Annotated in this window: 38 protein-coding genes and 3 pseudogenes; 28 read left to right on the top strand and 13 right to left on the bottom strand. The window is 67.3% G+C overall.

Annotated elements, in window-relative coordinates; all coding sequences use genetic code 11:
• Window positions 1-254 (bottom strand): annotated as a pseudogene (locus AB0I54_RS44095) (hypothetical protein); the annotation flags it as partial.
• Window positions 255-700: 446 nt separating this feature from the next.
• The gene (locus AB0I54_RS44090; RefSeq protein ID WP_363302009.1) at window positions 701-1,009 is read right to left on the bottom strand and encodes an alpha-hydroxy-acid oxidizing protein; all 309 of its coding nucleotides are present in this window, start codon (window positions 1,007-1,009) and stop codon (window positions 701-703) included.
• A gap of 192 nt (window positions 1,010-1,201) precedes the next feature.
• On the opposite strand from AB0I54_RS44090, the gene AB0I54_RS44085 reads away from it, so the two are divergent.
• Window positions 1,202-1,486, top strand: coding sequence for an ABC transporter permease subunit (locus AB0I54_RS44085; protein WP_363302008.1), 285 nt, complete (start codon window positions 1,202-1,204; stop codon window positions 1,484-1,486).
• Between the two features lie 238 nt (window positions 1,487-1,724).
• Here the strand turns inward: AB0I54_RS44085 and AB0I54_RS44080 are convergent, their stop codons facing one another.
• On the bottom strand, window positions 1,725-2,348 hold the full coding sequence (locus AB0I54_RS44080) for a hypothetical protein (RefSeq protein ID WP_363302007.1): 624 nt from the start codon (window positions 2,346-2,348) through the stop codon (window positions 1,725-1,727).
• On the bottom strand, window positions 2,345-2,965 hold the full coding sequence (locus AB0I54_RS44075) for a sigma-70 family RNA polymerase sigma factor (RefSeq protein ID WP_363302006.1): 621 nt from the start codon (window positions 2,963-2,965) through the stop codon (window positions 2,345-2,347). The genes AB0I54_RS44080 and AB0I54_RS44075 overlap by 4 nt, the downstream gene beginning before the upstream one ends.
• Window positions 2,966-3,272: 307 nt before the next feature.
• On the opposite strand from AB0I54_RS44075, the gene AB0I54_RS44070 reads away from it, so the two are divergent.
• Complete coding sequence (locus AB0I54_RS44070; RefSeq protein WP_363302004.1) at window positions 3,273-6,776, top strand: indolepyruvate ferredoxin oxidoreductase family protein; 3,504 nt, start codon at window positions 3,273-3,275, stop codon at window positions 6,774-6,776.
• Window positions 6,777-7,333: 557 nt separating this feature from the next.
• On the opposite strand, the gene AB0I54_RS44065 is transcribed toward AB0I54_RS44070, so the two are convergent.
• Window positions 7,334-9,124, bottom strand: a complete 1,791-nt coding sequence (locus tag AB0I54_RS44065; protein WP_363302003.1) for a reverse transcriptase domain-containing protein — start codon at window positions 9,122-9,124, stop codon at window positions 7,334-7,336.
• A 1,033-nt stretch (window positions 9,125-10,157) separates the two neighbouring features.
• On the opposite strand from AB0I54_RS44065, the gene AB0I54_RS44060 reads away from it, so the two are divergent.
• Window positions 10,158-10,448, top strand: coding sequence for a hypothetical protein (locus tag AB0I54_RS44060; RefSeq protein ID WP_363302002.1), 291 nt, complete (start codon window positions 10,158-10,160; stop codon window positions 10,446-10,448).
• 66 nt (window positions 10,449-10,514) lie between these two features.
• Here the strand turns inward: AB0I54_RS44060 and dmpG are convergent, their stop codons facing one another.
• From dmpG to AB0I54_RS44040, 4 genes are read right to left on the bottom strand one after another with little or no spacing between them, the layout of a single operon-like run.
• Window positions 10,515-11,558 carry a 4-hydroxy-2-oxovalerate aldolase gene (dmpG, locus tag AB0I54_RS44055; RefSeq protein ID WP_363302001.1) on the bottom strand — a complete coding sequence of 348 codons (1,044 nt, stop codon included), beginning with the start codon at window positions 11,556-11,558 and terminating at the stop codon, window positions 10,515-10,517.
• Complete coding sequence (locus AB0I54_RS44050) at window positions 11,555-12,496, bottom strand: acetaldehyde dehydrogenase (acetylating) (RefSeq protein WP_363302000.1); 942 nt, start codon at window positions 12,494-12,496, stop codon at window positions 11,555-11,557. Before AB0I54_RS44050 ends, dmpG begins: the two co-directional genes overlap by 4 nt.
• Window positions 12,497-12,542: 46 nt before the next feature.
• Window positions 12,543-13,028, bottom strand: coding sequence for a dihydroxy-acid dehydratase (locus AB0I54_RS44045; protein WP_363301999.1), 486 nt, complete (start codon window positions 13,026-13,028; stop codon window positions 12,543-12,545).
• On the bottom strand, window positions 12,992-13,156 hold the full coding sequence (locus AB0I54_RS44040) for a 3-keto-5-aminohexanoate cleavage protein (RefSeq protein ID WP_363301998.1): 165 nt from the start codon (window positions 13,154-13,156) through the stop codon (window positions 12,992-12,994). Before AB0I54_RS44040 ends, AB0I54_RS44045 begins: the two co-directional genes overlap by 37 nt.
• 364 nt (window positions 13,157-13,520) lie before the next feature.
• Between AB0I54_RS44040 and AB0I54_RS44035 the strand changes: the two genes are divergently transcribed.
• The 3 genes from AB0I54_RS44035 (at window position 13,521) to AB0I54_RS44025 (ending at window position 17,938) form a co-directional block, all read left to right on the top strand.
• Window positions 13,521-14,270, top strand: coding sequence for an IclR family transcriptional regulator (locus AB0I54_RS44035; protein WP_363301997.1), 750 nt, complete (start codon window positions 13,521-13,523; stop codon window positions 14,268-14,270).
• 1,615 nt (window positions 14,271-15,885) lie between these two features.
• Entirely contained in the window at window positions 15,886-17,160 is a 1,275-nt protein-coding gene (locus AB0I54_RS44030; protein WP_363301996.1) for a helix-turn-helix domain-containing protein, read from the top strand.
• A gap of 409 nt (window positions 17,161-17,569) precedes the next feature.
• On the top strand, window positions 17,570-17,938 hold the full coding sequence (locus AB0I54_RS44025; RefSeq protein WP_363301995.1) for an ATP-binding protein: 369 nt from the start codon (window positions 17,570-17,572) through the stop codon (window positions 17,936-17,938).
• 437 nt (window positions 17,939-18,375) lie between these two features.
• Here AB0I54_RS44025 and AB0I54_RS44020 read toward each other — a convergent pair whose 3' ends face one another.
• Both AB0I54_RS44020 and AB0I54_RS44015 read right to left on the bottom strand, forming a co-directional pair.
• Window positions 18,376-20,280, bottom strand: a complete 1,905-nt coding sequence (locus AB0I54_RS44020) for an FHA domain-containing protein (protein WP_363301994.1) — start codon at window positions 20,278-20,280, stop codon at window positions 18,376-18,378.
• A 207-nt stretch (window positions 20,281-20,487) separates the two neighbouring features.
• Entirely contained in the window at window positions 20,488-22,392 is a 1,905-nt protein-coding gene (locus AB0I54_RS44015; RefSeq protein WP_363301993.1) for a protein kinase, read from the bottom strand.
• Window positions 22,393-24,302: 1,910 nt separating this feature from the next.
• On the opposite strand from AB0I54_RS44015, the gene AB0I54_RS44010 reads away from it, so the two are divergent.
• The 15 genes from AB0I54_RS44010 to AB0I54_RS43940 all read left to right on the top strand — a co-directional run bounded on the left by AB0I54_RS44010 (window position 24,303) and on the right by AB0I54_RS43940 (window position 36,588).
• Entirely contained in the window at window positions 24,303-24,494 is a 192-nt protein-coding gene (locus AB0I54_RS44010; protein ID WP_363301992.1) for a transposase family protein, read from the top strand.
• Window positions 24,495-24,662: 168 nt separating this feature from the next.
• Window positions 24,663-25,817: a flavodoxin-dependent (E)-4-hydroxy-3-methylbut-2-enyl-diphosphate synthase gene (gene ispG / locus AB0I54_RS44005; RefSeq protein WP_363301991.1), complete on the top strand. Its 1,155-nt coding sequence runs from the start codon at window positions 24,663-24,665 to the stop codon at window positions 25,815-25,817.
• A gap of 361 nt (window positions 25,818-26,178) precedes the next feature.
• Window positions 26,179-27,153, top strand: coding sequence for a 3-oxoacyl-[acyl-carrier-protein] synthase III C-terminal domain-containing protein (locus AB0I54_RS44000; RefSeq protein ID WP_363301990.1), 975 nt, complete (start codon window positions 26,179-26,181; stop codon window positions 27,151-27,153).
• Window positions 27,150-28,049, top strand: coding sequence for a diiron oxygenase (locus tag AB0I54_RS43995; RefSeq protein ID WP_363301989.1), 900 nt, complete (start codon window positions 27,150-27,152; stop codon window positions 28,047-28,049). Before AB0I54_RS44000 ends, AB0I54_RS43995 begins: the two co-directional genes overlap by 4 nt.
• Window positions 28,039-28,308 carry a hypothetical protein gene (locus AB0I54_RS43990; protein ID WP_363301987.1) on the top strand — a complete coding sequence of 90 codons (270 nt, stop codon included), beginning with the start codon at window positions 28,039-28,041 and terminating at the stop codon, window positions 28,306-28,308. The genes AB0I54_RS43995 and AB0I54_RS43990 overlap by 11 nt, the downstream gene beginning before the upstream one ends.
• Complete coding sequence (locus tag AB0I54_RS43985) at window positions 28,305-29,222, top strand: aminoacyl--tRNA ligase-related protein (RefSeq protein WP_363301986.1); 918 nt, start codon at window positions 28,305-28,307, stop codon at window positions 29,220-29,222. Before AB0I54_RS43990 ends, AB0I54_RS43985 begins: the two co-directional genes overlap by 4 nt.
• A complete protein-coding gene (locus AB0I54_RS43980) occupies window positions 29,219-30,337 on the top strand; it encodes an SDR family oxidoreductase (protein ID WP_363301984.1) in 1,119 nt (372 codons plus the stop codon). Before AB0I54_RS43985 ends, AB0I54_RS43980 begins: the two co-directional genes overlap by 4 nt.
• 14 nt (window positions 30,338-30,351) lie before the next feature.
• Window positions 30,352-30,915, top strand: a complete 564-nt coding sequence (locus AB0I54_RS43975) for a ferritin-like domain-containing protein (RefSeq protein WP_363301983.1) — start codon at window positions 30,352-30,354, stop codon at window positions 30,913-30,915.
• Window positions 30,912-31,544, top strand: coding sequence for a 4'-phosphopantetheinyl transferase superfamily protein (locus AB0I54_RS43970; RefSeq protein WP_363301982.1), 633 nt, complete (start codon window positions 30,912-30,914; stop codon window positions 31,542-31,544). Before AB0I54_RS43975 ends, AB0I54_RS43970 begins: the two co-directional genes overlap by 4 nt.
• Window positions 31,537-31,788: an acyl carrier protein gene (locus tag AB0I54_RS43965; protein WP_363301981.1), complete on the top strand. Its 252-nt coding sequence runs from the start codon at window positions 31,537-31,539 to the stop codon at window positions 31,786-31,788. Before AB0I54_RS43970 ends, AB0I54_RS43965 begins: the two co-directional genes overlap by 8 nt.
• Before the next feature lie 11 nt (window positions 31,789-31,799).
• Entirely contained in the window at window positions 31,800-32,387 is a 588-nt protein-coding gene (locus AB0I54_RS43960) for an isoprenylcysteine carboxylmethyltransferase family protein (RefSeq protein ID WP_363301980.1), read from the top strand.
• The gene (locus AB0I54_RS43955) at window positions 32,384-33,226 is read left to right on the top strand and encodes an SDR family NAD(P)-dependent oxidoreductase (RefSeq protein WP_363301979.1); all 843 of its coding nucleotides are present in this window, start codon (window positions 32,384-32,386) and stop codon (window positions 33,224-33,226) included. Before AB0I54_RS43960 ends, AB0I54_RS43955 begins: the two co-directional genes overlap by 4 nt.
• Before the next feature lie 45 nt (window positions 33,227-33,271).
• A complete protein-coding gene (locus AB0I54_RS43950; protein WP_363301978.1) occupies window positions 33,272-34,945 on the top strand; it encodes a fatty acyl-AMP ligase in 1,674 nt (557 codons plus the stop codon).
• A gap of 479 nt (window positions 34,946-35,424) precedes the next feature.
• Window positions 35,425-36,159, top strand: coding sequence for an IS110 family transposase (locus AB0I54_RS43945; RefSeq protein ID WP_363301977.1), 735 nt, complete (start codon window positions 35,425-35,427; stop codon window positions 36,157-36,159).
• Between the two features lie 39 nt (window positions 36,160-36,198).
• Window positions 36,199-36,588: a hypothetical protein gene (locus tag AB0I54_RS43940; RefSeq protein ID WP_363301976.1), complete on the top strand. Its 390-nt coding sequence runs from the start codon at window positions 36,199-36,201 to the stop codon at window positions 36,586-36,588.
• A gap of 176 nt (window positions 36,589-36,764) precedes the next feature.
• Here AB0I54_RS43940 and AB0I54_RS43935 read toward each other — a convergent pair whose 3' ends face one another.
• Entirely contained in the window at window positions 36,765-37,280 is a 516-nt protein-coding gene (locus AB0I54_RS43935; RefSeq protein ID WP_363301975.1) for a transposase, read from the bottom strand.
• 304 nt (window positions 37,281-37,584) lie between these two features.
• Here AB0I54_RS43935 and AB0I54_RS43930 point away from each other — a divergent pair, with 304 nt between their 5' ends.
• Window positions 37,585-38,163: a transposase gene (locus AB0I54_RS43930; RefSeq protein WP_363301974.1), complete on the top strand. Its 579-nt coding sequence runs from the start codon at window positions 37,585-37,587 to the stop codon at window positions 38,161-38,163.
• A gap of 168 nt (window positions 38,164-38,331) precedes the next feature.
• Window positions 38,332-39,318, top strand: coding sequence for a transposase (locus tag AB0I54_RS43925; RefSeq protein WP_363301973.1), 987 nt, complete (start codon window positions 38,332-38,334; stop codon window positions 39,316-39,318).
• Between the two features lie 69 nt (window positions 39,319-39,387).
• Here AB0I54_RS43925 and AB0I54_RS43920 read toward each other — a convergent pair whose 3' ends face one another.
• Window positions 39,388-40,452, bottom strand: a complete 1,065-nt coding sequence (locus tag AB0I54_RS43920) for an IS110 family transposase (protein ID WP_363301972.1) — start codon at window positions 40,450-40,452, stop codon at window positions 39,388-39,390.
• Between the two features lie 247 nt (window positions 40,453-40,699).
• On the opposite strand from AB0I54_RS43920, the gene AB0I54_RS43915 reads away from it, so the two are divergent.
• From AB0I54_RS43915 to AB0I54_RS43895, 5 genes and pseudogenes are all read left to right on the top strand, one after another.
• Window positions 40,700-41,902, top strand: coding sequence for an IS110 family transposase (locus tag AB0I54_RS43915; RefSeq protein WP_363302011.1), 1,203 nt, complete (start codon window positions 40,700-40,702; stop codon window positions 41,900-41,902).
• A 347-nt stretch (window positions 41,903-42,249) separates the two neighbouring features.
• Window positions 42,250-42,372: pseudogene (locus tag AB0I54_RS43910) on the top strand (IS5/IS1182 family transposase); the annotation flags it as partial.
• A 1,463-nt stretch (window positions 42,373-43,835) separates the two neighbouring features.
• On the top strand, window positions 43,836-44,477 hold the full coding sequence (locus AB0I54_RS43905; RefSeq protein WP_363301971.1) for a transposase family protein: 642 nt from the start codon (window positions 43,836-43,838) through the stop codon (window positions 44,475-44,477).
• Entirely contained in the window at window positions 44,411-45,016 is a 606-nt protein-coding gene (locus AB0I54_RS43900; RefSeq protein ID WP_363302010.1) for an ISAs1 family transposase, read from the top strand. The genes AB0I54_RS43905 and AB0I54_RS43900 overlap by 67 nt, the downstream gene beginning before the upstream one ends.
• Window positions 45,017-45,291: 275 nt before the next feature.
• A pseudogene (locus AB0I54_RS43895) lies at window positions 45,292-46,500 on the top strand (IS256 family transposase).
• The last annotated feature ends 143 nt before the right edge of the window (window positions 46,501-46,643 follow it).

The following is a 46,643-nucleotide window of genomic DNA, read 5'->3' as shown; positions in this document are numbered from 1 at the left end:
GCCCTTCTCCCTGCGCGCACGGTTGACCGTGGGCGCCACGCCCCAGGCAGCTGCCTGGGGCGTGGCGCCCAGTCTCTTGGGTATCTGGCCAGGAAACGGACGTCTCGGCGAAACTTCCCCTCCAGCACGGTCTTCAGCAAGAAGGGCTGGGCCACGATGCCGCCAACGGAGAGATCGAGGTCGGCGAAGAGCAGCCTCGCCAGTTCCAGACGCGACTCGTAGATCACACGTGCTCGGATCAGGTGCTCGCGCATCGTCGCCGATACAGTAGGTGCCCGAGCAGTGCTTCTGGCCCTTGCACCAGCGGAACGTCCGCCACGGGCGAGCCGACTGCAGAAGCCCTACGGGCGCCGTGCCAATCCCGGCCCTCCACGCCTGCACCCTGCTGGCGACGGACGCTTTCTGCTCCAGGACCCTGAGGCGATCGCCACCGTCTTGCAGTCCAAGGCGATCTCGACGAGTCGGTGGAGCACCGCGCCGCTGGTGGCCGGACCCGGTGGCAAGACCGTCCAGCCGCTGGCCACCGCGGGAAGGGGCGTCGCGAAGGGCAGCGGCCACAAGGCCGAGGCCGTCGAACTGGTCGAGTTCCTCTCCCAGGGCGGGGCGTCGACGACGTTCACCAAGAAGAACAGCCTGGTGCCGATCCTCAAGTCGGCCGTCGGCGAACCCTTCTACAAGACCGGCCCGTGGTCCAGCTACGTCACCATGACCGAGCACCCGGAGAAACCTGAAGCTGATCGACAACCGCCTCGGACTGATCCTCGTCTACATCGCCGTGTGCATCCCGTTCTGCACGGTGATGCTGCGCGGCTTCTTCGAGAACGTCCCCGACGCGCTGGAGCACATCGGCGCCGCGCCGGATGCCGCCGTCGAGCAGGACGGGGCAACGGCCCGCGACGGTCGCCGCGATCTGAGGCAGTGTGTGTAGGGAGGCGGCCACGACACCGTCGGCACCCGCGTCGAGCGCGAGTACGGCGTCCGAGGCCGTGCCGATGCCTGCGGCGAGCAACGGAAGTCCAGCGGCCTCGCGTACTGCCGCGAGGGCAGGGAGCCCGAGGTGGTCGGGCGTCACGAGCAGTGCGCCGAACCCTGCTCCTGGCGCGCGTCGGGCGAGGGCCAGGGCCGTCTCCCGGTCACCCCCCGCCGTGGAGCCACAGCCAGGGGGCGGGGCCGCCGGCCGCCGTCGGGTCAGGAGGCCACCATGATCGACGGGCTGTCCCGGTTCGGTGCGCTGTTCCGAGTGCTGCTGCCGGTGATGCGCCCGGGAATCGTCGCCGCGTTCATCTTCAACTTCGTCAATTGCTGGAACGAGCTGTTCCTGTCGGTGACACTGATGAACAGCGACAGGAACAAGACCGTCCCCACGGCGCTGAACGGCTTCATCTCCAGCTTCAACATGATTGGGGTTCCATGTCCGCGGCGGCCGTCCTCACCACCGACGATGCTGCTGTTCGCCATCGCCGGCAGGCACTCGTCCAGGGCCTGACCTCCGGAGCGGTGAAGGGCTGAGAGGCAAAGTGCGCCACACTGTCGCACCTCGGCTCAGTGGCACCCCAGTGCTGCCGACGACAGTGCCGGCGGCACTCCCATCGCCGTCGGCCAAGGCCCACGAGGGTGGTTGTGACGCCAACTGCCCGTCGTGGCGGTGACAGAGCTTCCCGGAGCAGTACGGCAATGCCGCGCCGTATCCCACGATCGGCGCGGCAGACCGCTGACGTGCGCGATCACTTTCCGGATGCCTGGCGAAACTTGCTTCTGGTTTCCTCCGAGGCCACGTTCGCGCCGCACTGCGGGACGATGCCGTCCTTGGTGGCGGCCACGATGTAGTGCTCTCCGACCGAGAACGTCAGGCTCTCGGGCTCGTCGGTGTCGCTGTTGAGCCGTACCGTGTCCGAGTCACCACCGCGCAACCAGTGATCGACACGGAAGAAGACCGAGGAGCCCTTGACGGAGGTGACCGTTCCTTCGAAGAGCGTCGGATACTGGCGCAGTCGGTCGGGGGTCGGTTCCTTGCACTTGCCGCGGGCAGGGCCCGCGGCGGTGAGCGTCAGCGGCCCGGCCGCGGACGAGTGACCGCTGTCGCCATTCGCCATGGCCCCTCCCACGATGCCGCCTCCGACCATGAGCAGACCGGCAGCCGCCGCGAGCGGGAGGAGGCGGCGGCGTCCCCGCCCTGCGCCGGCCTTCGCGCGGCGAGTGGTGGTGCCGACCGCGGTCTTCTCCGACCGGGGCGTGATGTCGGTGTTCAAAGCAGCCTCCACAAGACGGTTGATGTCGGGCAGCGGAGCCCTTGAGGTCAGTGCCGGGTCGGCGGCCCTCAGCCGGGCCAGCAGCTCGTCGTCATTCACTGACTGCTCCTTCCTTCATCCGGCTTGTGTCCGGGCCGTTCGGTGTTCTTTCGCGTCAGATGCATCTGTGCGGCAAGTTTCTTCTTCGCCCGGTGGAGCCGGATGCTCACCGCGTTGGAGGTGAGCCCGGTCACTTCCGCGATCTGACCCGGTGCCAGGCCCTCCCACGCCCACAGTCGCACCATCTCGCGTTCCAGTTCCCCAAGGTCGTCGAGCGCGGCATGCAGGTCACTGTGATCGGAGGCCGTTGCCGCAGGGCTCTGCTGTGTCTGGATCAGCCGCTCCACCAGGCGGAGCCTGCGTCCGTCAGCGCGGCAGGCATTGGCCAGGCAGCCCCGTGCCACTCCGTAGCACCACGGCAGCACGTCATCGGGGTCGGGTATGGGACCGGTTCCGAGCCCGGGCACATCGTCGATGCGGCGCCACAGCACCAGCATCGTCTCCGACAAGACGTCCTCGACCATGTCGGGGGTCGTCCGTCGCAGCAGATACCGGTGCAGCGGTTCCGCCACCACATGCGCCAGTCCTTCGAAGAGCGCCTGCCGATTCCGGTGCGTCTCCTGTTCCGTCATGGATTCCACAACCTGTCCTGTCCGGCACCAGCCGGTTCCTTTCAACACAGCTCCCGTCGGAGCCACCACATGCGCGCGTTGTCGGGCCGGCCGGTCAAAAGAGCGACCCGGCTGCACTTTCGGCAGGGGACCTGTCAGGGCATGCGGCAACAGTGGATCTTGATCGCGAGGTCATGACATGATCCACGCCATCCGCGCGGCCAAGGCAACCCGCCCCGAGCATCCGGCCCAGCCCGGCTCCTCGTACGGGACGGAGCCGTCCCTTGCGAGATAGTCGCATGCATGCCGGGTGACGTGCGAGATTGGATGGGCGGGCTCGACCGTCATCGGGCTACGTGGTGGCATCAGTCGCATGACTGCTGTGGACGCCCCCAAGACGACGTCCGATGGCTTCTCCCTGGAGGACCGCTACCTGCGTCAGGAGGGCACGGTCTACCTCACCGGTGTCCAGGCTCTCGTGCGGCTGCTGTTCGACCGGGTCAGGCACGACCGGCGCACCGGGCTGGACACGGCGGCGTTCGTCTCCGGCTATGAGGGATCACCGCTGGCCGGTTTCGATCTGGAGCTCATGCGCCGGACCCCGTTGCTTGCCCAGCACGCCGTCGTGCATCGGCCGGGTCTCAACGAGGAGTTGGCCGCGACATCGGTCATGGGCAGCCAGCTTGCGGACTCGGTGGGGCGTCTTCGGGTGGATGGTGTGGTCGGGCTCTGGTACGGAAAAGCCCCCGGCTTGGACCGGGCGACCGACGCCCTGCGCCACGCCAATCTCGTCGGCACCTCTGGCAGAGGCGGAGCGCTCGTGGTCGTGGGTGACGACCCGGCAGCCAAATCCTCGTCGGTGCCCTGCGCCTCCGAACTCGCGCTGGCCGATCTGGCCATGCCGATCTTCTATCCGGCAGACTCGCAGGACATCCTGGATTACGGGCTGCACGCCGTCGAACTCTCCAGAGCTTGCGGTGTATGGACGTCGATGAAGGTCGTCGCCAACGTCGCGGACGCGGCGGGCACCGCAGCGGTGCAGCAGAACTGGACCCCCCCTGCCATGCCCGTCCGGGGCTACATGCACCGCCCCAGCGCACATCTGCTCGGCGCCAACCTCGCGGCACTCGAGAAGAGTCTGTACACGGTGCGCCTGCCGCTGGTCGGCGAGTACCTGCGAGCCAGTGGCGTCAACCGCTTCGTCAACGCCGGCCCGGCCGACCGTATCGGAATTGTCACCGCGGGAAAGACCTACCTTGACGTGCAGCAGGCGCTGCTCAGTCTCGATCTGGACGAGGAAAAGCTCGGGCGCTTCGGGATCCGGCTGCTCAAGCTGGGTGTCATCCACCCGATCGAGCCCACGATCGTACGGGAGTTCGCGGCCGGACTGACGGAAATCATCGTGGTGGAGGAAAAACGGTCATTCATCGAGGCCGCAGTCAAGGAAATCCTGTACGGCCGCTCCGGGGCAGCCATCCATGGCAAGGCCGGCCCCGACCGGGCCATCCTGTTCGGTGAGACCGGAGAGCTGAGCCCCGAAAGCATCGCAGCCGGCCTCTCCGACCGTCTTGCCGCACACGGCATCGAAACCGTGAGCAGCGTGCCGACCCAGCGCCGCCGGGAGCGTATCGCACTGCCCTTGCTGACCCGGACGCCCTACTTCTGTTCCGGCTGCCCGCACAACTCATCGACGAAGGTCCCCGACGGTTCACTGGTGGGCGCCGGTATCGGCTGCCACACCATGGCGGTGTTCATGGAGCCCGGACAGGTCGGCAACGTCGTCGGCATGACGCAGATGGGAGGCGAGGGCGCCCAGTGGATCGGTATGGCCCCCTTCATCGGCGACGATCACTTCGTCCAGAACATCGGCGACGGTACCTTCATGCACTCCGGCAGTCTGGCCGTCCGGGCCGCCGTGGCTGCCGGTGTCAACATCACCTACAAACTGCTCTACAACTCCGCAGTGGCCATGACCGGCGGGCAGCAAGCAGTCGGCGCGCTGCCGGTCGACCGTGTCGCCTCCCTGCTGCTCCTGGAAGGCGCCGCAAGGGTGATCATCACCAGCGACGCCCCCGAGCGTCTGCGGCATACCCCGCTGCCGAAGGGCGTCGAGGTCCGCCACCGTGACCAGCTCATCGGCAGTCAGGAAGAGCTGGCGGCCACACCTGGTGTCACCGTGCTCATTCACGACCAGGAATGCGCTGCCGAGAAGCGCCGCAAGCGGCGCCGCGGCAAGGCGCCCACGCCCGCGACCCGGGTCGTGATCAATGAACGGCTCTGCGAGGGCTGCGGTGACTGTGGCACAAAGTCCAACTGCCTGTCCGTCCAACCGGTGAACACCGAGTTCGGCCGCAAGACGAAGATCAACCAATCTTCGTGCAATCTGGACTTCTCCTGCCTCGACGGCGACTGTCCCTCCTTCCTCACGGTTACTCCCGTCGGCCGCAAGCAGCGCACAGAGCTCCCCGATGTGGCAGCCGACGCGCTTCCCGACCCCGACCACACGACCAGTGCCGGCGCCTTCACCATGCGCATCGCCGGGGTCGGCGGCACCGGCATCGTCACTGTCGCTCAGATCGTTGCCACCGCCGCTGTGATCGACGGTCACCAGGTCCGCACACTCGACCAGACCGGCCTGGCGCAAAAGGGCGGGGCCGTGATCTCCGACATCAAGATCACTCGGACCGTGGTGGAGCAGGCAGCCAAACTCGCCGCCTCGGAATGCGACCTCTACCTGGCCTGCGACTCGCTGGTCGGCGCCGACCGGCAATGCCTGGCGGTTGCCGACCCGAGCCGTACCACCGCGGTGGTCTCCACGACCGAGGTTCCCACGGGCCGCATGATCATCGACACGTCGGTGACCTTCCCCGAGCAGAGCCGGATCCGTTCGGTCATCGACGCCGCCAGCACTCGCGCTCTGTATCTGGACGCCCGCGCACTGTCCGAGTCGCTCTTCGACGACGAGCAGTTCGCGAACGTCCTCCAGCTCGGTGCCGCCTACCAGAGCGGGGTCATGCCCCTGACCGCCCAGGCCATCGAGCAGGCCATCGTGCTGAACGGCACCGCTGTGGAGCGCAACCTGCAAGCCTTCCGCCGCGGCCGCCAGCTGCTGGCCGACCCCGAGGCACTGGATGTGGCGTCTGCCCCCGCCCCGGCCCGCACGACGCAGCACAAGCATCCTGCCGCCGCCTGGATCCGGTCCCTCGTGGCGGCTGAACCCGACACGGAGCTGGCCCGGCTCCTGGACATCCGGGTGCAGGACCTCATCGACTACCAGGACGTGCCGTACGCCCGGGCCTACGCGGAATACGTGGAGGAGATCCGGCGGCTGGAGGCCGGCTCCGCCACCGTCACCGAGGCAGTGGCCCGCAACCTGTACAAACTCATGGCTTACAAGGATGAGTACGAAGTCGCCCGCCTCGCCCTCGACGAAAGTGTGACCGCTGAGATCGAGTCGCAGTTCGGAGCGGGAAGCCGCTTCTCCTATCGTCTGCACCCGCCCGTCCTCAGAGCCCTGGGGATGAAGCGCAAAATCTCTCTGGGCCCGTGGTCACGTCCGCTCCTCCGGGTCCTGCGCGCCCTGCGCAGGACCCGGGGAAGCCGGCTGGACCTGTTCGGATACGCAGCGCTCCGCCGGGTCGAACGGGCCCTCGTCGATGACTACCGCGACATCATCCTGCGCGCCCTGTCCACCGGCGAGCCCGATCTCCGGCTCGTCACGGAACTGGCCGAACTCCCCGACATGGTGCGCGGCTACGAACACATTAAGCTGGACAACGTGGCCGCCTACCAGCGCCGGCAGGCCGAGCTGCTCGCCAGGATGCACCTGACGCGCTCACGAGGCGCTGTCGACCGCTTCCTGGTGAGCCGGTCTTGAGTTGTCTCTTCACCGCTTGCGTCGCGTTCCGTTCCAGCTCTTGACTCGGTAGTGACCGTGGCCGATGGGCGACAGCAGGCTCGCACCACTGACGTTGTCCGATCCCAGCAGGCGAACGTTGCAGAGGATGGGCCCGGTTTCGGATCCCCGCCCAAGGCTTCGCCACCGCTCTGGCACCATGAACCGGCAACCCTGGACGGCCGCAGCACGCTGGACATACCGGTCGCCGAGCCGTTCGAGCTTGCCCAGCAGGAAGACGAGCCACCCACCGCCCAAGCTGCGGACCGCACCCCGGCTGCGCCGGCCGGAGAAGGCCCGGCACCTCTCCGCTTCACGCCGAAGTCGGCACGGTCGCCGGAGATGTAGTCCCAGCGGCGGGGGCTCACTTCGTTTAGTCGGCACGGGGCGCGGTACCGAGATCACTCCCTGTCCCTTTCCCCGTGCGGCTCGCCGAGTGAAGTAGGCCGCCGACGAGGTGCCCGTGGCTCGGGTCCTTTTCCGACGGCCCCTTCCCGAACCGGACGGGCCCGATTTCCAGGCATCCGGCTCTCCAGTGATCACTTCCGTGGTGCTGCGGTGGGACGTCCCGCGTGGATGTCTTCATGGCAGCGGCGGCAGATCACCAGGGTCTTGCGCCGTCGCATCGCCATCAGGTGGACCCACATGGGCCGTTCCCGGCGTCCGGGCCGGTTGAGATCGGCGAGCTTGCGGATGTGGTGAACCTCAAGGTTCGTCCGCGCTTCGCAGATCTCGCAGCACTCGGCGAGGAGCCTGTGGATCAGCTCGTTGCGCTTCATGCTGGCCATGACCGGCCGGATGTCGGTTAGGACTGCTGTGCGCTGCCGCTTGAGCGAGATTCCGCCGAAGCGGGCGACCAGTGGCTTCTTCCCCTCGTCGCGGGGGACGGTGACCTGGATGCAGCGGCGCGGTCCATCGGGTGTCTCGGTGGTGCTCTTGTACTTCCGGGACATCTTTGTGACCGTCGACCGGTGTTTCCCGGCCAGAGTCTTCAGCATCGACGTCTCCATGACCCACTGGAGACGGCCCAGGCGGAACACGTCCTGGGCGAGGAGGTAGTACTGGACCAGCCCTCGGAACTCGGCCTGGTACTTCGCGACGATGGTGAAGTCGTCGTCGTGAAGCAGTGGGCCTCGTTGGGCGGGCTTCCCCTTGCTCATGTAGAGCGCGCATTTCTGCCTGATCACCTGTCGTGGCACGAAGAGCCCGATGGCACCGTTGACCGCCCGGCGCTGCCGCGTGATCTTGGTGTCGGCGTGCTGGACTCGGATCTCGTATCCGAGGAAGTGCGCCGCCTGGCTGGCAGCGTGGGTGATCAGCGTCTTGGACTCGGACAGTTCGAGCTTGAGCTGGTCGCGCAGGAACGTCCGTATCCTCGACTTGATCTCCTCGGCCTCGCGCTTGGGACCGGCGAATCCCAGCAGCCAGTCGTCGGCATATCGGACGTAACGTAATCGCCGGTAGTCCGGATCGTTAGGGTCCTGGCTCGGCAGGGTGCGGCGCCGGAGCCGAAGCTCCCGGACCGCCTCCCGGTCACCGTGCCGCTTGGCCCGCTGGATCGCGTACTCGACGATCTGGTACTCCCGGTTGGGGCGACGACGCCGGCCGTGGTTGTACTCAGGCAGCAGAGACTGTTCGATGAACTGGTCAAGCCGATCAAGGTAGATGTTCGAGAGGACCGGGGAGGCCACCCCACCCTGCGGCGCACCGCTGAGCGTGGCGTTCCATCGCCAGTCCTCCAGGTATCCCGCCTTGAGCATGTGGCTGATCAGCCGCAGGAACCGGCCATCGTGGATCTTCTCCGCCAGGATCGACAGCATCACCTCGTGATCGAGGCTGCCGAAACAGTCGGAGATGTCCCCTTCGATGAACCAGTGCGTCCCCTTCCAGACCTCCACGACCTCGCTGAGCGCGGTGTGGCAGCCCCGGTGGGGACGGAAACCGTGGGACCGGTCGGAGAACTGGACGTCGTAGTACGCCTCAAGCAGCAGGCGGACCACCTCCGCGACCAGCTTGTCCGACCAGGGCGGCAGGCCCAATGGGCGTTTCTTCGTTGATCCCTTCTTCTCGATGTAGACCCGCCGGGCCGGAGACCATCGGTAGCGTTCGGCGCGCAAGGCGCCGATGATGCTGCCGATCTTCTCCAGCGACATGCCGTCCGCGGTTTCCTTGGTGACCCCCGGCGTCATCGCGCCCTTGTTGGCATAGATCCGCCCGTAGGCCATCAAGTACAGCTGTGGGTTGAACAGTTGCCGATACAGCCTCTCGATCGGCAGTCGCCTCTCTCCGCGCTTGCGGATGACGTCCAGCACCGTTTCGGCGGTCTGCATTACGCATGCCTCCCTTCGCTGAACTCCTCGATCACCTGTGCCCCTTCGCCCTTGTTCCGGCTCTCCCGGACCTCTTGGCAGGTCGTGACTCCTGCGACTACTACGGGCACTCCGTCGCCATAGGGCTCGCGCCCCGTAGGCGATCCCGTGGTACGTCTCCGCTGCACGTATCGAGCACGACGTAGGCCGCCCACTCATCTCCTTGACCGCCCTCGCTGGGCGACGCTCCGCGACACGGAGGTTGCCCGGCCCCACAGGTTCAAGGCCCGGCATGACGCGGCATCGGTTACAGGTGTCGTTCCGACGGGTGCGCACTCTCACCACTGGAGATTGGGCTTCAAGCAATCCAGCCTTGGCCATATCGCGCGGGTCTCGCGGCACCCCGCCCCCGGACACCTCCGGACGACCACCGCTTCCCTGACATGCTCTTTTCCCCTCGCGCTTTCGCGTCCAGGTGAGTCAGGCGACCCAAGAACCTCCCTCCGAGTTCCTCCCGACTGCGTCGGGGATACAACGAAGCGCCTCACGGCGCACACCCGGCGTACCCGTCTCCGAGTACCGGGCTCTCCACGTTTTCGCGATGGCGTGTTGGAATTAGAAGGCCCATCCGTCCCTGGCCATGTTCAGCTGGGCCAGTATGGCGTCCAGGCCCAGAGGTGACGTCCTGCGGGTCAGGGCACGGATCTTCGCCTTTACCTGCCGGACGGCCCGGTCGGAGATGAAGGTATAGACGTGCCATGTGTTCGTTCCTCGCGTGCATCGGCCGCCGCCCAACGATGAAGCCTGGACTGCATCGATACCCGCCGCCGCGGCTCCACCGGGGCCGCCTCCAGCAGAGCACTGCCGTTCGGCGGCGCTTCTCTCGGCATTACAGCCTCCAACTCTTCTCGCTTTCCGCTGCCGCCCTTCCCCATGCACCGGGCTCTCCCCGGCTCGGAGTACTACGACGGCTCCGCCCCACCCGGCCCGTTCGGCGGTCGATGCACCTGTCCCCGACGGCGGACTGGCCGTCCGCACGGGGGAACTTGACCGGGTGGTTCCCGCGTTCACTGTGGTCCGCTCGGTGAAGGAGGCGTCGGCCCAGTGCTCGGATCTCCTCGGCGACCGATTCGATGTCGCGCCAGCCCGCTGCCAGTTCGTCCGGGGGCAGGCGATCGCGAGCGCGACCGGTACCCGTGACGACGACATCGCACTCGGCTCATGCCAGTGCGACGGCGATTCCCCCGCCGATGAAACGCATCCGGCCAGCCCCGGTAACGACAGCTGCTTTTCCATCGAAGCCTGTCAGTTTCATCGGTACGCCTGCCTGGTGTCAGCGATGTGATGGGACATCAGCAGTACGGCCGGTGCCCCCGGCAGCTGCTGGCTTGTCTCAACGTGCAGACCCCGCTCAGGCCGCAGGGGTTGTCTCGCCGACCGGCGCCTCGGGACCCTGCTCCAGGATCTCCAGGGCGATGTCCGCCAGCATGTCTTCCTGGCCAGCGATGAGCTTGCGGCGTCCGGCCGCCACGAGGATCTCCCGAGTGGACAGTCCGGTCTCCTGCGCGATGCGCTCGGCATGCCGGAGATAGCTGGAGTAGACACCCACGTAGCCGATCGTCAGGGTCTCCCGGTCGACCCGTACCGGCCGGTCCTGGACGGGGCGGACCAGATCATCCGCAGCATCCTGCAGGGCCCACAGATCGCAGCCGTGTTCCCATCCGTACAGGTTCGCCACCGCCACGAACGCCTCCAGCGGGCAGTTGCCGGCTCCCGCACCGTGTCCGGCGAGAGATGCGTCCACACGGACCGCTCCGGCCTCGACGGCGGCAAGCGAGTTCGCCACCGACAGGGAGAGGTTCTCGTGAGCATGGATGCCGATCTCCGTGCTCTCGTCGAGTACGTCGCGGTAGGCGAGGATGCGGTCACGAACGCCCGGCGGGGTGAGGTGGCCCGCCGAGTCAGTGACGTAGACACAGTGTGCCCCGGCCGACTCCATCGTCTTGGCACACGCGGCCAGTTCCTTTGGTTCAAGGCCGTGCGACATCATCAGGAACGCCGACACGTCCATCCCGAGTTCACGGGCACGGCCGATGTGCTGAGTCGCCACGTCCGGCTCGGTGCAGTGTGTGGCGACACGCACCGAGGTGACGCCGAGGTCGAACGCGGCTTCGAGATCGCTCACGCGGCCGAGACCTGGTACGAGGAGAGTCGCGACCCGAGCACGCGTGACGGTCTCGGTCACCGCGCGGATCCATTCCTCGTCGGTGTGGCTGCTGGACCCGAACGTGAGGGTCGATCCGGCCAGGCCGTCGCCGTGGGCGATCTCGATGGAGTCGACGCCGGCGCGATCCAGTGCCCCCGCGATCTTTCGGATGGTCCCGGGGCCCATGCGGTGCCGGATGGCATGCATTCCGTCACGAAGGGTCACGTCCTGGATGAAGACCTGTGTCACGACGCGTACTCCTCACTGCGGTCGGGTCGGGCCGCGTACCGCTCGGCGGCAGCCACGGCGGCCGCGGTCATGATGTCGAGATTGCCGGCGTAGGCCGGCAGGTAGTCGGCGGCCCCCTCCACCTCCAGATACGCGGTGATCTGCAGGCGTTCCTTGGGTACGAGTGCGGGGTTGATACCGCGCAGGGGAACATCGGCACCGACCGCGGAGATCTGCACATCGTGCTTGAGCCGGTATCCGGGAACGTACGACGCCACCTCCCGAACCATGTCGTGGACCGACGCGCGGACAGCGTCGTGGTCGGCGTCGGCCACCAGGCAGTGAACCGTGTCGCGCATGATGACCGGCGGATCGGCGGGATTGAGGATGACGAACGCCTTTCCGATCTGTGCTCCGCCGACTGCTTCCAGAGCGCGCGACGTCGTGATGGTGGATTCGTCGATGTTCGCCCTGGTTCCCGGTCCGGCGGAGCGCGACGACATCGAGGCCACGATTTCGGCGTATTCCACAGGTACGACCCGGGAGATGGCGGCGACCACGGGAATGGTGGCCTGGCCCGCGCACGTCACCATGTTGACGTCGCTCGCTGCGGCGTGGTCGGCGATGTTGACGGCCGGGACGACCATGGGGCCGGCGGCCGCAGGCGTCAGGTCGATAACCCGGATCCCCCGCGCTGTCAGGGGAGCGCTGTTGGCCGCGTGTGCGGCCGCGGATGTGGCGTCGAAGGCCACCTTGATCTCGTCCAGGTCCGGCCAGGCAAGCAATCCCTCGATGCCTTCCGAGGTGGTCCTGATCCCCAGCTCGCGCATGCGGCGCAGTCCGTCGGACTGCGGGTCGATACCGACGACACCGGCGAGTTCGAGCACCGAACTGCGTATGACCTTGTAGGCGAGGTCCGTGCCGATATTGCCGGAACCGATGATGACGGCTTTCTCCATACCTTCTCTCCTGAACTCCAACGGCTCTGTGTGGACGGGAGTACTGTCAGTTGCTTTCGCGGGGCACACCTGCCGGCCGACGACCGACGAGGAAGTCGAGATCCGCGCCTTTGTCGGCCTGCAGAACGTGGTGGTGCAAGAACTCACAACCGGACACGGGCGCCCGTGCCGGCGGCTGGGCAGTGGCGGCGCGGGCTTCGAACTCGCTGTCACCGACCAACAGGTCGAGCGTCCTCCTGCCGACGTCCAGCCTGATCCGGTCGCCGTCCCGTACCAGGCTCAGCGGCCCGCCTGCCGCGGCTTCCGGCGCCAAAAGGACCACGACCGTTCCGAAGGCGGTCCCGCTCATCCTGGCGTCGGAGATGCGCACCATGTCACGGACGCCGCGGCGCAGAAGTTTCGCGGGGATCGGCAGGTTCCCGATCTCCGGCATCCCCAGATACCCGCGTTGGCCGGACCTGATGCTCTCGACCATGTCCGCGTAGATCTCTCCGGTCAGGTCGTCGGTGCCGTCGGGCCGGAACGCGTGCACGCCCCGGCCTCGGCACAGAGGATCCCGTCGGCGACAATCTCGTCCGGGGTGAGTGGAACCAGCGGCTGCAGATCACGGCGCCACGGCCCGTTCCGGGCCACTTCAACCCACGTCGGGGAGTGAGTCATGCAGACTCTCCTTTACACTTGATCGGCACGCTCACCTCTGCACGGCGTGTATTTCTGGCCATACGCGCCAATCGCATCGGGTGTCGCCGCACGCGTCCCAAGCGCACCGGGCGCTGGTGCCGAGGGCGCGGCCTGTCCCCCAGCTGCCTTCCGTGGCGAACCTCGGCGGCGTCCTGGGATATGACCACGTCGCCCGATGACGGTCGAGGCCCGAATGTCCAATCCCGCACGGTCACCCGGCATGCATGCGGCTATCTCGCAAGGGGCTGCTTTGTCCCGTACGATCGGGCACCGTCGCCGTACGATCGGGCACCGTCGCCGGATACCGACGGACAGAGCACGCCGAACCCGTGAGGAGGCAGTGGTGGGACTGAAGACAATCGAGCGTCTGGGTGACCTGCTCAGTCTGTTCACGCCGACCCGGACGGAATGGATGTTGGCCGATATCGCGCGTGCGCTCGGGTTGCCGCGCTCGACCGCGCACGGCCTGCTCGTGTCGGTCGCCGCGACAGGCCTGTTGGAGGCGGTCGGTCAAGGCCGCTACCGGCTCGGGCCGCGCATCGCGGAGCTCAACGCCGTTCGTGTGCAGCGGCAGGACATCCGTGAAGCTGCGACGGAGGTCCTGCAGCGGCTGACCGGCGACACGTGGGAGACCAGCAACCTGGGCGTGCTCGTAGGCTCTGCCGCCATCTATCTCGATTCCGTGCCCGGCCGCCATCATGTCAGTGTTACGGGGGCGCATCCCGGTACCCGGTTGGCCGCCAACCGGACCGCGATCGGCAAGATCCTGCTCTCGTACAACACTCCGGCACAGATCTCGTTGCCCAGGGCTGAGGCCGCCGGCGTCCTTGCCGGGACGTCCGCTAACGCGGGTCTCCTCCCCAAGGAAGCAGAGACGATCCGGCGTGAGGAGATCGCCTACGATCTGGGCGACGTCTCGCCGGAGATACGCTGCATAGCCGTGCCGGTACGTGACGGGGACGGGACCGTAGTCGCGGCGCTCAGCATCTCGACCACGGCGACCCGGTTCACCCGGCACCACGAGCGTCTCACCGACCGGCTCCGCACGGCTGCCAGTGCACTCAGCGCTAGGCTCCAGCCGCCCCCGGCATAACGCCCGGCCCCGTTCTACCCCTGCTTGCTTCGCCCTCACGACTTCTGCTCGGCCGGATCAGCTGGTCATGCGGGCCACACGGCGGGTGCCGGTACCAGGGCAAAGCGATGGCCCGGCAGCCCATACCACGATGCTCACGCGGCGGACCGAGGCAGGCGACCGCGTCCGGCCGGAAGCCGGAGACGCTCGAAGTGCGGCTGCGCGATCGTCCCGGTGGCGAGATCGTATGGCGACGGATCGGTATGCCGAGGCGATCCGCGGCGCCCTGCCCGACGCCACGCAGTGCTGGCACGCCGTCCACTATCTGATCGACAACGGTGTCAACCTCCTCGACTGCGCCCGCTGGCCCAACCAGGCGCTCAACACGGTCAAACGCTGTGCTCCGCGCCCGGGCCTGACCATCTGCGCCGTCCGCCCCAGTACCGGGCCCGCCTGGTCGCCCCTACCGCGACGACCTGCGCCGATGCCGTATCGAGGAGCCCGGAGTGCTGGTCAAGCACCTCTTCAAGGATCGGGCGCTCGGCTGCACCGGCGGCCTCAGCCCCCCGGCACACGTACTTTGGTCATGGCCGCCACAAGAGTGACCCGGATCATGCCCTCCCCATGCCGTCTCGCCTACTGGATCACGGCCAGCCCGAGAACCTGTCCGACACCAGGCGTGAGCATCTCGATGAACTCCTGGCTACCTGTCCCGAGATGACTGATGTGGCCAGCTCGTGCACGACTTCGCACCGCACATTGGGAGAGCGCCGCGGAGGTGGCCTCGACGCCTGGATCGTCGACGTCCGGAAGGCCCAGCTACCCGAGCTGGGCCCCTTCCTCCCCGAATACCCCGCTGGTCACCTCAAACTGTCCGGCCCCGCCTGGCCGTGGCAGACCACCGTGCTCGCACTCCTGACACTGGGGATCTCCGCGGGCATCGGGCTGCTGCCGACCATCGTGCGACGGTCGTTGGCCACTGCCGACGGCGTGCGTGAACAGCGGCCGGTGGCCGGTCCCGTCGCGGACGGGCAGCGGCATGCGGTTGGGAGTTTCGCCGGAACCGGCGCAAGGAGGGTCAAGACCAACGCGCATCCCTGCGGCACTCAGTGCCGCAGGGATGCGGTGTTCGACGAGGCACGGTGTGGCGGACCTTCGGGCCGTCTGTCAGGAGATCACATCGGCAGAAGCCTATCCTTGACGGCATGGACCCGCGGGGCAGGCTGCGGCCATCGCGCTGGGACAGCGTACTCGCCGGGCTGACCCCGCCCGGCAAGATGCTCTGCCGCCTGCCTGCCCTGTTGCAGGACAATATCCGGGCCACTGCCCCGGTGGTGAGCGCCTTCCCGGTCCCAGGACGCATTCCCGGGAAAAGCGTGCCGAGCGAACCTACGACGGAGCCGACTCCTGCGTCCCGCGTGCTGCCTCGGCGAAGGGGACGATCAGCGGCCCCTTCCCCGGCGCCGACGCAGCCGTGCACCAGCAGAGCGCGGGGCCGGTGTGGCGCTGTCAGCCCAGCGATACTGGCGGCATCCCTGCCCGTCAGCATGCCTGACGACCACCTGCCAGCTCAAAGGAGCGGAGACGCTGTGCTGCCCGCCGCGCCTTCCTCGGCCAGGTCCAGCGGCGGTAACCGGTGACCTCCCCATATGCGCCGCTGCCCCGCGGCGGCCCCCAGGGCTCTGAGCCAGAGACGACTGAGGCGATCTCTCCCGTCATCCAGGATCTCGCCGACGTCCTGCTTGCCCGGCTCCCGGAGCTGGTCGAAGAAGTGGTGGACCTGATCCTGCAGGAAGAGCCTCCCTACCGCCCCGGTGATCCGATCACCCGGGCTGACCTCACCAAGGTGGCGGGCGGCAACATAGAGCGCGTGCTCCAAGTTTTCGCCGGCCGGATGCCCCAGGCTCCCTCGCTGTACGAGGGCGCACAGGCCACCGGCCGCCTACGGGCCGAGCAGGGCTTTCCGCTGGAGGCCGTCCTGCACGGCTTCCGGCTCGGCGTCGAGAGGCTCTGGGAAAAGCTTCTGATCGAAGCACGGGCCCGCTCACCGGAGGTAAGCGAGGAACTGCTGGACAACGCCGTACGCCTTTGGCGCATCGTCGACCTCGCCTCCACCAGCTTCGCCCGGGGATACCGGAACCGGGAGAAGGAACTCGCCCGCCGTGACGAGCAACGCCAAGACGCGCTACTGGACGCGCTCCTGGAAGGCCATGGCGTGGAGCCGGCCGTTGCGGCCGAGGCGGAGCGGGTGCTCGGCCTGCCGCGGGACGGGCGCTACGCCGTAGTCTGTGTCGGCCACGACCCGACGCAAGAACACATGGCATCCCATTCCCTGCGCGACAATCTTGCCGCCTGGCGCATCCGCTCCATCTGGCGCGTCCGGCTGGACCGGGAAATCGGTGTGGTGGCACTGGCCCGCACACCGCTGTCGCGGGTGACAACCCTTCTGTCCCAATGGCTGGACCAGCCGGCCGGGATATCCGGTGAGGCGACGGGCCTGGCATACATCGGCACTGCGGCCGGGCTCGCCGATATCGCGCTGCGCACCGCACCGCCAGGGGAGGCGCAAGCCTTTGCGCTGGACACCCGGCTGCCCGAGGCCCTGCTGGTGTCTGCACCCGACCTTGCGGCCCGGCTCGAGTGGCGCATGCTCGGCCGGGTCCTCGACCTGGAAGCCGACGAACGGCAAACGCTGCTCGCGACACTCGACTCATGGTTCCGCAGCGGCCGGTCGGCGGCCGGCACCGCCGAAATGATGCACTGCCACCGCAACACGGTGTTCAACCGGCTGCGCCGAATCCAGGAGCTGACCGGCTACAGCCTGGACAACGACCGCGACGAGCTCGCCTATCGCCTTGCCCTCGCAGCAGTGCATACGCTGCCTGGCCGCGGAACAGCACAGCAGCCCTGAGGATTGTGCGCACTGCACAACCAGGTCGCGACCACAGCACATGGGAACCGCTATTCCGCCTGTCTACGATCAAGACACACAGTGCAGAACCGGTGATTCCCGTCATCGCCCCTGTTCAGCAGGGAAACAAAGAGGTGTCGTCCCTCGCGCTCCGAGCCGGGGCTTTTCACCTCCATCCGCCATGTGGCAAACCCCACCCCGCCGGCCCATGAGGCGAACAGAAAGGACGGGCATGTACCGACACGAGCTGCACCACCTCGCCCCGGCCACCCGCCCCCGGCCTGCCGCCCCGGTACAGAGTCGCGCGGCCCGCCCGCCCAACGGCTACACACCCCGCACAGCTCTTCGCCCGCATCCCTGCCCGCCAGGCGCAGTAGAGGCGCGACCCTCACGCCAGGCTCTCCTCACTTTGCCTGCGCAGGAGACCAGGGTCGGCACCGCCCGGCAATTCGCTTCCCGCCTGCTGAAGAACTGGCCTGTGTCCACTGAACAGCAGGACACCGCGGTCCTCATCGTCAGCGAGTTGGCAGCCAACGCGGCCCGGCACGGACTGTCCGACATGACTCTTCACCTGACGCTCAAACAGGACACTTTGCATATCGAGATGACCGACTGGGGCACCCCTCGCCTGCCTCGGCAGCACGACCGGGAAGTCGACCCGGACGAGCACGGCCGCGGCATGGACATCGTCGCCGCCCTTTCGACCTCAGTGACCACTCTGCCCAGTACGGCGGGCTGGCACGTCCATGCCAGTCTCTCCGTCCGTACGCATGGCTGATGTTCCACCGCCGTCGCTTGTGTCCCCGTCGACGACGCCGTACTGGGCGAGCGGATGTGCGCATGCGTCGTGTGAGTCCCGCAGCCTTGCACTGCTACGAGCGACCCACGTTCGCGCTACGCTCCAGCGCCTGGAAGTGGGGCGAATCCCCCGGCCCCATAGGTGCGTTGGACGATTTCCATGTCAATCCGGAAAGCGGCGGCGTGCTCGATGAGGTGCTGGGGTAGCCGCCATGGCGATGCTCCGCCTGCCGCCGCCCGATCCAGCCCGAAGCTGCGAGTCCCCTGGTGGGCACCGAAAGCCCGCTCAACTTGTCATGTCAGGACCCGCAGCTTCTCACGCCCTTGACCCGGCGTTCCGGCGCCGCCACGAACAGGCCCGGTCACAGGACGGACCGCCCCCGCTTCACGCCGGTTCGAGCGCCCCGGCTACCGCGATCACGTCGCCTGGCCCATCAGGCGCGGGTCGGTGGGGCTGGCGACGAAGACCGGGGTGTCCGACTGGTAGAAGATGTCGATGTCCGCCTCCTCGCCGCCAACGATCAGCGTGTCCCAGGCGCCGCTCTCCTGCAGGGTCCGCAGGGTCGACGGGGCGAGGGTGGACAGGTGGCTGCGCAGTTCCTCGTCGGTCGGCATTCCGGGCAGGCGGGGCGCGAGGCGCTCGCGGATCGCGCACATGCGGTCCAGCAAGATGTCGAGATCGGACACCTCGGCGCCGGGTTGGGCGGCCCGGTCCCCTTCCATGCTCCGGGCGATGACGTCCTTGATGGCACGGGTCACGCCCCGTTCGTCGGTGGTGACCATGGCGTTCCAGGCCCGGCTCTTGTGCCGGTACTGGAGCATGGACATCGCCGCCTCGTGCCGGATGAAGTCGGCGTCACGCAGCGGGCGGCCCTGCCAGACCCGGCTGAGGGAGCGGGCGAGGGAAACGGCCGAGGCGAGGCCGCTGTTGAGGCCGCGTCCGGGCCAGAAGTGGATGGCGTTGGCTGCATCGCCCAGCAGGAAGCCGTAGGTTCCGGGGCTCGTGGCGGCGGGACGGGTGAGCTGGGCCGTGAACCGGGGGCGCTGCACCATGTCCAGCCGGAACGAGGTGATGGCGCTGAGATCGTCCTCGGCGACGCCGAACAGCTTCAGACCCTCCTGGATCCGCTTCCAAAGCGGCGAGCTGCGCAGCAGGGCGGGCAGGAACAGGGTCCCATGGGTCGGGCAGACGAACTCGTTGTCCTCGGAACGGCTCATCAGGCAGGGCCGGGCCGCGATGCACTCCTCGAAGATCTGCCGGACCGGGTCGATGCCGATCACGTCACGGGCCTCCTCGCGGGTCAGCCTCATGTTGAGGAAGCCCTCGCCGCCCAGCGAGTTGAGCAGGAACCGGTTCTGTGCCACGGTCAGCAGGACGCTCATCGGATCCTTGAGCCGGGACTTGACCCGCAGTCCCAGCACCACGTCCTGGAGGTGCTCCCCCTCGAGAGAGTAGATCGAGGCGTCGGCCGTGCCGAAACGGTCCTCGAAGTGCTCTCGGGTGCGCGACCGGCCGCCCTCGCAGATCACCAAGACGTTTTCCCGGGAGAGCCGGTGCTGGTGCTCCGACGGATCGAAACGCTCCGGAACCAGCCGAATCGCGGACTTGGCGTTGGCCAGCTCCAGCAGCTTGTCCTCAATGTAGGCGATCCGGATGTTACGGGGCGGGCGGCCGTCCACGGAGTCCGGCCCCACGGGCCACATCTCGGAGTATTCGCCCGCATTGAACAGCGCCGACTGCATCCCCTCGGTGAGCGCGAGGTACTGCCGGCTCTGGACGGTGACGACCTGCTGGCGGCGGATGTTGCCGTGGGTTTCATCCTTCCAGACCACGGTGGAGCCCTTGCTGATCCACCGGCCGTCGTAGACGGTGATGGATACCCTCTCCGGCAGCGCGTTCTCCAGCAGCAGGGCGAAGGCGAGGCCGACCGGGCCTCCCCCGGTCACCGTGACCCGCAGCTCGCCCGGGTTCGCCGAGGCGTTGAGGGGGGGCAGGTCGAGCCCGGAGAGGGCCATGACCGTCTCCACCGCCTCCTGCGTCTCGAACAGGAAGATTTCGTCGCCGATGCGTATGGAGTCGCCGGGCACAAGCACGTGCCGGGTGACGCGCCGGTCGTTGACGAAGGTACCGTTCCTGCTGTTCCGGTCGTAGAGCACGAACGCGCCGTCCTCAGTGACGATCTCGGCGTGCAGGCGGGAGGCGCTGACACTGACGATGATCACGTCGTTGTCGCTCTTGCGCCCGAATCGCAGCGGAGCGCTGCCCAGAACCACGCTCTGACCAGTGAAGGGACCGGTGCGTCCCACGATGACCGACAACACAGAAACTCCTTGGGAAATGCTCGGGTACGGGCAGAGAACCGCATCTGCGGTTGACGCACTACGAGGGTGGAACTCGTACGTCCCCACACACAAAACCGCGGCCCAGCGGGACTTACTTGACAGGCCAAGTCAGAATCCGACCGACGGCGGTTCAACTGACTCCGGCGAAGCCTGGTGGATGCGCGGGGATGACTCGGCTGCGCGGCGTCAGCCTCCGTGCCCGGTGGACGATCCGTTCGTCGTCGTGACGCATGTCATCGAGAACGGCACCGTGTTGGACACCGCATCGAACGGCGAGCGGATCTCCACGGCCATCTCACCGTGCAGTGATCCGGCCTGCGCATACGTCGACAGCCGCACCGTCTCCCTGTGGATATGGGGAGCACCTTCCGGAAACGTCAGCGTCCGCCAACGCCGGTCGACGAAAGTCCCGTTCGTCGAGACCCACCGGTACGAGAACTGGGTGGGCAACCGCGACACCGTGAAGGTCGCGGTGAATTGGGGGGCCTCCGAGTCCGCCGGATGACAGTCTCCGACGTAGTTGGTTGCGCCACCCGTTACGGTGACCGAAACGGGCTGCTGGGTGGTGCCGTCCGCCGTACCGGTGGCAGCGTCCTGCGACTGCCCCGTGGGCGAGCCGGTACCGGTCCGGTCCTCACCGGCGCCGCCGACGACCGCATAGCCCAGGCCTCCCGCGCACAGCGCGAGCACGACCGCTCCCGCCCCGATCAAATACCCGGTGCGCCGGCTGAGCCGGCTACGCCGCGTGGCGCCGGAACCGGACGCTCCGGCGCCCACGTACTCGGGCGCCGGCCTGGCGGGCACCGCCGGACCAGCCGTGGGTACAGGCGCTGGCGTCGGGACTGCCGATACGGTGAGCGCCTCGGCGGTGCCCGCAGCCGAGTCGGCCTTCGGCGAGCGAAGTGGCACGGCCGGAGAGGCGGGGACGTCGAAGACGGCGGGGCTGTCCACGGTGGACATGGTGGCGGCGTCGGCGGACGAGCGGGGCGCCAGGGCGGCCGTCTCGGCGATGACCGCCGGTGAGCTGCCGGGATGCGGGGGCTGTCCCGGGGCGGTGACCTCTGCTGCGGGGGTGTCGGCTCTCGTCGACGTGTCTCCGGCATCCGTGGCGTTACCCGGGACCGGCGACGACACTGTGGCGATCGGTGCTCCCACCGTGGCCGTCGATGCGATCTCCTCGAGCGGGGAGTCGGCGGCAGGCAGCTCTTCAGTGGCCGGTGCGAGAAGCGGAACAATCGGCGCGACCGGGGCGGCACCGGCCAGGTGCAGCTCCTGCCCGGCCTGTTCGGCAGACATGCGATCGGCGGGGTCCTTGCGCATCAGCCCCTCGATGACGGACGTGAGGGGTCCGGCCCGGTGCGGCGGGGGCAACTGATCGTCGACGATCGCGCGCAAGGTGGTCAGGGGGGTGGTCCGGCGGAAAGGTGAACGGCCCTGGACGGCCGTGTAGAGCAGCGCGCCGAGAGACCACAGGTCCGACGCGGGGCCGGGGGTCTGGCCCAGTGCCCGCTCCGGCGCCAGGTACTCGGGAGAGCCGACGACCTCGCCGGTCATCGTCAGCGCGGAATCCCCCTCCACTACGGCGATGCCGAAGTCGGTGAGCACCACCCTGCCGTCGTCGGCGAGCAGGACGTTGGCGGGTTTCACGTCGCGGTGCAACACTCCGGTGCCATGCGCTGCGCACAGCGCGGCCAGCACCTCGGCACCTATGCGCGCGACCTCACGCGGCGGGAGAGCACCCTGGGAGCCGATCACGTCGGCCAGCGACCGGCCGCGGACGAACTCCATGACGATCCAGGGCCGACCGTCGTAGGTGGCCACGTCGTGGACGGTCACCACACCGCGAGCACTGATGCGTGCCGCCGCCCAGGCCTCCCGCTCCAAGCGGGTGTACATTTGCTCGACGCTCTTCGCGGCCAGTCCGACGGGAGTGCGTACCTCCTTGACGGCGACCTCGCGGTGCAGTACCTCGTCACGAGCGCGCCATACGGTGCCCATACCGCCCTCGCCGAGAACGGATAGCAAGCGGTAACGACCGGCGACCAGCCTATCGGCGGCCGCGTCCGGCGAGCCTGCGTCCTGGTGGTGCATTGGGGCCCATACTCCCTGTCTTCTGCGAACGGCCAGGAACGTGGCGACGTCACCCGTCCGATCAGTAGCCTGCTGCGCCGTCCTCGCATCGGACATACCGATCCCGCATCGGTCACCGGTCCGCAGGCCGGCGAGGTTTGCGACCGCGGGGACGCACGAGGTCGTCAAACACTATGAGGACTCCGTCAGGTCTGCCTCGATCTTGAAGTCTGTGTGTCCTGGCGGGCAGAGCTTCTTGGCAGCTGGTGCAGAGTCCAGCACTCAGGACCTCCTGGCGTGCCAGGACTCGGCAGGTGTCACGGTGACCACCGAGCGGACTGACGGCCGCGGCGCGAGGGATTCCCCGGCGTATGGGGCGCGGAACGTTCGACGGTGACAGCGGGAACTGGGGAGGACCTCCCCGGTCCGGCAGCCTGCGCGCAGACGCTGTCGGGAGCTGCGTGTCCTATGGCCGGGTGCACCCGGGGAAGCGGCCGGGGGCTTGCTGGCGGTTGAGAGCGGTGCGGTGGCGGGTGTGGCGTTGCCGGCGGGAGCGCAGTTGGTGCGGGCGGTGGCCGATGCGGTCGCGCAGGCGATGGCGGTGGAGGGCGTGCGTGTGTGTTCGGCGACCGGGCCGGGACGAGACCGTCGCCGTGCGGATGGCGCTTCGTGAAGTGCCCACGGGCTGGGAGGTGACCTGGCCATCCGTGACATCCCCGAACCCGTCCTCCCCTCCTGTGCATCACCAACAACCCAGCCGTCTCGGGAACTTGTTCACGTCCTGGCGCCTCACGCTGAACTCAGCCGACCGAAAACGATAGAAATACAGACAGGATGGCCACTTGACCGGCCCCTCTCCTTCAGGGATGGCAGAGAGGGAAATGAACCCTGGCGCCAGTGGCGGCGTTCTCTCTATCAGGGGGCTGATGAGAGACTGATCCAGTCGGCTTTTTAGGAGGTTGGTCTGCATGCCAGAATCTTCCGCTGCCAGTGAGACTGCATCACGTGCGAGTATCGATAGCGATGCAGCTACTTTGGTCGAGTCTTCAACGACTGAGGGAAACCGCGACATAGAAGCCGCAAGAACGGTGGATCGGGAACACGAACAAGCGCGGCGGAACGGAATCACAACAGTCGGGCTAGCGGCGGGCCTTACTATTTTTACGGGCGTTTCAACAAGGCTCCCATTTGTCAGTCCCCCAGTTAAGGCTGGAATAGCGGCAGTGGCCGCTGCGATGGGCGCGCTGACAGCAGCAGCGGCAACAAAGGTGACAATGGACGAATTGCGGTATCGAAACAGCCACCCGGTGGCGCCGGAAGAAGTCCCCCAAGCGCAATCTCAGGCCCCCACCTACCCCCCTCCGGCCCACAACCCCCAAAGCCGACCTGGGGGCCGCACCCGGTGACCGTACAGTCGGGCCGCCCGGTACTACAGGAGAGTTTCGTGTCGGCCGAGTCGGAAACTCGTTATCCCGGGTCATCGAACTTGATGGGGCGTCAGTCAGAGGAGATCAAACCAATGTCACAGTGAGTTACGGTTGCGGATGGATGGCGCCTCGGACGCAAGGAGCCCGCAGGGCTGGTGATCATGGTTGCTTTTGAGGCAACCGCTCACGAGTGCCTGCGGGGGTGTTGTCAACTTCGCTCTCCTCTGCGCCGCCTGTGAGATGATCGTTTGGGATGGTGGTATGTGGCGTCTTCGAAGTTGAGCAGTGCGCCTCGTCAGACATCCTGACTCTTCGTCACGCTCGGCGCCCTGTGAGGGTCGTTGGTACCGCCTGATGCAAGGAGCCCGTGGGAGTGATCATTCCTGTTCTCTAGGCAGAACGATCATGTGAGGGCCACGGGCGTGGTCAACGGTACGGCGTTGCTGCTCGACCTCGACGGGGTCCGCCATACGGGTCGAGCGGCTTGAGGACGGCACCCGCCGGGTGCATCTGGCCACGGCGGAGGAAACGGCTCGCGCCTGCCCGGAGTGCGGGGCCTTCGCCTGGAAGGTGAAGGGCACAGCCCGGACCCATCCTCGGGATCTTCGCTGCGGGGAGCGCGGGCTGGTGCTTTTGTGGCACAAGCGTCGCTGGTGGTGCCGCACCCTCGCCGACAACAACCATGCAGGCGGATAGCGCCGCGAAGAGTCCCACACGCCCCGTCCTGGCAGCCGGTGACGTGCCCAGGCTGTCAGGGAAACTTCGTGCCCTGAACCCCGCCCAGATGCGATCCGTTGTTGGCAGTGCCGGGCACCTGCATGCCTGGGACACGGAGCGGAACAACGACGCGGAGTGGAACCTAGAATGACTGCGATTTCTGTGGGAATGCCGTCCGTCCCGGCCAAACTGGCCGAACGCAGGGCCAGCCGCAAGGTCATGGTCGGCCCAGTAGCGGTCGGTGGTGACGCACCGGTATCGGTGCAGTCGATGACGACGACCCGTACGTCCGACGTCGGGGCAACCCTGCAGCAGATCGCCGAACTCACCGCGGCCGGCTGCCAGATCGTCCGCGTGGCCGTCCCCACACAGGACGACGCCGACGCCCTCTCGCAGATCGCGAAGCAGTCCCAGATCCCGGTAATTGCGGACATCCACTTCCAGCCGAAGTACGTCTTCGCCGCCATCGACGCCGGCTGCGCCGCGGTCCGAGTGAACCCGGGCAACATCAAGCAGTTCGACGACAAGGTAAAGGAGATCGCCCACGCGGCCAAGAACGCCGGAACCACTCTGCGCATCGGCGTCAACGCAGGCTCCCTGGACAGGCGGCTGCTGCAGAAGTACGGCAAGGCGACAGCCGAAGCGCTGGTGGAGTCCGCGCTGTGGGAAGCATCGCTGTTCGAGGAGCACGACTTTCGCGACTTCAAGATCGCAGTCAAGCACCATGACCCCGTAGTGATGGTCAACGCCTACCGGCAGCTGGCCGCACAGTGCGACTACCCTCTGCACCTCGGCGTGACCGAGGCCGGCCCGGCGTTCCAGGGCACCATCAAGTCCGCCGTCGCCTTCGGCGCTCTGCTCAGCGAGGGCATCGGTGACACGCTTCGGGTGTCACTGTCGGCTCCGCCGGTGGAGGAGGTCAAGGTCGGCATCCAGATCCTTGAGTCGCTGAACCTGCGCCAGCGCCGTCTTGAGATCGTCTCCTGCCCGTCCTGCGGCCGGGCCCAGGTCGACGTGTACAAGCTGGCCGACGAGGTGACCGCGGGCCTGAAGGGCATGGAGGTGCCGCTGCGAGTCGCGGTCATGGGTTGCGTCGTCAACGGCCCGGGCGAGGCCCGCGAGGCGGACCTCGGTGTGGCCTCCGGCAATGGCAAGGGTCAGATCTTCGTGAAGGGCGAGGTCATCAAGACCGTGCCGGAGTCGAAGATCGTGGAGACGCTCATCGAGGAGGCGATGAAGATCGCCGAGGAGATGGAGAGGAACGGCACCTCCTCGGGGGAGCCCGAGGTCTCCGTCAGCTGACATATCCGCCGAACGCCTCTCCGGGCCATCACGACAAGGCTTACGCGGAAACCACCCGCAGAAACGTCCGCAAACGAAGGTTCGTGAAACACAAAGATCAGCATGACGTTCCCGCAGGCCGCGACTGTAACGCTGCCCGTGTACGCGCCTGTGTCACCTGCTACCCCAGGACTGATTCAACGTCATGGTGATCACGTGTCGATGCAGGTCGAACGGGTGCGTGACGTGTAAGAGACCTGTCGTAGCCCGGCGGCGACGCCGTGGTGGCCGGCTTCGCGGAGCGTGCCCGGGTGATCCGAGGTGCTACTGGGCTTCGCCTGAACTTGCGGCGACGCGCCCTGACAAAGGTTCAGCTCAAATATTGGAACTGTGCTACGTGAATCCCTTTTTCTTAAGAGACATGGCGTACTCCCTCGGTGACACCCGATGTGCGCTGGCGGACTCGGCTGAGGCGGCCCGCCTGCGATCCTCCGTCGCAGACCTGAGTTCTGCCGGCTTTGCCTGGCACCACGTGTGCCCACCGGGGCAGTACGCGTACGACCTGGCCTGGGCAGCGGTCAAGTCCCTGTCGCTGCCGGAGACGGTGGACGCGATCGTCTACAGCACCTGCCTGCCGCACAACGGCAATGCCGGTGATGTCACAGCGTGGTCAGAGACCAGGGACGTCAAGCACCTCATGGACTTCCCGGCCAGCAGGATGCAGTCCGCCCTCGACCTGGGCTCAGCCGCTGTGTTCGGGCTGACCCAACAGGGCTGCACCGGGCTGCTCGGATCGCTGCGGCTGGCAGGCGCGCTGCTGGCGTCCGAGCCGGACTGGCGAACGGTGCTGTGCGTCACCGCCGACCGGTTCCCCGACGGCGCACTCTACGAGCAGTCCTACAACCTCGTCTCCGACGGAGCCGCCGCATGTCTGGTGTCCGCCGCTGCGGGCAGGTTCCGCGTCGTCGCGTCGCACCAGATCACCAACGGAGGACTCCACGCCGCCTCCGACGACGAAACCGTGGGCCTGTTCTTCTCCTACGTGCCGAACCTGGTCCGGCAGACCTTGGACCGCGCAGGGCTGGCCATCAGCGATATCGACTGGGTGGTACCGCAGAACACCAACCACAACGCGTGGACGATCGCAGCCCGTCTGCTCGGCGTCGATCGCGACCGGGTCTGTCAGACCACGCTGGGCGAGATCGGACACGCGATCTCCGCGGACAACATCATCAACCTCTTGGCGCTGCTTGACACCGGCACCGTGCGGCCGGGGCAGCACGTGCTGCTGGTCATGGCCGGGCACGGGTTGAACTGGCAGGCCACGATCCTGCAGGCCACGGAGCGCATCGAATGACGGCACAACACCAGGAACTGCGCACGGCGATCGCCGCGATCATGGGCACGGTCGACCGGCTCACCGAGCAGTCCCGGACACGGTACAAGAACCCCTACGAGACGATCACCTGGCCGGAAGCCGTCGCCCCGGACCGGGACTGGTTCTTCACCCCGGAGCTCTCCTCGCTGCACGGCACCCGCCATGAGCTCCCACTCACCGATACCAGGGCCAGACAACTCGCCTTCCAGGAGGCGGCGAACTTCTTCAGCCTCAACATCCACGGGGAGAAGTCGCTGATAGCGGGCCTGGCCACCCGCATGTACCGAGGCGATCTCGTGGAGATCTCCGACTATCTGCACCACTTCCTGGACGAGGAGAACAAGCACAGCGTCTACTTCGGCGGGTTCTGCCGCCGGTACGCCAAGTTGTACCGCAGCAGACACGTGCCGTTTGCCGAAGGCACGGAGCGGTCGGTCGCGGACGTGCTGTTCTTCGCCAAAGCGCTGCTGTTCGAAGAGCACGCCGACCGTTACAACGTGCTGCAGGCCAAAGATGTCCGCCTGCACGAATTGGCGCGGTTCATCAACCACGCCCACCATGCAGACGAGAGCCGGCACCTGGTGTTCAACAGGGCCATCGTGCAGGCACTGTGGCAGACCTACGCGCCCCGGTGGGACACCGCCACCCTCGCCGACGTCCGTGCCCGCATCAGCCAATTCTTCGTCACCACCTGGCTGGAGTACTACAACCCCGATGTCTACGCCGATGCCGGGTTCGACGACCCGTGGCAGGTCGCGCAGGACGCCTGGGCCGATCCGGCCCAATGCGCGCACCGCCGCCAGATCTCCGCCAAGTGCCTGCGATTCTTCATGTCCACCGGCATCCTCGACCAGGAACCCAACGATGCGTTCTGAGCTCAAGCAACTGCGCAGCTGGATCACCGCCAAGGCAAGGGATCTGCCGCCCGGCGGGCTGACCGACGACCTGCCTCTGCTGGCCGGCCGGCACTTGACGTCGCTGCATATCCCAGAGCTGATTCTGCTGCTGGAGGGGCTACGTCGGCAGCCGATCGATGTGGAAGGCCTGACCGCAGGCGACTTCAAAGACGTGACAACCATCGCCGCGAAGTTTTTGGGCCCCGGTGACACCTCGACCGAGGGAAGGTCTTTATGAACACGCTGTCGTCGCCCGCACAGACCACAGACGAAGGCATGGCCGACAGTCTCAGCCGGATCGGTCTGCGGTGGAACTCCCGCGGCTACGCCACGCTCAGCGGACCCCTGCTCGCGCTGGCCAGGGAATGCGACCAGGCATTCCTGGCAATCGCCGCGCGGTGGGCCGCTGAACCGGAGCACCACCCTGTCCTCATGCCGGCCATGGATCTGTCCCCGGTGGACTACTTTTTGTCCTTTCCTCACCTGGTGACTTTCGCCGCCCCGCTCAACCCGGCGGCGCATCATCTGCGGACGTTCACCGCGGCCGCACGGCAGGACCCGCAGGCCGCGCTGCACCATGCCCAGCTGACCACTCCGGGCGACGTGCTCACCCCAGCCGCTTGCTATCACGTCTATGTCCACCACCGCGACCGGGAGCTGCCCGCACCCCTGAAAGTCACCACCCGGAACACATGCTTCCGACATGAAGAGCACTTCGCGCCGCTACGTCGTCAATGGAGCTTCCAGATGCGGGAAATCGTCTGCGTCGGCTCCCGCGAGGAGGTGTCGGACTTCCTCTCCGAGACCCGCACAATGGTCGACAAGCTCATCGCCCGACTGGGCCTGCCGGTGGAGTGGAACGCGGCGACCGACCCGTTCTTCGACCCGACTGCAAACCCGCGGTACCTGGCGCAGAAGCTCCACCCGACCAAGCATGAGGCGTGCTACCAGGACCTGGCCATTGCCTCGGTCAACATGCACGAGGACCACTTCGGTGACGCGTACGGCATCAGCCGGGACGGTCGTCCCGCGACCAGCGGCTGCGTCGCGTTCGGCATCGAGCGGTGGCTCTGCGCGCTGATCGACCGCTGGGGCACCGATCCGGGTAACTGGCCGAGCACATTCACCGCCGTCGGTCGTGAGGTGTCATGAGCGGTCTCGCCCTGGTCACCGGGGCCGACGGCTACCTTGGCCTGCATACGGCACAGCGCCTGCTGACCGACACCGACGACCGGCTGGTTCTCACCGTTCGGGCGGCTGACCGCGCTGAGCTGGACGCCAAGAGGAGCCAGCTGGCGTCCGTGCTGGACGCCCGCAAGGAACGGGTCGAGGTCGTCCCTGCCGACCTGACCGAGGACGCCCCGCTGTGCGCAGTCACCCGCACTGTCACCGCCATCGTCCACGCGGCCGCACGCACCGCGTTCAACCAGTCCAGGGACGATGCGCGGCGCATCAACGTCGAAGGCACAGCCCGGGTCGCGGAGTACGCAGTCAGCTGTCCGGCCCTGGACCGGTTCGTGTTGATGTCCACATTGGTCAGCGCCGGATGCAGAACAGGCGAGGTGCGCGAGACGATGCTCGCGGGCGACGCCGGTTTCGCCAATCACTACGAATGGTCCAAGAGCGAGGCCGAACTCCTGCTGGCCGAACGCTTTCCGGAGCTGCCGCTGACGGTCGCCAGGCTGTCCACGATCGTCGCCGACGACGACCACGGGCACGTCACCCAGTACAACGCTTTCCACAACACGCTCAAGCTGTTCTTCTACGGCCTGATCACTGTGATGCCCGGTCTCCCCGACACCCGGCTCTATTTGGCCACCGCGGCCGCCACCAGTGGTGCCCTCGTGCACCTTGCGCAGCCGGACACCCCCACCGGCGTCTACCACCTGGCGCCCGCTCCGCACGAGGCCATCAGCCTGCGCGAAGCGATCGACACCGCGTTCGACGTCTTCGCGACCGATGCCTCTTTCGCCCGCAGGCGGCTGTTGCGACCGGAGTTCTGCGACCAGGAGACCTTCCGGCATCTGGTGGCGGCGACAGAGACGCTGAGCGCGAGTCCCGCGGCGGGCGCGCTGCGCTCGGTGGCCTCGTTCGCCGAGCAACTGTTCCACCCCAAGCAATTCGTCAACACGCGGCTGGTGCAGACATGGCCGGGCGCCACCGCGTTCGCGAACCGCGCCCTGGTCCATGCCGTGTGTCAGTCGCTGGTGCAGAGCCGCTGGGGGCGTAAGCCAGGCGATCGTCCCCACGCCTCACTCGCCTCCTGAAGGGAGTCCTTCCCATGTCCCTGTCCGACAACGACCGATGGCTGCTCAGCTACTACCGCAGTTCGGAGATCAACGCCGCCCTGTTCTTCGGACGGGTCTCCCGCATGGTGCGGCCCGGCAAGCTCCAGGCCGAGGTCACCCACCACTTCGCCGACGAGGCCAACCACGCCCGCTACTGGAACGAGTGCATCAACGATCTGGACTCCCTCCCGATCAAAATGCGCGAGTCCTACCAGGACCAGTACCTGGAGGCGATCGGCACCCCGAACAACATGATGGAGGTCATGGCCATCACGCAGGTCCTGGAGAAGCGCGTGATCGGTCAGTACCACCGGCAGCTCCGTGTGCCTGATCTGCACCCCAGGATTCGCCAAACGATCGAACAGATCATGCGGGACGAGCGCTGGCACGTCCGGTACGTGCGTGACGCCCTGCAGGACATGGCCGACCGCTACGGCGCCGAACACATCGAGGCCACGATCAAGCGGTTCGCCGAGGCCGACCAGGAGATCTACGCCAAGACGCTGGCCGAATACGGGGATCGAGTGTCGTTCCTCGGTGAGACGGGGGCGCCGTGACAGCGCCGGACCGGGTGATGCTGCGGCTGGCGGCCAGCGACGTCCCGCTGCCGGTGGCGGACCTCACCGACGGCGAGGTCGCGCAACTGACCAGGCTGCAGTCTCAGCCCCGCCGTCGCACCTGGCTGACGGCACGTCGGGCGTTACGCAGGGCCCTGGCGAGCGCGGGTTTACCCGAGGACACCTCGGCCTACGCCTTTCCTCACCCCCGCGCCTCCCTGTCCTACGCGGGCGAATGCGCTGTCGCTGCTGCAGTCGGCGGAGACAACCGCGCTGTCCTCGGCCTCGGCGTCGACGTCGAGAACATCCCCGGCCCCGCCCCGCAGACCGCGCTGCTGTTCCTGTCCGAGCACGAGCAGCAGGCTCTCACGGACCTGCCCGCACCGCGGCAGCGGGCGGAGCTGCTGCGCCTGTGGACGGCCAAGGAGGCGCTGTACAAGTCCGACCCGACCCAAACCGGGATCGACCTGCGCCGGTACACCTTGGACCTGCCGCTGGCCCGTCATGGCGTCGCACGGCTGGCCGGGTCCGACGTGGCCGCCTTCCGATATCTCAGTCTCGACCTGCCCCGCGGTGTGCTCACCGTCGCGGTGCTGTTGTCCCAGAACGGAGCAATCACCCGTGACTGACCACAACTTTGCCGAACTCACCGAGAAGATCGCATCGGTGATCGCGCTGCCCGCCTCCAGGCTCACCCCGGACATGACCGTGTCCGACCTTGCTCTGGACAGCATGACCACCGTGGAGCTGGTGGTCGACCTGCAGGAAGACTACGACATCCTGCTCTCCCGGGAGGACTTCGCCGCCGTGCGCACCCTTGGCGACCTCGCCGAGCTGGTCTTCTCCCGGGTGTCCGGCCCGAGCGGGCAGTGAGGCCGGCCTCGATGAATCCCGCCGTCCTGCTCCTGCTGCTACTCGACTTCGCCCTGATCACCGCGTTACCCAGGGTGTTCTTCCTGCGTAGCGGAACTCTCAATGTGCGTTGGTGGTTGACCGCGCTGCCGGTCGGACTGTGCCCCACACTGGTCGTCGCCTGTCAATTGCTGGACTTGCGGCCGGTGACGTCCTCCGCCTGGCTGCCGGTAACGGGGCTGGTCGCGATCGTACTGTTCACGGGGTCGATCGCCTTGATCGCGCTGACCCTCGGCACACACCGGGCGCCGATCGCGCTGTGGCACCAGAACAACGACGATCCCCGGCACATCGTCACCTGGGGCGCGTACCGCCATATCCGGCACCCGTTCTACACGTCCTTCCTGCTGGCGTTCACCGGAGCGTTGCTGGCGTTTCCGCACTGGATCACGCTGGCGTTGCTGATCTACATGGCGATGATGCTCAACGTGGTGGCGGCCAAGGAGGAACACAAGCTTCGTGCATCGGAGTTCGGCGAGCAGTACCACGACTACATGACCAGGACCGGTCGCTTCCTCCCCCGGTGGACACGGCCGGTCGGCCGGAAGGCAAGGACATGACGGCACGGCCCGCAACTCTGATCACCGGGTGCTCTTCCGGCGTCGGCCAGGCCGCCGCCTGGCGGTTTCTTCGTGCCGGGCACCCGGTCTACGCCACCGCCCGCGATGTCGGAACGCTGTCGGAACTGGACCAGGCCGGGGCGGTGACCCTGGCCCTGGACGTGACCGACGAAGACAGCATGACCGCTGCGGTCACGCGTGTCGAGGCCGACCACGGCGCCGTGGGCATCCTGGTGAACAATGCCGCCTACGGCATCCAGGGAGCGGTAGAGGCGGTCAGCGTCGACGACGCCCGGAGACAGTTCGAGACCAACTTCTTCGGCCTGGCCAGGCTGACGCAGATGGTCCTGCCGGCGATGCGAGCCCGCCGCAGCGGCCGGATCGTCAACGTGTCCTCGATGGGCGGGCATTTCTCCCTACCGGGAGCGGGATTCCTGCACGCCTCGAAGTACGCGGTCGAGGCGCTGTCGGACGCGCTGCGCCTGGAGGTGCGCGGATTGGGCATCACTGTCGTCATTGTGGAGCCCGGTCCCATCCGCACTCCGTTCCCGACGAAAATCAACGCCACGATCCCACCCCCGGACGGCGGCCCCTACGACCGCTTCCACACGGCTGTCGAGGCCAGGGTGAGCGCTGCATACGAGCCGAAACGACTGAGCATGGCCCTCAGTGCCGATCGCGTGGCCCAGGTCATCGAGCGCGCGGCCATCCGCAGCCGGCCCCGCGCTCGGTACCCGATCGGCGTCATGGCCCACGGCCTGATCGCGCTGCGTCGGTTCCTGCCGGACGCCGCGATCGACGCCATCACCCAGACCCAGTTCCCAGGCCCCACGGCCTGACTATCACAGGAGCAGTCGCATGAGCATTCCTGCAGAGGTACAGGCATGAGCCGGTTCGTTGACACCTTGGTCACCACGGCCCAGCACACCAGCCGCGGCATAGTGACCGGTGAGCCCCACCACCCGCGCAGGCAGACCTGGGGGCAGGTACACGCCCAAGCGCGCGGAGTGGCGACCGCCCTGGTAACGAAGGGGCTGCGCCCCGGTGGCGCCGTCGCGGTGCTCGCCGCCGAGCCCGAGCTGGTCGCCCCCGCGGTGCAGGGTGTGTGGCTGGCCGGAGGCAGCGTCACCATGCTGCACCAGCCCACACCACGCACCGACTTGGCCGAGTGGGGCCACGGCACCCTGCAGGTGCTGGAGATGATCAGCGCCGACGTCGTGCTGCTCGACACGTCCTTCGCTCCTGTCGCATCGACGCTCGCGGACAAGGGCATCCGCCACCAGCTCCTGACCGAGGCGGTCGACACACCTCAGCCCTACGGCACTCCGATTCCCGTGGCGTCCGGAGAGCAGGACACCGCGCTCCTCCAGTTGACCAGCGGCACCACGGCAGTACCGAAAGCAGTACGTATCACCCACGGCAACCTTCTCGCCAACATCACGGCCATCGCCGAACGCGGACAGCTCGATCCCGACCAGGACGTGATGATGTCGTGGCTGCCGTTGTTCCACGACATGGGCATGATCGCGTTCCTGACCGTGCCCATGACGCTGGGCCTGGAGCTGGTGAAGATCACCCCGGCTGATTTCCTGGGCTCCCCCCTGCTGTGGCCCACTCTTCTGGACAAGTACCGCGCAACGATCACCGGCGCCCCCAGCTTCGCCTATGCGCTCCTGCGTAAACAGCTGGCCAGAGTGCGTGATTCAGCCACCTTCGACCTGTCGTCGCTGCGCATCGCACTCAACGGCGCCGAACCCATCGACGAGGCCGTCATCCGCGGCTTCACCGAAGTCGGCGTGCGGTTCGGCCTACAGCCCGAGTGCGTGCTCGCCGCCTACGGACTGGCCGAAGCAACCCTCGCCGTCAGTGCCGCACAGACTGCCGGCGGCCTGCTCGTCGACGTGGTGGACGCGAGCCGCTTGGACGAGGACAACCTGGCCGTGCCCGCCGCAGCCGGCTCACCCACGCGACAGTTCAGCCGTCTCGGAGCACCGCTGCGCGGACTGGAGGTGCGGGCGGCCAGCCCCGACGGCACCCTGCTCGGCGCACGGCAGGTCGGGGAACTGCTGGTCCGCGGGGAGTCCGTCACACCCGGCTACCTCACCGTGGACGGTCCGCTGACCACCCAGGACGAGCAGGGCTGGCTGCACACCGGGGACCTGGGCTACCTCGCCGACGGTGAGGTCGTGATCTGCGGGCGCAGCAAGGACGTCATCATTATGGCAGGCCGCAATATCTATCCCACCGACATCGAACGCGTCGTGGGATCCGTCGAAGGTGTCCGCGCAGGCAACACTGCCGCCGTCCGGCTCCACGCGGGAACCAGACGAGAAGGCTTCGCCATCATCGCAGAGTCCCCCCACGCCGGTGACGCCGACGCCGAACTGCAGCTGGCCCAGGAGATCATCAGCCGTACGGTGGACACCGTGGGCGTGCGTCCGACCACCGTGCAAATCGTCGAGGCAGGCAGTTTGCCAAAGACCCCCTCTGGAAAGCTGCGCAGGGCAGAAGCTGCTCGACATCTCTCAAGCAGCCAGCCCCTCCCTGCGAAGGCGTGAGGATTCAGGTAGTTGCCGTCGTCAGGTTGCCCGGGTCCCGTCCGGTCCGACAGGGCGACAGGGCGACAGGGCGACAGGGCGACAGGGCGACAGGGCGACAGGGCGACAGGGCGACAGGGCGACAGGGCGACGGTGTCACAGCCTGCTGGTCGAGACGATCACGCAGTCCCGGCCCTCGGCGAACGCCGGTTCGACTCATCTGCGTTCTTCCACGGAGAGCGACGCGTGGGAAAGGGACGTCGTCACACGCCACGCAGGCGAAACTGTTCGCGGTTGCGGACGTACCGGACGACCTCGGCGAGCTGACGCACCGGGCAAGATCACACTCCCTGATGCCTTGGCACCGCCAACGAGCGCTTACTGATGCGATGAAGGGGCGGGGCCTCCCGCTTCCGCCGGGTGCGCAGGATGCTCGGCTCAGGCCAAGATCCGAACTCGGGGAGGCCCTCGATGAGTTCACCACCGTATGACGGTGTGCAGTGGGTGGGAATGGACCTGCACCGTCGCCGCTCGGTCCTGGTACGAATGTCGGCCGACGGGCAGCGGCTGGGCAAGATGGTCCGCTTCAACAACGATCCGCCCGGCTCAAGCGGGAGACCGCCAAAGCCGGGCCGCAGCCGAAGGTCGTGCTGGAGGCCACGCTCGGCTGGTACTGGGCCGCCGACACGCTCGCCGAGGCCGGGGCCGAGGTCCACCTCGCCCACCCCCTCGGGGTCAAGGGGTTCGCCTACCGGCGGGTGAAGAACGACGAGAAGGACGCCGCCGACCTGGCCGACCTGCTGCGGCTGGGACGGCTGCCGGAAGCCTGGCCGGCCTCGCCCGAAACCCCAGAACTGCGCGAGATGGTACGCGGGCGGCACAAGCTGGTGCGTCTGCGGACCAGCTGCCGCAATCGGGCCCACGGCGTGATGGGCAAGCTGGGCATCGCCGTCCCGATGAGCGACCTGTTCGGCACCAGGGGCGCGGTGTTCCTCAACGAGCTGCCACTGCCCGCCGGCTACGCGGCCCGACTGCAGGCCCTGCGCACGGTGATGAGGGAACTCGACCGGCAGCTGGCCCGGCTCGATCAGGAGATCGCCGCCCGGCTCGCCGACGACACGGGCTACCGCGCGATCCAGCAGATCGGCGGCATCGGCCCGGTCCCGGCCGCGGTGTTCGTCGCCGAGATCGGCAACGCCACGCGCTTCCCCACCGCCAAACAACTGTGCTCGTGAGCCGGGCTCACCCCACGCCACCGCGAGTCGGACCTGACCGTGCACCGTGGGCACCTCACCAAGCAGGGCTCGACACTGGTGCGCTGGGCGGCAGTCGAGGCAGTCCAACACGCCCCCGAGAACACCCCGATGCGCGCCCACAAGGACCGCATCGAGGCCCGCCGCGGCACCCAGGCACGCAACATCGCCAAGGCCGCCGCGGCCCGCAAGCTGCTCACCCTGGTCTCCTACGGACTACGCGACGGCGAAGTCCGCTGCCTGGCCCGCACGGACCAGCGTGAGCAGCATCCGGACCCACGGCCGACGCGAGACCGTCCCGAAGTCTGGCCCCCTCACGGCGAGGCCGAGTTACTGATTGGTCCCGTCGGCCGTGTGCCGAACCACACCGTGCCGCACGCTGTTGACAGGCCAGTCGCGGCGGATAGATGACTGGGGGCCGGAGCGCCGCCAGCACAGCATCACCCTGGTGATGAGCACACCCAACATGTCCCACCACGCAAGCGGGGACGGGGCAGTACCCAAGTCTCACCTTTATGACGGGCGGCCTCCGCCACCCCGGTGGCTCCAGCACGGCCACCTACTGCCGAGCAGACCGGCAATCTGGATCAGTGATTCCTAATGATCTGCGCGTCCTGGAGAGCTTTGTCGACGCGGTGCTTGTACCGGGTGCGTTCCTGGACGAACACGGTGCGAGTGCGGGTGAAGTCCCGCAACTGCCGGACCGGCTTGGGCGGGAGGAACGAGGCGCGGACCATGCCGCGTTCGGCGAGCTTGGCCAGCCAGACCACGTCCAGCTTGTCGGTCTTCGGGCGCCCCGGGACGTTCTTCACGTCACGGGCGTTGACCAGCCAGCAGTCCAGGCCGCGGGCCTCCAGCAAGTAGAAGAACGGGCGCCAGTACGAGCCCGTCGCCTCCATGACCACCCGCTCGACGCCCTGGCAGACCAGCCGGTCGCCGAGTTCGAGGATCGTGTTCGTGGTCGAGGCGACCGTCCAGACCTTCTGAACGCGCCGGCCCTCGATGGTGTCGTGCGGGACGCGCAGGCAGACCATCCCGGACGCCTTCGCGATGTCGATCGCCGCGACCTTGGCGACCGTGCCGTCGTCGTGGTCTTCTCTCAACTCCTCTATGACGTACCCCAGTTGTGATCGTGCAGGCAGAGACTGCCCGGGAAGCCAAGGGGGTAACGGAGAAGCTGATCGGCGTGCTCAAGGCGACAGTGTGCGGCCCCCTCGGACGGCTCCCTCACCAGACTCCTATGCGGGCTCACAGCCCAAACATCAAGCGGCGTCGGCGGACAGCCCCTGTACCGATTTTCACGCCCGCGGGGATCCTGCTGGCCAAATGTCGTGTCCTGGGGTGTGGGGATGCTGTTGGCACCGTGGTGGCCGGTCTTGTCGTTCCCGGTCGCTGGGGGTGGGAGTCATGTCGTTGCGGCCGGAGGAGTGGCCCGAGGTCCCCGTGGCGACGGCGCGGGTCGCACGGGCAGCGGCAGGACGCGGGGCACCGCCGTTGGCGATGCGGGTGCGGGACGAGCTGGGCGGGCTGTTCGCGGATGCGGAGTTCGCCGAGGCGTTTGGCCGCCGGGGGCGGCGTGGATGGTCGCCGGGCCGTCTGGCGATGGTGACCGTGCTGCAGATGGCGGAGAACCTGACCGACCGCGCCGCCGTTCAGCGGGTCCGGTTCGATCTGTCGTGGAAGTACTGCCTGGGTTTGGAGCTGGAGGATGTCGGCTTCGACGCGTCGGTGTTGTCGGAGTTTCGCACCCGGGTGGTCGATCACGGCCTGGAAGAGCGGGTGCTGGATCTTCTGCTGGCGGCGTTGAAGGGGAAGGGCCTGGTCAAGGCCGGGGGCAAGCAGCGTACCGATTCCACTCATGTGCTGGCGGCGGTGCGGGAGTTGAACCGGCTGGAGCTGGCCGGGGAGACGGTGCGGGCCGCACTCGAGGCGCTGTCCGCCGCGGCCCCCAACTGGGTGGCGCAGGTGCTGGAGGTTGGTGAGTAAAACCGGCGTTACGGGCGGCGGATCGACGCGTACTGGCGCCCGCCCGGCTCCCAGATCCAGCGGGACGAACTCGCTCTGGACTACGGCCGCGACGCGGTGGCTCTGCTGCGGGCGGTCTACCATCCGGCCGCACCAATCTGGCTGCAGGGGCTGCCTGCGGTCCAGGTGTTGCGGCAGATCACCGTGCAGAACTACCTGATCACCACCGACAGCAACGGAGCGGAGGTGGTCAAGCGGCGGGAGGCGGACAAGGACGGTCTCCCGCCTGGCAGAATCCGCTTGACCTCGCCCTACGATCTCGATGCCCGCTACGGCACCAAGGAAGATCTGCACTGGACCGGGTACAAGCTGCATATCAGCGAGGTCTGTCAGCTGCCCCGGCCCGACGACGGGGTGCCGCGGCCAGGCCGGCGGGTACGTCCCCCAGTCCCGAACGTGATCACGCATGTCGCGACCACGGATGCGACCGTGCCCGATGTGAAACTCGTCGAGCCCGTACATCAGGTTCTCGCCGACCGCGGCCTGCTGCCCGCCGAGCACTACCTGGACTCCGGCTATGCGAGCGCCGAACTCATCGTCGGCGCCCAGGCCGCCTTCGGCATCTCCCTGGTCACACCGCTGCTGACGGGCACGTCCCGCCAGTACCGCGAGAACGCCGGTTACCAGCGGGAAGCCTTCGCCATCGACTGGGACGCCCGCCGGGCGACCTGCCCCCAGGGCGCCACCAGCCGGTTCTGGAGCCCGGCCAGGCAGAAAGGCCGCGAGGTGATCGTGGTCCGCTTCGACCAGGCCGACTGCGTCCCCTGCCCCGTCAGAGCAGATTGCACCAACGCCACCCGCTGGGGCCGTCAACTCACCCTGCGGCCACGGCCGCTGCAAGAACTCATCCAGGCGAACCACATCGCCCAGGAAGATCAGGAATGGCGGGCGAAGTACGCCCTGCGGGCCGGTGCTGAGGGCACCATCCGCCAGGCCATGGCGGTCACCGGCAGCCGCCGGGCCCGCTATCGCGGCCTCGAAAAGACCCATCTCGAGCACGTCTACTGCGCCGTCGCCCTCAACCTGATTCGCCTCGACGCCTGGTGGAACGGCCAGCCCCTCGACCACACCCGCACCAGCCACCTCGCCCGCCTCGACCTCACTCTCGCCGCATAACTCCATATTTGGCCAGCAGGATCCGCGGGGCGTCACCGCAGGTGAACGGTCGACTCCTCCTATGGTTCGTCAAGTGGCCTGGACGCACTCTGGCTTGGCCTTGACCATCTGGAAGATCTCGCGAGCGAGGTATCGCTTGAGGCAGCGGATGATCTCCTTCTTCGTCTTGCCCTCTCTGGTGCGCCGGGCGACGTAGTCGATGGTCGGCTGGTGGAAGCGCATACGGACGATGACGCGGTAGAGCGCGGAGTTCAGCTGCCGGTGGCCTCCTCGGTTGAGCCGGTGCCGGTCCCTCCTGCCGGACGAGGCCGGGACGTGGCAGACGCCGGCGAGCTTGGCGAACGCAGCCTGCGAGCGGATCCGTTCGGGATTGTCGCCGACCACGACCAGGACTTCGGCGGCGGTGTCCGCACCGATCCCGAACGCTTCCACCAGTTCGGGAGCCTGCTGGCGGGTGAGTTCGCCCAGGAGCCGGTCGTGGTCCTTGATCTCCTCGTCGAGGGCGAGCCAGCGGCGGGCCGGGGAGCGCAGGGAGCGTTTCGCCGACGCCAGCACGCTGGTGACCGTGCCGGGCCGCAGTCCTGCACACCGGTCGATGAGGGTCATCTTCGGCAGGCCCTGGAGCTGTTCGCGCAGTTCGTCAGGGACGGTGACGATGAGGGCCTTGAGGGTGACCATGGCCTGGGTGCGGGCCTTGACCGCGGTGTCGCGGGCGATCTTGGTGTGGCGGATCATCTCCACCGTGCCCTCGGCGCTTTTCGGTGTCGCGGTCGCGGTGCCCGCGAGGACTGCGCGGGCGGCGTTCTCCGCGTCTATGGGGTCGGACTTGCCGCGCTGGCGGCGTACTCTGCGGTCGGGCCGGTTGACCTCGATCACCTTGTGGCCGTGTCGGCGCAGGTAGGAGGCGAGTCCGGCGCCGTAGGAACCGGTGCCCTCGACGCCAAAGCCAAGGACCTGTCCGAACTGGGCAGCCCACTGGGCGAGTTGTTCGTATCCGCCGCGGTCGGCAGCGACGCTGAGGTTGCCTTGGGTACCGCCGACGACATCGACTACGACCGCAGTGTGCACGTACTTGTGGGTGTCGACTCCGACGACGACATTCCCGATCGGCTCGGCCTGCAGGATGCTGGTCATGGCTGTCCGTTCCCCCCATTACCTTCTTGGTGGCCCCGCAATGGGGCGCCCGGCCTCCGGAGTTGGCATGACTTTCTCCCCCTGTCGAACGCATGGCCTGGGGGGTGGTGTCACCAGCCCCGGAGGCACTGACAGACCGCTGATTAGGGGCATGACCACCGGCTTCTTCGCAGGTCGGGAGCTCTTCGTAATGTGGATGGCGATCGGTGCCGAGGGACGGCCGGGCGAGAACGACCAGAGGAAGCGCGTGATCGACATCAGCGAGATCGGCGCCTTCCTCGGCCTGGACGTCGGCAAGGGCGAACACCACGCCACCGCCGTCACCCCGGCCGGGAAGAAGGCCTTCGACAAGCGGTTGCCCAACAGCGAGCCCAAACTCCGTGAGGTCTTCGGCAAGCTCAAGGCCAAGCACGGCACCGTGCTCGTGGTGGTCGACCAGCCCGCCTCGATCGGTGCCCTGCCGATCGCGGTCGCCCGCGACCTGGGCTGCGAGGTTGCCTATCTGCCTGGCCTGACCATGCGGCGGATCGCCGACCTCTACCCTGGCGAAGCCAAGACCGACGCCCGCGACGCGTTCATCATCGCCGACGCAGCCCGCGCGATGCCTCACACGCTCCGCTCCATCGAACTCGCCGACGAGACAGTCGCCGAGCTGGAGATGATCGTGGGCTTCGACGACGACCTGGCCGGCGAGGCCACCCGCATCAGCAACCGGCTGCGCGGCCTGCTCACGCAGATCCACCCGCACCTGGAGCGAGTCCTCGGCCCCCGAATCCAGCACCCGGCCGTCCTGCGGCTGCTGGACCAGTTCGGGTCCCCGGCCCAGATCCGCAAGGCCGGACGCCGACGGCTGGTCAGCCTGATACGTCCCAAGGCCCCGCGCATGGCCGAGCGATTGGTCGAGGACATCTTCACGGCCTTGGACGAGCAGACCGTGGTAGTGCCCGGCACCGATGCGGCCGCACTGATCGTCCCCAGCCTCGCCAACTCGCTCCAAGCCGTCCTCGACCAGCGCAAACTCCTTGCCACGCGGATCGAGGAACTGCTGGAGGGCCACCCTCTTTCGAAGGTCCTGACGTCCATGCCAGGGATCGGCGTCAGGACCGGAGCGAGGATCCTCATCGACGTTGGCGACGGCAGCAACTTCCCCTCCGCCGCCCACCTCGCGGCCTACGCAGGTCTCGCTCCCGCGACCCGCAGCTCCGGCTCGTCGATCCGCGGGGAGCAACCATCCCGGCGAGGAAACAAGCAGCTCAAACGGGCCTTCTTCCTGTCCGCGTTCGCAGCCCTGGCCGACCCGTTCTCCCGGACCTACTACGACAAGAAGATCGCTCAGGGAAAGCACCACACCCAAGCCCTCCTCTGCCTCGCCAGGCGACGAGCCGACGTGCTCTTCGCGATGCTCCGCGACGGCACCTTCTACGACCCCCAACCCGCCCCCACGGGTTGACGAAACCCATAGGGGCACCCCCCGGAAGCGGCGGTCAGCGCGAGACCGCCGGCCGGGCGGGAGGACAGGACTGTGACGAGCGCCCGGCGGTGCAGGCTCCTATTCGGTCACTGCCCGCGCGGCCGGCGGCCCGCATCGAGCCCGCCGCAGCAGCGACCGACAGATCAACAGCCAGGACACCCGAAGGGTCGGTCGTAACAAGGGTCAGGCCACCACTGCGGCGGTGATCCCATCCTCACAGTCGAAGCAAGATCCGACTCTGCCCATCGACTGCACGATGCCCAGTCTGCGGCAGGCCCCCTTGAACTTCTGGGAGCAGTATTCAACCGTGCGCTGTCCGCGGCCCGGCACCGGTCGAGCGCGGCGTCGCACGCCTGAAGTCCTGGCGCATCTTCCGCAGATCCCGGTGCAGCCCGAATCGAATGACGTCAATCGCTGCTGCCGTCCTCACGCTGGAGCGGCAACGCTGAAAGAGCTCACGGAGTCCCGGGTCGGGGCGGCGAGGAGTCGCTCATCGGCACGTGTCGCCTCCCCTCCACTGCCGGGGACCGGGTCGCGCACCGCGCGTGCGTCCGTCGTACCCCCGGTTGGAAGAAGCCACCCCTCCCCCGCACCGTCTCGCCGTCATGGCGCTGACTGCGGGCACCGCAACGGGCGCCCGTTTTGGAGTGGTTGCAGCCCTTGGTCGTATCCCGGCCAAGGGTCGCACGCCTGCAACGACTCTGACCTGCAAGGTTTCGAGGGAGGAAGAGTTGACGGCGGGACGTTGATCCGTGGCCAGCCGAAAGACGTTCTACAAGGCGAGGCTCGCTGCTTCAGGCCTTTTCTGCAGACATGTGACTAGAGGATGATGAAATGCCTGGCACTTTCCATGGAACTTTGAAAATCACAGAAAAAGACTATTATCTTTACACGGAGCTTTTTGGTGAGAGGAAATTCGATCAGATTACAGGGCTTCCCATGGAGGGGCCATTTGACAGGAATTGGTTCGGACCAGGCTTGAATTTGCATATGGCATTTAAAGATTCCGGCCGCCCGGAGATTGAATGGAATCGAGAGTTTAAGTGGAACAATTCCGGCCCCCCAAAGGCGACGACATTTAAGCAGCCGTGGACTGAAGACTGGGCGCAGGAGACAATGGCGACCGGGACGCCAGCGGCACTGCGGCTCGCCCTCAAGGCCCAGGCACGGGGGCCCTGGCCTGGGCACCAGGCGACCCCGGCCGAGCTCCAGGAATGGGCGGCTCAGGCCCTGGCTCAGGGCCAGAAATGCGCGGCCCGGGTCCAGGCACGGGCGACCGAGGACCAGCACCAGGCACGGGCGGCACAGGCACGGGCGGCACAGGCACGGGCCCAGGGGGCGCCCCCAGCATGGCTGACCCACCCCCACGGCTACTCATGGGCGCCCGAGAACACGCACCAGGCACCGGCGGCACAGGCACGGGCGGCACAGGCACGGGAGCGACAGTCGGGTAATACGCCCGCGTATCCGCCGCCGCATGCCTTGCCGCTGCACGGTCTCCGACCGTACGCGAACATGACTCTTCCGAATTACACCCCTGCGTCTGATGGTGCGCAGCGGTTTGGCCCCCCTGCCAGGCCGCAACCGACCGCTGCCCCGCCGGCAGGCCGAGGCTCCAACGCCGGGAATGCTGGGTACCCTCCAGCGGGCAGGGGCAGGCGTTGAGTTCTGTCATGTGGCCACCGATCAGGTGATGAACAGGGCCAGAACGCACGAGGCTCCCCTGCCGTTGCGGGAGGCGTTCGACGTCTCAACTCTCCGGCGCAGGCTCCTTGTTGGTTCCCTACAGCGTGTTCCAGAGGTCCGTGGAACGGGTATGTCGGGCACTTCGCGCGAGCTCGTCGATCATGTGGCGAGGCCAAGGTTCATGAGGTGGCCCGTGCCTGCCGCTGTATCCTCTCCTATTCCCGCAGTGCTGGTGAAGCTGGGTCCGCTGGACGGCGGCCGGGTCGCCGACCTGCGCCCCTGCCTGGACCTGGTGCCCGACGCGCGTGCGCGGCGGGGCCGTTGGTACTCGCTGACCGCCATCCTCCTCATATGTGCCTGTGCGGCCGTCTCGGGAGCGAGGAGCGTCGACGAACTCGCCGAGTGGGCGGAGCGGGCCTCGGACGCCCTGCTGGCGGCCGTCGGCGTGCGCCGTCATCCGCTCCAGTGGCGCCGGACTCCCTCACGGACCACGATCGGGCGTGTCCTCCAGGCTGTCGACGGTGACGCCCTGGACCGGGCGGTCGGCGCCTACCTCACCGGCCGGCACGACGCCGCCGGGGCCGGGTCCGGACCGCGTCGCGTGATCGTCGTCGACGGCAAGGCACTGAAGGGATCGGCCCACCTGACCGCCACCCGCCGGCATCTGCTCTCCGCGGTCACCCACCACCGGGCCGTGGCCCTCGCCCAGGCGGAGGTAGGAGCGAAGACGAACGAGACCACGCACTTCCGGCCCCTGCTCGAACCGCCGGACCTTCAAGGAGCTCTTGTCACAATGACGCGCTGCACTCGGTCCAGGCGAACGTCACCTGGCTGGTCGAGACCAAGAACGCCCACTACATCGCGGTGATCAAAGCCAATCAGCCGACCGCACACCGCCAGCTCGCGGCCCTGCCCTGGCGGGGCATCCCGGTCCAGCACACCACGACCTCCACCGGACACGGCCGCCGCGAGTCCCGCTCCGTCAAGACCTGCGGCATCGCGGACGAACTCGGCGGGATCGCCTTCCCTCACGCCCGTCTGGCCGTCCGCGTCCACCGCCGCCGCAGACAGACCGGCCGACGCGAAACCCGCGAGACGGTCTACGCCGTCACCAGCCTCGACGCCCACCAGGCCGGCCCCGCCGAACTCGCCGCCGCGATCCGCGGCCACTGGACCGTGGAAGCCCTGCACCACGTGAGAGACGTGACCTTCGCCGAGGACGCCTCCACCGTCCACACCGGCACCGCGCCCCGGGCCATGGCCACCCTCCGCAACCTTGCCATCGGCCCGCTCAGAACCCTGGGAGCCGACAACATCGCCAAGACCACCCGCGCAATCCGCGACCAACCCGAACGAGCACTTCCACTCCTGGGCATCACCAACAACCCGGGAACCGAGGGAACTTGATCAAGCCCTGCAGTTCCGCACGGCGCTTCGCGCCTCCGACGGTGGCGGGAACAAGGACCTCAGCAATCCTCATTCTCCCGGGTCAGAGGCGCTTTCTGCTCTCTTGATCACCAGCCGGACAGCCCACCTCGTGAAGCGCGGGAGTGTCCAATAGACGGCGGATCCGATGATCAAGGAGACACCTGATGAGCGAGACCATCACCGAGCACGAGGCCGCGGAGGAGCCGGTCGTCGAGTCGGCCGCGGAGGCGGTCTCGGACGAGCAGTTGATCGCGATGCTGGTCGACCGAGCCCGCTCCGACGGGCTCCAGCTGACCGGGGAGGGCGGGCTGCTGCAGCAGTTGACCAAGCCGGGTACTCGAGTCCGCCCTGGAGGGCGAGATCACCGATCATGTCGGCTACGACAAGCACGACGCGGCCGGCAGGAACAGCGGCAACAGCCGGAACGGCACCCGCTCCAAGACGGTGCTGACCGATGTCGGCCCGGTCGAGGTGAAGGTGCCCCGCGACACTGCGGGCACCTTCGAGCCGCAGATCGTCCGCAAGCGGCAGCGCCGCCTGACGGGCGTGGACGAGATGGTGCTTTCCCTGTCCGCGAAGGGCCTCACGCACGGGGAGATATCGGCTCATCTGGCCGAGGTGTACGGGGCAGAGGTGTCCAAGCAGACCATCACCACGATCACGGACAAGGTGATGGAGGGCATGGCGGAATGGCAGGCCCGCCCGCTGGATCGCGTCTACCCGGTCGTGTTCGTGGACGCCATCAATGTGAAGATTCGCGATGGCAAGGTCGCCAACCGGCCCATCTACGTTGCGATGGCCGTCACGGTCGAGGGCACCCGGGACATTCTCGGGATCTGGGCCGGTGACGGCGGCGAGGCGCCAAGCACTGGCTCCAGGTCTTCACCGAGCTGAAGAATCGCGGAGTTGAAGATGTCCTCATGCTCGTCTGCGACGGGCTGAAGGGCCTGCCGGACGCGGTCGAGACGGTCTGGCCCCGCACGGTCGTCCAAACGTGCATCGTTCACTTGATTCGCAACAGCATCCGCTACTGCGCCCGCCAGGACTGGGACAAGGTCGCCAAGGACCTCAAGCCCGTCTACACCGCTCCCAGCGAGGCCGCCGCGACCGAACGGTTCTTGGAGTTCTCCGAGAGATGGGGCACCAAGTATCCGGCTGTGATCAAGCTGTGGTCCGACGCCTGGGCCGAGATGGTGCCCTTCTTGTCCTTCGACGTTGAGATCCGCAAGGTCATCTGCAGCACGAATGCGATTGAGAGTGTGAACGCCCGGATCCGCAAGGCGGTTCGAGCCCGCGGCCACTTCCCCTCGGAGGCCGCCGCGTTGAAGTGCGTGTACATGGCGCTGATGAGCCTGGATCCGACCGGCAAGGGCCGGCGCCGCTGGACGATGCGCTGGAAGGCACCCCTGAATGCCTTCCAGATCGCCTTCGACGGCCGTCTGACCCCCACTGACCATCGATAACTCAACAACCAAGATCAGCCGTTAAGTTGACACACCCGAAAGCGCGAGGCTAGTGTCCTGCGCCAGAGATCCGTCGGCAGAAGCGGGCGAGGGAGTCGAGGATCTCTTCGGCGGTCTTGGTCCAGATGAACGGCTTGGGGTCT

The sequence above is a fragment of the Streptomyces sp. NPDC050625 genome (assembly GCF_040654755.1).
GTDB lineage: Bacteria > Actinomycetota > Actinomycetes > Streptomycetales > Streptomycetaceae > Streptomyces.
The sequence above is the reverse complement of the archived record's forward strand: the minus strand, read 5'-3'. Positions and strand labels throughout refer to the sequence as shown.

Bases quoted from the DNA above. Each gene is read 5' to 3' on its own strand.
- AB0I54_RS43960 (WP_363301980.1), top strand. From the start codon at position 31,800: ATGAATCCCGCCGTCCTGCTCCTGCTGCTACTCGACTTCGCCCTGATC.
- AB0I54_RS43980 (WP_363301984.1), top strand. From the start codon at position 29,219: ATGAGCGGTCTCGCCCTGGTCACCGGGGCCGACGGCTACCTTGGCCTG.
- AB0I54_RS43955 (WP_363301979.1), top strand. From the start codon at position 32,384: ATGACGGCACGGCCCGCAACTCTGATCACCGGGTGCTCTTCCGGCGTC.
- AB0I54_RS43930 (WP_363301974.1), top strand. From the start codon at position 37,585: ATGTCGTTGCGGCCGGAGGAGTGGCCCGAGGTCCCCGTGGCGACGGCG.
- AB0I54_RS44070 (WP_363302004.1), top strand. From the start codon at position 3,273: ATGACTGCTGTGGACGCCCCCAAGACGACGTCCGATGGCTTCTCCCTG.
- AB0I54_RS43990 (WP_363301987.1), top strand. From the start codon at position 28,039: ATGCGTTCTGAGCTCAAGCAACTGCGCAGCTGGATCACCGCCAAGGCA.
- AB0I54_RS44040 (WP_363301998.1), bottom strand. From the start codon at position 13,156: ATGACTCACTCCCCGACGTGGGTTGAAGTGGCCCGGAACGGGCCGTGG.
- AB0I54_RS43950 (WP_363301978.1), top strand. From the start codon at position 33,272: ATGAGCCGGTTCGTTGACACCTTGGTCACCACGGCCCAGCACACCAGC.
- AB0I54_RS44085 (WP_363302008.1), top strand. From the start codon at position 1,202: ATGATCGACGGGCTGTCCCGGTTCGGTGCGCTGTTCCGAGTGCTGCTG.
- AB0I54_RS43995 (WP_363301989.1), top strand. From the start codon at position 27,150: ATGACGGCACAACACCAGGAACTGCGCACGGCGATCGCCGCGATCATG.
- AB0I54_RS44065 (WP_363302003.1), bottom strand. From the start codon at position 9,124: ATGCAGACCGCCGAAACGGTGCTGGACGTCATCCGCAAGCGCGGAGAG.
- AB0I54_RS44015 (WP_363301993.1), bottom strand. From the start codon at position 22,392: ATGCACCACCAGGACGCAGGCTCGCCGGACGCGGCCGCCGATAGGCTG.
- ispG (WP_363301991.1), top strand. From the start codon at position 24,663: ATGACTGCGATTTCTGTGGGAATGCCGTCCGTCCCGGCCAAACTGGCC.
- AB0I54_RS43975 (WP_363301983.1), top strand. From the start codon at position 30,352: ATGTCCCTGTCCGACAACGACCGATGGCTGCTCAGCTACTACCGCAGT.
- AB0I54_RS43985 (WP_363301986.1), top strand. From the start codon at position 28,305: ATGAACACGCTGTCGTCGCCCGCACAGACCACAGACGAAGGCATGGCC.
- AB0I54_RS43920 (WP_363301972.1), bottom strand. From the start codon at position 40,452: ATGACCAGCATCCTGCAGGCCGAGCCGATCGGGAATGTCGTCGTCGGA.
- AB0I54_RS44050 (WP_363302000.1), bottom strand. From the start codon at position 12,496: ATGGAGAAAGCCGTCATCATCGGTTCCGGCAATATCGGCACGGACCTC.